The sequence below is a fragment of the Embleya sp. NBC_00888 genome (assembly GCF_045207655.1).
In the GTDB taxonomy this organism is placed as follows: domain Bacteria; phylum Actinomycetota; class Actinomycetes; order Streptomycetales; family Streptomycetaceae; genus Embleya.
Map to the genome: position 1 here is coordinate 7,702,038 of NZ_CP108784.1, position 57,671 is coordinate 7,759,708.

At 72.4% G+C, this 57,671-nt stretch carries 47 protein-coding genes (2 of these 47 cut by a window edge); 31 read left to right on the plus strand and 16 right to left on the minus strand.

All coding sequences use genetic code 11. The features are described 5' to 3' along the window. Window positions 1–1,141, plus strand: the 3' portion of a protein-coding gene (locus OG948_RS32680; RefSeq protein ID WP_406299916.1) for an amylo-alpha-1,6-glucosidase. It extends 485 nt beyond the left edge of the window; 1,141 of the gene's 1,626 nt are visible here — the last part of the coding sequence; its start codon lies off the left edge, out of view; its stop codon occupies window positions 1,139–1,141. A gap of 55 nt (window positions 1,142–1,196) precedes the next feature. On the opposite strand, the gene OG948_RS32685 is transcribed toward OG948_RS32680, so the two are convergent. Beyond that, a complete protein-coding gene (locus OG948_RS32685) occupies window positions 1,197–2,261 on the minus strand; it encodes an ATP-dependent DNA ligase (RefSeq protein ID WP_406299917.1) in 1,065 nt (354 codons plus the stop codon). 100 nt (window positions 2,262–2,361) lie between these two features. Between OG948_RS32685 and ligD the strand changes: the two genes are divergently transcribed. Together ligD and OG948_RS32695 are read left to right on the plus strand one after the other, a co-directional pair. Next, on the plus strand, window positions 2,362–3,369 hold the full coding sequence (ligD, locus tag OG948_RS32690; RefSeq protein ID WP_406299918.1) for a non-homologous end-joining DNA ligase: 1,008 nt from the start codon (window positions 2,362–2,364) through the stop codon (window positions 3,367–3,369). 98 nt (window positions 3,370–3,467) lie between these two features. Continuing rightward, window positions 3,468–4,076, plus strand: a complete 609-nt coding sequence (locus tag OG948_RS32695) for a DoxX family protein (protein WP_406299919.1) — start codon at window positions 3,468–3,470, stop codon at window positions 4,074–4,076. Between the two features lie 38 nt (window positions 4,077–4,114). Here OG948_RS32695 and OG948_RS32700 read toward each other — a convergent pair whose 3' ends face one another. From OG948_RS32700 to OG948_RS32710, 3 genes are all read right to left on the minus strand, one after another. Next, the gene (locus tag OG948_RS32700; protein WP_406299920.1) at window positions 4,115–5,167 is read right to left on the minus strand and encodes a PHP domain-containing protein; all 1,053 of its coding nucleotides are present in this window, start codon (window positions 5,165–5,167) and stop codon (window positions 4,115–4,117) included. A 230-nt stretch (window positions 5,168–5,397) separates the two neighbouring features. After that, window positions 5,398–6,927 carry a glycerol kinase GlpK gene (gene glpK, locus OG948_RS32705; protein WP_406299921.1) on the minus strand — a complete coding sequence of 510 codons (1,530 nt, stop codon included), beginning with the start codon at window positions 6,925–6,927 and terminating at the stop codon, window positions 5,398–5,400. Window positions 6,928–6,983: 56 nt separating this feature from the next. Further along, the gene (locus OG948_RS32710; protein ID WP_406299922.1) at window positions 6,984–7,694 is read right to left on the minus strand and encodes an MIP/aquaporin family protein; all 711 of its coding nucleotides are present in this window, start codon (window positions 7,692–7,694) and stop codon (window positions 6,984–6,986) included. A gap of 452 nt (window positions 7,695–8,146) precedes the next feature. On the opposite strand from OG948_RS32710, the gene OG948_RS32715 reads away from it, so the two are divergent. The 6 genes from OG948_RS32715 (at window position 8,147) to OG948_RS32740 (ending at window position 15,071) form a co-directional block, all read left to right on the plus strand. After that, window positions 8,147–8,914, plus strand: a complete 768-nt coding sequence (locus tag OG948_RS32715) for an IclR family transcriptional regulator (protein ID WP_406299923.1) — start codon at window positions 8,147–8,149, stop codon at window positions 8,912–8,914. Between the two features lie 171 nt (window positions 8,915–9,085). Then, complete coding sequence (locus tag OG948_RS32720; protein WP_406299924.1) at window positions 9,086–10,660, plus strand: FAD-dependent oxidoreductase; 1,575 nt, start codon at window positions 9,086–9,088, stop codon at window positions 10,658–10,660. A gap of 283 nt (window positions 10,661–10,943) precedes the next feature. Further along, entirely contained in the window at window positions 10,944–12,605 is a 1,662-nt protein-coding gene (locus tag OG948_RS32725) for a sigma-70 family RNA polymerase sigma factor (RefSeq protein WP_406299925.1), read from the plus strand. 263 nt (window positions 12,606–12,868) lie between these two features. Beyond that, the gene (locus OG948_RS32730) at window positions 12,869–13,648 is read left to right on the plus strand and encodes a CAP domain-containing protein (protein ID WP_406299926.1); all 780 of its coding nucleotides are present in this window, start codon (window positions 12,869–12,871) and stop codon (window positions 13,646–13,648) included. Between the two features lie 183 nt (window positions 13,649–13,831). Beyond that, on the plus strand, window positions 13,832–14,020 hold the full coding sequence (locus tag OG948_RS32735) for a DUF1059 domain-containing protein (protein ID WP_406299927.1): 189 nt from the start codon (window positions 13,832–13,834) through the stop codon (window positions 14,018–14,020). Window positions 14,021–14,375: 355 nt separating this feature from the next. Continuing rightward, window positions 14,376–15,071: a hypothetical protein gene (locus OG948_RS32740; protein WP_406299928.1), complete on the plus strand. Its 696-nt coding sequence runs from the start codon at window positions 14,376–14,378 to the stop codon at window positions 15,069–15,071. A 70-nt stretch (window positions 15,072–15,141) separates the two neighbouring features. On the opposite strand, the gene OG948_RS32745 is transcribed toward OG948_RS32740, so the two are convergent. The 3 genes from OG948_RS32745 to OG948_RS32755 form a co-directional block, all read right to left on the minus strand. Further along, window positions 15,142–16,110 (minus strand): hypothetical protein, encoded by a 969-nt coding sequence (locus OG948_RS32745; protein WP_406299929.1) that lies wholly within the window; start codon window positions 16,108–16,110, stop codon window positions 15,142–15,144. Then, the gene (locus OG948_RS32750; RefSeq protein ID WP_406299930.1) at window positions 16,107–17,399 is read right to left on the minus strand and encodes an MFS transporter; all 1,293 of its coding nucleotides are present in this window, start codon (window positions 17,397–17,399) and stop codon (window positions 16,107–16,109) included. The genes OG948_RS32745 and OG948_RS32750 overlap by 4 nt, the downstream gene beginning before the upstream one ends. Window positions 17,400–17,580: 181 nt before the next feature. Next, window positions 17,581–19,215 carry a discoidin domain-containing protein gene (locus OG948_RS32755; RefSeq protein ID WP_406299931.1) on the minus strand — a complete coding sequence of 545 codons (1,635 nt, stop codon included), beginning with the start codon at window positions 19,213–19,215 and terminating at the stop codon, window positions 17,581–17,583. Window positions 19,216–19,597: 382 nt separating this feature from the next. Here OG948_RS32755 and OG948_RS32760 point away from each other — a divergent pair, with 382 nt between their 5' ends. The 4 genes from OG948_RS32760 to OG948_RS32775 are packed head-to-tail and all read left to right on the plus strand — an operon-like array spanning window position 19,598 to window position 26,440. Beyond that, entirely contained in the window at window positions 19,598–20,788 is a 1,191-nt protein-coding gene (locus OG948_RS32760; RefSeq protein ID WP_406299932.1) for a hypothetical protein, read from the plus strand. Beyond that, window positions 20,785–22,986, plus strand: a complete 2,202-nt coding sequence (locus OG948_RS32765) for a caspase family protein (RefSeq protein WP_406299933.1) — start codon at window positions 20,785–20,787, stop codon at window positions 22,984–22,986. Before OG948_RS32760 ends, OG948_RS32765 begins: the two co-directional genes overlap by 4 nt. Further along, window positions 22,983–23,918 carry an AAA family ATPase gene (locus OG948_RS32770; RefSeq protein ID WP_406299934.1) on the plus strand — a complete coding sequence of 312 codons (936 nt, stop codon included), beginning with the start codon at window positions 22,983–22,985 and terminating at the stop codon, window positions 23,916–23,918. Before OG948_RS32765 ends, OG948_RS32770 begins: the two co-directional genes overlap by 4 nt. Then, window positions 23,915–26,440 carry a Scr1 family TA system antitoxin-like transcriptional regulator gene (locus OG948_RS32775; protein ID WP_406299935.1) on the plus strand — a complete coding sequence of 842 codons (2,526 nt, stop codon included), beginning with the start codon at window positions 23,915–23,917 and terminating at the stop codon, window positions 26,438–26,440. Before OG948_RS32770 ends, OG948_RS32775 begins: the two co-directional genes overlap by 4 nt. 11 nt (window positions 26,441–26,451) lie before the next feature. Here OG948_RS32775 and OG948_RS32780 read toward each other — a convergent pair whose 3' ends face one another. The 3 genes from OG948_RS32780 to OG948_RS32790 are packed head-to-tail and all read right to left on the minus strand — an operon-like array spanning window position 26,452 to window position 28,978. After that, the gene (locus tag OG948_RS32780; protein WP_406299936.1) at window positions 26,452–26,721 is read right to left on the minus strand and encodes a hypothetical protein; all 270 of its coding nucleotides are present in this window, start codon (window positions 26,719–26,721) and stop codon (window positions 26,452–26,454) included. After that, a complete protein-coding gene (locus OG948_RS32785) occupies window positions 26,718–27,419 on the minus strand; it encodes a sigma-70 family RNA polymerase sigma factor (protein ID WP_406299937.1) in 702 nt (233 codons plus the stop codon). The genes OG948_RS32780 and OG948_RS32785 overlap by 4 nt, the downstream gene beginning before the upstream one ends. Next, window positions 27,416–28,978, minus strand: a complete 1,563-nt coding sequence (locus OG948_RS32790) for a sodium:solute symporter (protein ID WP_406299938.1) — start codon at window positions 28,976–28,978, stop codon at window positions 27,416–27,418. Before OG948_RS32790 ends, OG948_RS32785 begins: the two co-directional genes overlap by 4 nt. Before the next feature lie 186 nt (window positions 28,979–29,164). Here OG948_RS32790 and OG948_RS32795 point away from each other — a divergent pair, with 186 nt between their 5' ends. The 3 genes from OG948_RS32795 (at window position 29,165) to OG948_RS32805 (ending at window position 31,947) form a co-directional block, all read left to right on the plus strand. After that, complete coding sequence (locus OG948_RS32795; protein ID WP_406299939.1) at window positions 29,165–29,410, plus strand: DUF3311 domain-containing protein; 246 nt, start codon at window positions 29,165–29,167, stop codon at window positions 29,408–29,410. A gap of 150 nt (window positions 29,411–29,560) precedes the next feature. After that, complete coding sequence (locus OG948_RS32800; protein WP_406300386.1) at window positions 29,561–31,711, plus strand: carbon starvation CstA family protein; 2,151 nt, start codon at window positions 29,561–29,563, stop codon at window positions 31,709–31,711. Next, window positions 31,708–31,947 carry a CstA-like transporter-associated (seleno)protein gene (locus tag OG948_RS32805; protein WP_406299940.1) on the plus strand — a complete coding sequence of 80 codons (240 nt, stop codon included), beginning with the start codon at window positions 31,708–31,710 and terminating at the stop codon, window positions 31,945–31,947. Before OG948_RS32800 ends, OG948_RS32805 begins: the two co-directional genes overlap by 4 nt. Window positions 31,948–32,119: 172 nt before the next feature. On the opposite strand, the gene OG948_RS32810 is transcribed toward OG948_RS32805, so the two are convergent. Then, window positions 32,120–33,265 carry a glycosyltransferase family 4 protein gene (locus OG948_RS32810; RefSeq protein ID WP_406299941.1) on the minus strand — a complete coding sequence of 382 codons (1,146 nt, stop codon included), beginning with the start codon at window positions 33,263–33,265 and terminating at the stop codon, window positions 32,120–32,122. A 721-nt stretch (window positions 33,266–33,986) separates the two neighbouring features. Here OG948_RS32810 and OG948_RS32815 point away from each other — a divergent pair. The 7 genes from OG948_RS32815 to OG948_RS32845 all read left to right on the plus strand — a co-directional run bounded on the left by OG948_RS32815 (window position 33,987) and on the right by OG948_RS32845 (window position 41,736). After that, on the plus strand, window positions 33,987–34,961 hold the full coding sequence (locus OG948_RS32815) for an aKG-HExxH-type peptide beta-hydroxylase (RefSeq protein WP_406299942.1): 975 nt from the start codon (window positions 33,987–33,989) through the stop codon (window positions 34,959–34,961). A 26-nt stretch (window positions 34,962–34,987) separates the two neighbouring features. Then, entirely contained in the window at window positions 34,988–36,337 is a 1,350-nt protein-coding gene (locus tag OG948_RS32820) for a YcaO-like family protein (RefSeq protein ID WP_406299943.1), read from the plus strand. A 108-nt stretch (window positions 36,338–36,445) separates the two neighbouring features. After that, the gene (locus OG948_RS32825; RefSeq protein WP_406299944.1) at window positions 36,446–37,300 is read left to right on the plus strand and encodes a class I SAM-dependent DNA methyltransferase; all 855 of its coding nucleotides are present in this window, start codon (window positions 36,446–36,448) and stop codon (window positions 37,298–37,300) included. Further along, a complete protein-coding gene (locus OG948_RS32830) occupies window positions 37,297–38,517 on the plus strand; it encodes a cytochrome P450 (RefSeq protein WP_406299946.1) in 1,221 nt (406 codons plus the stop codon). The genes OG948_RS32825 and OG948_RS32830 overlap by 4 nt, the downstream gene beginning before the upstream one ends. Before the next feature lie 6 nt (window positions 38,518–38,523). Next, window positions 38,524–38,733 (plus strand): ferredoxin, encoded by a 210-nt coding sequence (locus tag OG948_RS32835; protein ID WP_406299947.1) that lies wholly within the window; start codon window positions 38,524–38,526, stop codon window positions 38,731–38,733. Window positions 38,734–39,285: 552 nt separating this feature from the next. Then, the gene (locus OG948_RS32840; protein ID WP_406299948.1) at window positions 39,286–40,101 is read left to right on the plus strand and encodes a hypothetical protein; all 816 of its coding nucleotides are present in this window, start codon (window positions 39,286–39,288) and stop codon (window positions 40,099–40,101) included. Window positions 40,102–40,164: 63 nt separating this feature from the next. Next, window positions 40,165–41,736: a hypothetical protein gene (locus tag OG948_RS32845; RefSeq protein WP_406299949.1), complete on the plus strand. Its 1,572-nt coding sequence runs from the start codon at window positions 40,165–40,167 to the stop codon at window positions 41,734–41,736. A 73-nt stretch (window positions 41,737–41,809) separates the two neighbouring features. Here OG948_RS32845 and OG948_RS32850 read toward each other — a convergent pair whose 3' ends face one another. Then, on the minus strand, window positions 41,810–43,132 hold the full coding sequence (locus OG948_RS32850; protein WP_406299950.1) for a hypothetical protein: 1,323 nt from the start codon (window positions 43,130–43,132) through the stop codon (window positions 41,810–41,812). Between the two features lie 97 nt (window positions 43,133–43,229). Between OG948_RS32850 and OG948_RS32855 the strand changes: the two genes are divergently transcribed. Beyond that, entirely contained in the window at window positions 43,230–44,822 is a 1,593-nt protein-coding gene (locus OG948_RS32855; protein WP_406299951.1) for a serine/threonine-protein kinase, read from the plus strand. Window positions 44,823–44,922: 100 nt separating this feature from the next. Further along, the gene (locus tag OG948_RS32860) at window positions 44,923–45,486 is read left to right on the plus strand and encodes an XRE family transcriptional regulator (protein ID WP_406299953.1); all 564 of its coding nucleotides are present in this window, start codon (window positions 44,923–44,925) and stop codon (window positions 45,484–45,486) included. A 362-nt stretch (window positions 45,487–45,848) separates the two neighbouring features. Here the strand turns inward: OG948_RS32860 and OG948_RS32865 are convergent, their stop codons facing one another. Then, window positions 45,849–46,958, minus strand: a complete 1,110-nt coding sequence (locus OG948_RS32865) for an AraC family transcriptional regulator (RefSeq protein ID WP_406299954.1) — start codon at window positions 46,956–46,958, stop codon at window positions 45,849–45,851. Window positions 46,959–47,459: 501 nt separating this feature from the next. Here OG948_RS32865 and OG948_RS32870 point away from each other — a divergent pair. Next, the gene (locus OG948_RS32870) at window positions 47,460–48,272 is read left to right on the plus strand and encodes a hypothetical protein (protein ID WP_406299955.1); all 813 of its coding nucleotides are present in this window, start codon (window positions 47,460–47,462) and stop codon (window positions 48,270–48,272) included. Continuing rightward, window positions 48,259–49,452: a hypothetical protein gene (locus OG948_RS32875; RefSeq protein ID WP_406299956.1), complete on the plus strand. Its 1,194-nt coding sequence runs from the start codon at window positions 48,259–48,261 to the stop codon at window positions 49,450–49,452. The genes OG948_RS32870 and OG948_RS32875 overlap by 14 nt, the downstream gene beginning before the upstream one ends. Window positions 49,453–49,507: 55 nt before the next feature. Here the strand turns inward: OG948_RS32875 and OG948_RS32880 are convergent, their stop codons facing one another. Continuing rightward, complete coding sequence (locus OG948_RS32880) at window positions 49,508–50,446, minus strand: hypothetical protein (RefSeq protein ID WP_406299957.1); 939 nt, start codon at window positions 50,444–50,446, stop codon at window positions 49,508–49,510. 476 nt (window positions 50,447–50,922) lie between these two features. Here OG948_RS32880 and OG948_RS32885 point away from each other — a divergent pair, with 476 nt between their 5' ends. Further along, window positions 50,923–51,921 carry a hypothetical protein gene (locus OG948_RS32885; protein WP_406299958.1) on the plus strand — a complete coding sequence of 333 codons (999 nt, stop codon included), beginning with the start codon at window positions 50,923–50,925 and terminating at the stop codon, window positions 51,919–51,921. 102 nt (window positions 51,922–52,023) lie between these two features. Here the strand turns inward: OG948_RS32885 and OG948_RS32890 are convergent, their stop codons facing one another. Continuing rightward, window positions 52,024–53,169 carry a Glu/Leu/Phe/Val dehydrogenase gene (locus tag OG948_RS32890; RefSeq protein ID WP_406299959.1) on the minus strand — a complete coding sequence of 382 codons (1,146 nt, stop codon included), beginning with the start codon at window positions 53,167–53,169 and terminating at the stop codon, window positions 52,024–52,026. 126 nt (window positions 53,170–53,295) lie between these two features. Between OG948_RS32890 and OG948_RS32895 the strand changes: the two genes are divergently transcribed. Next, window positions 53,296–54,282: a LysR family transcriptional regulator gene (locus OG948_RS32895; RefSeq protein WP_406299960.1), complete on the plus strand. Its 987-nt coding sequence runs from the start codon at window positions 53,296–53,298 to the stop codon at window positions 54,280–54,282. 265 nt (window positions 54,283–54,547) lie between these two features. Here the strand turns inward: OG948_RS32895 and OG948_RS32900 are convergent, their stop codons facing one another. Next, a complete protein-coding gene (locus OG948_RS32900; protein ID WP_406299961.1) occupies window positions 54,548–55,666 on the minus strand; it encodes a hypothetical protein in 1,119 nt (372 codons plus the stop codon). Between the two features lie 555 nt (window positions 55,667–56,221). Here OG948_RS32900 and OG948_RS32905 point away from each other — a divergent pair. Further along, window positions 56,222–57,118, plus strand: a complete 897-nt coding sequence (locus OG948_RS32905; RefSeq protein WP_406299962.1) for a hypothetical protein — start codon at window positions 56,222–56,224, stop codon at window positions 57,116–57,118. A 103-nt stretch (window positions 57,119–57,221) separates the two neighbouring features. After that, window positions 57,222–57,671: the start of a hypothetical protein gene (locus OG948_RS32910; protein WP_406299963.1), read on the plus strand. 1,092 nt of this gene lie beyond the right edge of the window; 450 of the gene's 1,542 nt are visible here — the first part of the coding sequence; its start codon is at window positions 57,222–57,224; the stop codon falls past the right edge of the window.

The window sequence follows — 57,671 nt, forward strand, 5'->3', positions numbered from 1 at the left end:
GATGGCGTGGTGGACGCTCGGCGTGAACCTGCTGCCGATCCGCTTCGCGGGCGGCCGGGAGGGCCTGGTCCCGTCCAGGTTCGGCTACGTCGGCGTGTGGAACTGGGATTCCTACTTCCACGCCATCGCGCTGCGGCACGGCGATCCCGAACTGGCCCGGGACCAGATCCGGATCCTGCTCGCGCACCAGCGCGCCGACGGCCTGATCCCCGATGTCGTGCACGACGAGGGCGTGTTGGCGGAGACCACCGACCTGCCGCGCTCGGACCGGGCCCGGCTGGCCGAGCACGTCGGCCAGGCACTCGGCGAGGAAGCGGCACCGTCCGCCGCGGCCGGCGAGGTGGTCCCGGTGACCAAGCCGCCGCTGACCGCGTGGGCGGTCTGGAAGATCCACCGGGCCGCGCCCGACCTCGCCTTCCTGGCCGAGGTGTACGAGCCGATCGCCCGCTCCCAGGAATGGTGGCTGACCCACTCCGACCCCGACGGCGACGGCCTGGCCGAATACCTGCACCCGTACTCCAGCGGGCTGGACGACAGCCCCGTCTGGGACTACGGCCCGCGGGCCGAACCGCCGGACCTGAACGCCTACCTGGCACTCCAGTTCGACGTACTGGGCGACATCGCCCAGGAGTTGGGCCGGGTCGAGGAGGCCGAGACGTGGCACGAGCGGGCCGCCGCGCACACCGAACTCCTGGTGTCCCGGCGGTGGGACGGCGAGCGATTCACCACCGTGTCGGCGGGACGCGTGATCGAGGTCCGCACACCGCTGGAACTACTGCCGCTGCTCACCGGACGACTCCCGCGCGAGATCGCCGACCGGCTGGTGGCGGACCTGCGCTCGCCGAGCTTCTGGGGCGAACGCCCGGTACCGACCGTGGCGTTCGACGATCCGACGTTCGACCCGGAGGCGATGTGGCGCGGACCGGTCTGGCTCAACGTCAACTACCTGCTGATCGAGGGCCTGCGCCGGTCCGGATACCCGGACGTGGCCGACGAGTTGACCGAGCGCACCGTGCGGATGGTGGCCGAGGGCGGCGGGCTGTACGAGTACTGGAACCCGCTGACCGGGAGCCGGGCCGGGCGTGCGACGACCGGATTCGGCTGGTCCAGCGCGCTGTTCGTGGACCTGGCCCGAAGCTGAGCACACCGCCCGCCGTCGCCGCCGGACGCGGTGACGGCGGGCGGGCCCGGGTGCCTCAGCGGGTGCCGAGCACGTCGGCCAGGTCGTACCGGGCCGGTTCGGCGAGCTGTTCGTAGGTGCAGTCGGCGGGGTCCTTGTCGGTGCGCCACCGGCGGAACCGGGTCGTGTGCCGGAAGCGGTCGCCCTGGACGTGGTCGTAGGCCACCTCGCAGACCGATTCCGGTCGCAGCGGCACCCAGTCCGAGAGCCGGCCGCCCGACCAGCGGGTCACCGCGCCGGGCAGCCGGTCGGCCTCGTGCGCCTCGGCCTCGGCCCAGTGCGCCCACGGGTGCCCGGTCGGATCCGCCATGCGAAAGGGCGCCAACTCCTGGACCAGCTCGGCCCGCCGCGCGGCGGTGAAGGCCGCACTGACACCCACGTGCTGCAACCGACCCCGGTCGTCGTACAGGCCCAGCAGCAGCGAACCCACCACCGGGCCCGACTTGTGCTCGCGATAGCCCGCCACCACGCAGTCCGCGGTGCGCTCGTGCTTGACCTTGACCATCGCCCGCACGTCCGGCAGATACGGCCCGGCCGGGTCCTTGGCCACGATGCCGTCCAGGCCCGCGCCCTCGAACCGGTCGAACCAGTCCTGCGCCTCGGCCGGATCGGTGGTGGCCGGCGCGAGGTGGATCGGCGGCGGCACGTCCGCCAGCGCCCGCTCCAGCGCGGCCCGGCGCTCGGTCAGCGGCCGGGGCAGAAAGTCGTCGTCACCCAGCGCGAGCAGGTCGAACGCCACGAACGACGCGGGGGTGGTCTCGGCCAGATGGCGCACCCGTGAGGCCGCCGGGTGGATCCGGTCCTGGAGCCGATCGAAGTCGAGCCGCCCGTCCCGGGCGATGACCAGTTCGCCGTCCAGTACGCAGCGCGGCGGGAGCAGCCGCAGCACCGCGTCGACCACGTCCGGAAAGTAACGATCCAGCGGCTTGGTGTTGCGGCTGCCGATCAGCACCTCGTCACCGTCGCGGAAGACGATCGCCCGGAACCCGTCCCATTTGGCCTCGTAGTGCAGACCGGCGGGAATCCGCGCGGCCGCCTTGGCGAGCATCGGCTTGACCGGGGGCATCACGGGAAGGCGCATGCGCCTCAGTGTGCGCGGGCCCTCCGCGGGTCGCCTCCGCAGCGGCCGACCGGCGGTATGCCATCGGGACGAATCAGGGCAAATCTGCCTACCCTGAGGGATGAGCGCTGCCGAGGAGTTCGAGGTCGACGGCAGGTCCGTCCGGGTGAGCAATATCGACAAGGTCTACTACCCCGCACGCGGCTTCACCAAGGGGGACGTGGTCCGCTACGTGATCGCGGTCGGCGGCGGACTGCTGCGCGGTCTGCGGGATCGGCCCACCACGCTCCAACGCTTCCCGGACGGCGTGGACGGCGAGTCGTTCTTCCAGAAGCGGGTGCCCAAGTACCTGCCGGAGTGGATCCCCACCGCCCGGATCACCTTCCCCAGCGGCCGATACGCCGACGAGATGGCCCCGGACAGCGTGGCCGCGCTGGTCTGGGCGGCCAACCTGGGCACCCTGACCTTCCACCCCTGGCCGGTCCGGCGCAGCGCCACCGAACACCCCGACGAACTGCGGATCGACCTCGACCCGCAGCCGGGCACCGACTTCGCCGACGCGGTCCGCGCCGCGCACGCGATGCGCGAGGTGCTCGCCGCGTACGAGCTGACCGCGTGGCCGAAGACCTCCGGCGGGCGCGGCCTGCACCTGTACGTGCCGGTGCGCCCCGAGTGGGAGTTCACCGACGTGCGGCGCGCGGTGATCGCGCTGGGCCGCGAACTCGAGGCGCGGATGCCCGATCGGGTGACCACCGCGTGGTGGAAGGAGGAACGCGGCGAACGCATCTTCGTGGACTACAACCAGATGGCCCGCGACCGCACCATCGCCGCCGCCTACTCGCCGCGCCCCACCGCCCGCGCGACCGTCTCGGCGCCGCTGACCTGGGAGGAGGTCGACGACGCGCACCCCGACGACTTCGACCTGGGCAGCATGCCCGAGCGCTACGCCCGGGTGGGCGACGTGCACGCGGACATGCCCGAGCACGCCTTCGATCTGCGCCCGGCGCTCGAATTGGCCGACCGACAGGCCCGCGACCACGGCGTGGGTGACATGCCGTACCCGCCGGACCACCCCAAGATGCCCGGCGAGCCGCCTCGGGTACAGCCCAGCCGCGCCCGCGAGCACTGAAATCCGAGCCCGCGCCCGGGTGCGGTGAATCCGAGCCGCGGGCACCGGCGAAGCCGCTTTCGCGGGCACCGAATCCGAAACAGGAGAGAGAGTCCCTCATGTGTGTGTCCTTCCATCCGCCCCTGTCCGTGCACAGCCCCGTGTCGATTCGCAATCCCCTGTCGAGGCGCACGCGCCAGTCCGTGCGCAAGGACGTGGGTCTGCTCGCGTTGCGCGTCGGCACCGGTGGCGTGCTGTTCGCGCACGGCGCGCAGAAGTTGTTCGGTTGGTTCGGCGGGCACGGCCTGGCCGGCACCGGCTCGGCGATGGAGCACATGGGCTTTCGGCCCGGTCGGCACAGTGCGATCGCCGCCGGGCTGGGCGAGGCGGGCGGCGGCGTGTTGCTCGCGCTCGGTCTGGCCACGCCCGCCGCGGGTGCGGCGGCGGCCGGTGCGATGGCGGGCGCGGTCGCGGTACACGCGCCGGCCGGCTTCTTCGCCCAATCGGGCGGCTTCGAGTACCCGGCGTTCCTCGGCTTCGTCGCGGCCGGGCTCGGCGTCGCGGGTCCCGGGCGGTTCTCGGTGGACCATCTGACCTGTCATGTGCTCGACCGCCCGTGGGTGGTCGGCCTCGCCTTCACCGGCAGCGCCGCGGCGGCGGCCGCGGTGATCGGGCGGCGGCGGGCGGTGGCGGCCGCCGAGGCGGACGCCGCGGCCGACTCGGCCTGAGCGGCGGCGGGGCGACAGGCGTCGCGGGGAGGGTGGCGTCAGCGGGACGCGCCGGTCCAGGCGAGCAGACGCTCCACCGGCCACGTGGTGATCACCCGGTCGGCCGGCACGTCGCACGCCTTGGCCCGGGCACACCCGTAGCCCTGCCAGTCGAGTTGCCCCGGCGCGTGCGCGTCGGTGTCGATCGAGAGGAACACACCCGCGGCGAGCGCTCCGCGGAGCAGCCGGGACGGCGGATCGCTGCGCTCGGGGCGGCAGTTGATCTCCACGGCGGTGTCCGACTCGGCACACGCGGCGAACACCGCGTCGGCGTCGAAGGCGGACTCCGGGCGCTGTTTGCCCTGGATCAGCCGTCCGGTGCAGTGACCCAGCACGTTCACGCGCGGGTTGCGCACGGCGGCCAGCAGTCGGCGGGTCATCGCCGGCTCGTCCATCCGCAGCTTGGAGTGCACGGACGCGACCACGACGTCCAGGCGGTCGAGCAGTTCCGGCTCCTGATCGAGCGAACCGTCGTCGAGGATGTCGCACTCGATGCCGGTCAGCAGGCGGAACGGGGCCAGTTCGGCGGCGATCTCGGCCACCACGTCCAACTGCGCCCGGAGCCGTTCGGCGGTCAGACCGCGGGCCACGGTCAGCCGGGGCGAGTGGTCGGTGAGCACCACCCACTCGTGGCCCAGATCCCGCGCGGTGCGGGCCATCAGCTCGATCGGGCTGCCGCCGTCGGACCAGTCGGAGTGCATGTGGCAGTCGCCGCGCTGGGCGGCGAGCAGCGCCGCGCCGTCGGTGGGCACGGGCGACGGGCGGGCTTCGAGGTCGGCGAGGTAGCCCGGTACGCCGCCGGCGTGCGCCTGCTCGATCACGTCCGCCGTCTTGGGACCGATGCCCTTCAGGTCGCCGAGCGTGTGCCGCTCCACCCGCAGGCGCAGGTCGTCCGGGTCGAGCCCGGCGACCACGGCGGACGCGGTGCGGAAGGCCTTGACCCGATAGGTGGGCGCCTGATCGCGTTCGAGCAGGTAGGCGATGCGATCCAGCGCGGCCACCGGGTCGGCGGCGGGCGGGGGTGGGGCGGAGTCGGTGCGTCGTGGAGCCATGGGAGGACTGTGGCCGCGCGCGAGGGTGGTAAACCGGGCGGGCGATCCGGCGGCCGTTGGGGGTGACGGAAGCGAACCCGAGCCGCGCTCCGCGCCCCGTGTCCGCGAACCGTCGGCCTCGCCAGGGCCCGGGACGGACGCGGCCGGGTGGTGAGCGGCCGGTCGGCGACGCGCGTACGGGGGTGTCGAGGGAAATCCTCGGCACCCCCGCGCGTCGCCGGCGGCGTGGGTCAGGCGTCGGGTCCGGGCTGGGCGTCGCCCTCCTCGACCCAGTCCATCGTCCGCTCCACCGCCTTGCGCCAGTTGCGGTATCCCAGGTCGCGGGTGGCGTCGTCCATCCGCGAGGTCCACTCGGCCGCGCGGTGCCAGTTCGCCCGCAGCGAGTCGAGGTCCGGCCAGTAGCCGACCGCGAGGCCGGCGGCGTACGCGGCGCCCAGCGCGGTGGTCTCGGCCACGAACGGGCGGGCCACCGGGGCGTCCAGCACGTCGGCGATGGTCTGCATGAGCAGGTTGTTGGCGGTCATGCCGCCGTCCACCTTGAGCGTCGCGAGCTTGACCCCGGAGTCGCGCTCCATCGCGTCCACCACCTCGCGGGTCTGCCACGCGGTGGCCTCCAGCACGGCCCGCGCGATGTGTCCCTTGTTCACGTACGCGGTCAGACCCGCGATCACACCGCGCGCGTCCGAGCGCCAGTACGGCGCGAACAGGCCGGAGAAGGCCGGGACGAAGTAGGCCCCGCCGTTGTCCTCCACGGTGAGCGCCAGCGTCTCGATCTCGGCCGCGGTGGAGATCAGCCCCATCTGGTCGCGCATCCACTGCACCAGCGAACCGGTGACCGCGATCGAGCCCTCCAGCGCGTAGACCGGCGCCGCCTTGCCGAGCCGGTAGCCGACCGTGCTGAGCAGGCCGTGGTGCGACTGCACGATCCGCGATCCGGTGTTGATCAGCAGGAAGCTGCCGGTGCCGTAGGTGCTCTTGGCCTCGCCCTCCTCGAAGCAGGTCTGCCCGAACAGCGCGGCCTGCTGGTCGCCCAGCGCGGAGGCGACCGGGACGCCCTCCAGGATGCCCCGGGCGGTGCCGTACACCTCGGAGGAGGAGCGGATCTCGGCCAGCAGCGAACGCGGCACGTCCATCGCGCGCAGGATCCGGTCGTCCCAGTCCAGCGTCTCCAGGTTCATCAACATCGTGCGCGAGGCGTTGGTGACATCGGTGACGTGCACACCGCCGTCCGGGCCGCCGGTGAGGTTCCACACCACCCAGGACTCCATCGTGCCGAACAGGATGTCGCCCCGGTCGGCCCGCTCGCGCAGCCCCTCGACGTTGTCGAGCAGCCAGCGGATCTTGGGTCCGGCGAAGTAGCTGGCGAGCGGCAGCCCGGTCTCCACCCGGAAGCGGTCCTGGCCGACGTTGCCGCCCAACTCGCGACACAGCGCGTCGGTGCGGGTGTCCTGCCACACGATCGCGTTGTGCACCGGCACGCCGGTATGGCGATCCCACAACACGGTGGTCTCGCGCTGGTTGGTGATGCCCAGCGCGCGGATCTGCTCGCGGCGGATGCCGGCCTGGGCGAGCGCGCCGGCGACCACCGCCTGCACCACGCTCCAGATCTCGGCGGCGTCGTGCTCGACCCACCCCGGACGCGGGAAGATCTGCCGGTGCTCGCGCTGGTCGACGGCGACGATGCGCCCGTCCGCGCCGAAGATGATGCATCGGCTGGACGTGGTGCCCTGGTCGATCGCGGCGATGTAGGTGTCGGACATGGCTCCTCTTCCGAAGGATCCGAGGGAAAGGTCGGGGTCGGTACGGATGTGCGGACTCAGAACGCGAGCCGGTACAGGCCGCCGGCCGCCAGCCCGCCGAGGGTGGGGCCGACCACGGGGACCCACGCGTACGCCCAGTCCGAGCCGCCCTTCTCGGGAATGGGCAGCAGGGAGTGTGCCAGGCGCGGGCCCAGGTCGCGGACCGGGTTGATGGCGTAGCCGGTCGGACCGCCCAGGGACAGGCCGATGCCCACCACCAGGAGCGCGGTCATCAGGATGCCGGTGCCGGAGAGGGCGAGGCCGTCGGTCAGGCCCTGGGTCAGGATCACGATGACCAGCACGGTCGTGGCGATCGTCTCGGTGATCACGTTCTGGATCGGGTTGCGGATCTCCGGCGAGGTGGCGAATACCCCGAGTACCGGTTCGCCGTGCTCCTTGAACTGTCCCAGGTAGGTCGCCCAGGCCAGCACGGCGCCGATCACCGCCCCGACGAACTGCCCGGCGAGGTACACCGGCACCTTGTCCCATTCTCCCGTCTTGACGGCTATCCCGAGTGTCACGGCGGGATTGAGATGCGCTCCGGACAGGGACACGCTCGCATACGCCCCGGCCAGGACCGCGAAGCCCCAGCCGAAGGCGATCGCCAGCCAACCCGCGTTCTGCGCCTTGGACCGGTTCAGGGTGACCGCGGCGCAGACACCGACGCCCATGAGCAGCAGGATGGCCGTACCCAAGGTCTCACCGATGAAGATCTTGTCGCTTGTCACAACACGACCCCTTCTGACTGCGCTGATGCCTACCGCGCTGATGGATCGACGCCGGAACCGGGCGCCGGACGGCACACGGCGCGCCGGGTCGGCGCGCCGTGCGGGGATGCGGGAATCCGGACCACATGAGGCGGTGCCGGGGGAGGCCGGCGAATGCCGTGCCGTGTGGGGTGCGCGCGGCGGGGCGGGCCCGACCACGCTCGGCCCGGAATCGTCCGGGCCCGTCCATTCGATGACTCTGACTGGCATTCGACATTGACGACCGCTGTCCGGCAGTGTTCTCTGCGGGTTGCGCCGCCGTCAAGAGTCCGTGAACATCTCGTTTCCGAACCTCCCCGCGAGCGCCGGGCCCGGCGGGAGGGTGGTGGACGTGGCCGGCGTGTGTGCGACCGCTGTTCTACATTGCCAACCCGATCTTGATTGCCAACCTGATCTTCGATGGAGGAGTTGGTATGCCCGGTCCCATCCAGTCGCTCGAACGCGCAGCGGCGATCCTGCGGCTGCTCGCCGGCGGCGAACGGCGCTTCGGTCTGAGCGAAGTGGCCACCACTCTGGGTCTGGCGAAGGGCACCGCGCACGGCATTCTGCGCACGCTCCACCAGGAGGGGTTCGTCGAACAGGACCCCAAGAGCGGCAAGTACCAGCTCGGCGCCGAGCTGCTCCGGCTCAGCAGTTCCTACCTGGACGTGCACGAGTTGCGCGCCCGCGCCCTGGTCTGGGCGGACGACCTGGCCCGCGCGAGCGGCGAGAGCGTGCGCATCGGGGTGCTGCACAAGGGCGGCGTCCTGGTCATCCACCACGTCTTTCGGCCGGACGACAGCCGCCAGGTGCTGGAAATCGGCGCGATGTTGCCGCTGCACTCCACCGCGTGGGGCAAGGTCCTGCTCGCGCTGGACCCGGCCGCGCGCGCCGAGTTGGACGAGACCGACCCGGTCGCGTTCACCTCGCGCACCCTGGTCGACCCGGTCGCGGTGGACGCGGAGAGCGTGACGGTGCGCGAACGCGGGTGGGCGTGCGACGTCGAGGAGTCGGTCCTGGGCCTGGCGGGCATCGCCGCGCCGATCCGGGACCGGCGCGGCACGCCGCTGGGCGCGGTGGGGATCAGCGGCGCGGTCGAGCGGATCGTCGCCGACGGGGTGCCGCGACCCACGCTGGTGGCCTCGGTCCGGGACGCGGCTCGTGCCATCTCGCGTGACCTGGGTGCGACATTTCCGTACTGAGGCGCGACTCGACCTCCCGCTTCGGACCGGGGCGGTCGACCGGCGCGCTTGACCATCACCCGACCGACGATGAAAACTGTCGTTCGTCGTTCGACAATGCCGACCACGGAAATTCGGACCGGGACCTCGTCCCCCCGCACCACAGCCGGCCCAGTGGAAAGAAGACGTGTGATGAGCACCGCCACGGATCCGACCGTTCCCGTTCGTGCCCACAGCCGCGCCGAACTCTCGCGCGGCACCCACGACCTGCTCGTCATCGGCGGCGGCATCCTGGGCACGGCGGTCGCCTGGACCGCGGCCCAGACCGGCCTGCGGGTGGCCATGATCGACGCCGGCGACTTCGCCGGCGCCACCTCGTCCGCGTCCTCCAAGCTCGTCCACGGCGGCCTGCGCTATCTGCAGACCGGCAACCTCAAGCTGGTCGCGGAGAACCATCGCGAGCGCCGCACGCTGGCCCGCGACGTGGCCCCGCACCTGGTCCGACCGCTGTCCTTCCTGGTCCCGGTCTACAAGGACGGCCCGCACGGCGCGGCCAAGCTCGGCGCCGGCGTCTTTCTGTACTCGGCCCTGTCCGCGTTCGGTGACGGCATGGGCAAGGTGATCGGCCCCGAGAACGCGCTCGAACTCGTGCCGGCGCTGCGCTCGGAGGGCCTGCGCCGCGCGGCCGTGTACGGCGACCACCAGATGAACGACAGCCGGGTCGCGGTGACCACCGTCCGGGCCGCGGTCGAGGCCGGCGCGGTCGTGCTCAACCACGCCGAAGTGGTCGGCCTGCGCAAGGACGCCGGCGGCCGGGTCATCGGCGCCGAACTGCGCGACCGGCTGGACGGCGCCGAATTCGGGGTGAACGCGCGCGTCGTGCTGAACGCGACCGGCCCCTGGGTGGACCACCTGCGCCGGATGGAGGACCCGACGGCCGAGCCGAGCATCCGATTGTCCAAGGGAGTGCACCTGGTGCTGCGCCAACAGCAGCCGTGGCGCGCGGCGTTGACCATCCCGATCGACAAGTACCGGGTGTCCTTCGCGATTCCGTGGGAGGAGCACCTGCTGCTCGGCACCACCGACGAGGCCTACGAGGGCGACCCCGGCAAGGTCTCCCCGACCGAGGCCGACATCGCGCAGATCCTGGACGAGGCGGGCAGCGCGGTCGACCCGGCGCAGTTGCGCCGCGAGGACATCACCTACGCGTTCGCCGGTCTGCGGGTCCTGCCCGGCGGCGCCGGCGCCACCAGCGAGGCCAAGCGGGAGACCGTGGTCACCGAGGGGCGCGGGGGCATGTTGTCGGTGGCCGGCGGCAAGTGGACCACCTACCGGCACATCGGCCGCACCGTGCTGGACAAGCTGGCCAAGGCCGGCGTGGTGGCCCTGGAGCAGGACATGGCGACCCCGCTGCGCCGGGTGGCGCTGCCCGGCTCGGCCAACCCCGAGGCGGTGGCGCACCGGCTGCTCGGCGAGGCCACGGCCGAGGACGGCGTGGACCCGGTGGTGGCCCGCCACCTGGCGTCGCACTACGGCAACCTCGCGTACGACCTGGCCGCGCTGGTCCGCGCCGACCGCGGACTCGGCGAGCGCATCCACCCGGACGGCCCGGACATCTGGGCCCAGGTCGCCTACGCCCGCGACCACGAGTGGGCGATGACCGTGGACGACGTGCTGCGCCGGCGCACCACGGTGACCATCCGCGGTCTGGACAACGCCGAGGTGCGCTCGCGGGTCGAGGACCTGCTGGCGGCCAAGCCGCACTGACCCGCGGGGCGCGTGTTCGCCCCGGGGCCGACGGCGCGAGCGGGCGCTCCCGGGGTGGTCCGGGGCGGTCGGTCCGGGGTGCGGCCCGGTCGTCGGCGCGCGTGCGCGTACATGCCGTGCACGAACGGCCCGCCGTCGCTCCCCGGGGCGCGGTCCGGCCGTCGGCGTGTGGTCTGTACGTTCGGAACTCGTCCGGCGATTTCCGTTATCCGCGCCGACCCGGGGGCTCTCCCGAGTGGCGGATGGACGGGATCGGGCCCGTCACGCCGGTCGAGGAAAGTGGATGTACGTGGACTACGAGCACAACACCGCCCTGGTCGTCGCGGCCCAGGGCGGTGATCTGTGTGCCCGCGATCGACTGGTGGCCGGGTGGCTGCCGTTGGTGTACAACATCGTCGGCCGAGCGCTGGACGGGCACGCGGACGTCGACGACGTCGTGCAGGAGACCATGCTCTGCGCGGTGTCCGGCCTCGGCGGCCTGCGCGATCCCGAGCGCTTCCGCTCCTGGCTGGTGGCCATCGCGATCAACCAGGTGCGCCGTCGATACGCCCGCCGTACGACCACGACCGCGCTCGACGAGATCGCCGAGTACCCGGATCCCGCGGGCGACTTCGCCGACCTGACCATCCTGCGCCTGGGCCTGTCCGGACAGCGCCGGGACGTCGCCGAGGCGACCCGCTGGCTGGACCCGGACACCCGCGAACTGCTCGCCCTGTGGTGGTTGGAGGCGGCCGGCACGTTGACCCGCGCCGAACTCGCCGCCGCCCTCGACCTGCCCGCGACGCATGTGGCGGTCCGGGTCCAGCGGATGAAGGAGCAGTTGGAGGCGGCCCGCGTGGTGGTCCGCGCGCTCGCCGCCGACCCGCGCTGCGCGGAGGTGGCCGCGCTGATCACGCCCTGGGACGGTCGACCGACACCGCTGTGGCGCAAGCGCATCTCCCGCCACGCACGCGCGTGCGGTACGTGCGGCGCGCATCGCCACGGCCTGGCCCCGGTCGAGGGCCTGCTCGCCGGGTTGGCGCTGCTGCCGCCCACGGCGGTACTGCTGCGGCTGATCGCCCAGGCGCCATGGGCGGCGGCGACCGGTGCGGCGGGGCCGGGCGCGGTCGCCTTCACACAGCCGCTCGGCGACCCGGGGGCGACTGCCGACCCGGGTCTCCTTGCGGACCCGAGTCCTCTCGCGGACCCGGGCCCTTTCGCCGGCCCGAACCCGGCGGTCACCGCCGACCCGGCTGCCGGATCCGCCCAGGTCGGGCCGACCGCTCCCGGCCACGCCGCACCGCGTCCGGCTCGCCGACCCCGCCGGGTCGCGGCCGGCGTCGCCGCCGCGATCGGCTTCGTCGTACTGGCCGTGGTTCTGCTCGTCGACCGTCCCCACCACGCCGGACCGCGGCAAGGCGCGCCCGATCCGGCCCCCAGCCCGCCCGCCGTCGACGCGGCCCGGCTCCCGAGCACAACACCGTCGACCGACCCGCCACCGACCACCGGGCCGGCCGGTACGCCCCCGGCCTCGACGGAACCGCCGGCCACCCGGACGACCGCCGCCGTCGACACCCGGGCCCGGCTCGAACGCGCCGTCGTGGACCTGGTCAACGCCGCCCGGGCCGAACACGGTTGCACCCCGGTCCGCGTCGACGAGCGACTGCGCACCGTCGCCCGCAAACACTCCGACGACATGCTCGCCCGGCGCTTCTACGACCACGTCAACCCGGACGGGGTGCGGGCCGACGGCCGGATCACCGCCGCCGGCTACCGCTGGCGATCCTGGGGCGAGAATCTCGACCGGGGCCGCCAGGACGCCTCGCACGTGGTCGGGCAGTGGCTGGGCAGCCCGATCCACCGGGACAACATCCTCGATTGCGGCTTCACCGACATCGGTGTCGGGGTCACGGTGGGTCCGGGCGGCAACACGTGGTGGACCCAGGTCTTCGCCACTCCGGCGTGACCCGCATGCCCGCTCATGGCCTGCAGGGCCTGCCGGGCCTGCCAGGCCTGCCCGTCTGCCGGCCTGCTCGCCGGCCAGGGCGACGGGCGGGCCGACGGGCGGGGCGTGGTCGAGCCGACTGGCGACCGACGATTCCCGAGCGACGATTGGCGATCGAGGAAAGCCGCGCCGTTTTCCGTTATCCATCCGTGCTCCTCGGCTCTCCCAGGTGTCCCGGCGTCCGTGCCGGTCGACGAGCCGTACGTTTCGAGGAGTTGCGCATCGTGCAGTACCGGCAGTACCGACACCACCGGGTCATGTGCACCACGCTCGCCGCCGCGCTGGCCGCCCTCGTGGTGACCGGCTGCGGCTCGTCCGCCGAGCGGCACGACGGGGCGACCCGAGCCACGACCACGACGACCGATACCGCCTCCGCGCCGGCCACGACGACCGCGCCGACCACCGCCGCGCCGCCGGCCTCGGCCGGCACGACGAGCCCGAGCACCGGCACCGCGCCCGTGACACGCAAGCCGACCCCGTCCACCTCCGCGAGCCGCGCCGGCGGTACGGACGGCAAGGCTCAACCCGGGAAGAGCGCCCGGCCCACCGGCCCGGCCACGCCGGACGGGCCGCCCGGTGCCGACCCGACCGTGCGCGGCAACCGTCCCGCCTCGCAGTCGATCGCCGACGCCGAGGCGATGTCGCTGGAACTGCTCAACGCCGAACGCGCGAAGGTCGGGCTGCGACCGCTCCGGGCGAGCACCGACCTGAGCGACTTCGCCCGCAAGTGGGCCGAACACATGCGGCGCACCGGCTTCGCCCACTCCGGCGCCGAGGCCGACGCGCTGGTCACCGGCGCCCGCACGGGTGTGGCCGAGAACATCGTCTGGTGGGGCGATCCGGCCATGACGGCCCGGCAGGCCGCCGAGAAGTTCCAGGACATGTGGCGGCACAGCCCCGGCCACTATCGCAACCAGACCGACCCCGGCCACACCGAGGCGGGCATCGGCATATACCGCGACGAGAGCGGCTGGTGGGGCGTCCACGAATTCGCCAACGGCTGACGCCGACTCGGCGCGGCACGACGGGTACGCCGAGCGGGGCCGACCCACCCCGCTCGGCGGCCCGTGCCGACCACCGGACCGGCCCAATATCACCACAAAACGTTCTAAACTATGACCATGGCCTCGCGCCGTCCGACCCGAGGTCATGCCGCTCGGGGACGACATCCAGTCCGGGAGGACGCCATGCGCAAGGTCGTCGATTGCCGGGACTTTCCCAGTGAGTCCGGATGCAGCCTCACCATCGCCGGGACCGAGGACGAGGTCGTCCTGGCCGCCGCCCAGCACGCCCAGACCGTGCACGGGCATACCGACTCACCCGAACTGCGCGAGGAGATTCGCCAGGGGCTGAAGGACGAGGAACCCGGACGCTAGTGCCGGGCGCGGCACCAGTGCGGGGACTCCGAAGCGAGCCGCCATGTCTCGCGGTGCCCTCCCGCTGACGTTTCGCTGACGTTTTGATGATGCAGGTCGTCGAGGGCCGCACTGTTCGGAACGCGATGCCGCTTCCGCGCGCTTCGGCTTGTGGGGTGATCGGCGTGTCGGGCAGCATCGCGCTCGTCCGCAGTCAGACGGGTATGGGAGTGCCTCCGCGCGCCGAGTGCTTTCCGACTTCCCGCGCCGGGTACGGCAGCGACGAGAAAACGGGTGGGACGTGGGTCGGCGTGGGGACGACGAAGCGGCAGCCGACGGTGGGCGCCGGCAGCGACGCGACGGAACCGCCGGCGGTGTGGCGATCCCGTTGATCGTCGTGGTGATCGTGTGCTTTCTGATTACGTCGTGGGCCTGGCTGTTCGCGGGTGATGACAAGCGCGGCGCGCGGTCCTCGGCCCCGGACGCCACCTCGGCGGCGGATGGCACTCCCGTCGGCGGCGGGGTCGTCGCGGGGTCCGGCAGCCCCGCGCCGACGGGCGCCACGCCGCGGGCCGGCGGCACGGTGAGCGGCACCGCGTCGGGGTCGCCCGCGCCTTCCGCGTCGTCGTCCGCACCCGCGCCGGGACAGCCCGGCGCGTCATCCGGGGCGGCGCAACCCCCGGGCGTCCCCGCGCAGCCGCCCGGCGTGCCGCAGTCCGCGACCGCGCCCGGCGCGACACCCGTGGGCACGCCGCGGGCGAGCGAGGCGCAACCCGGCGAGATCGCCGTGATGGTCGACCGGTTCGCCACCACCGGATACATCGACGTGATCAACCCGACCGACCGCCCACTCAAGTCCTGGAAGCTGACGGTCACCGTGTCGGGTTCACGGTTCACGGTCTTCCGCGCGGACGGGAACGGCGGCCTCACCGCGCAGTACGGCAGCACGGTGGCGACCGCCACGTCGACGCGGCCCCTACAGCCGCACGAGGAACTCACGCTCTACTTCGAGCTCAAGGACCCGGTCACCAACGCCACGTGCGACTTCTCCGGCGTGAGCTGCCGGTTCTGACCCCGCCGTCGGCCGGCCACTACCCCCGGGCCGGGAGTAGTGGCCGGGCCTCGGCTCGGGCGTCCACCGGTCAGCGCAGGACGGTCGGTGAGGCCGCCTTCGCGGCGAGCAGGCGTGGGGCGCCCGTTCCGTCGGCGGGCACCGCGTAGACGTTCTTGTCCCGCCCATACATCACGGTGTGGTCGTCCAGCCAGGCCGCCTGGTCGTCGACGTTCGCGCGCTCGGCCAACGGGGTCTCGCGCATCGTGGCCAGGTCGAGCACGTGCAGTCGCCACGTGGTGCTGCCGGAGCGCTTCTTGAACGCGATTCGGGTGCCGTCCGGGGACAACGACGGGCATTCCAGGTTCTCCCGTACCGTGTGCGCCTCCCAGTTCGCGTAGTCGCCCTCGACCAGGTAGGTGCGTCCCTTGGTGGAGACCGTCGCGTAGAAGCGGTTGTCGTCGGCGGCGAAGGTGACGCCCCAGTAGTTGACGTCGGCGGATCGGTAGCGCTTGCCGTCGACGGTCAGCGGGATGGCCTCGATGTTGATCAGCGTGTAGTCGGTGCGGGTGTCCAGGATGCCGGTCCAGGTGGAGAATCCGGTCTTGTTGTAGGACTCGCCGGTGACGAAGACGGTCCAGGACACCATGCGTCCGCTCGCCGAGACCCGGGCGCGGCTGGGCGTGCCGGCGAGTTCGATCCGGCGTCGCACGTTCATCGAGCCGTCCACGATCAGCGCGTCGGTGCCGGGCAGCGGGCCGCCTCGGGTTTGCAGGCAGACCCCGGTGCCCGCGCCGACGGCGAAGCGTTCGCAGCGCAGCCCGCTGTCGATCCGGGAGGGACCGGTGTTGCCGGCCGGGTCGATCCCGGTCGCGGCCACGGTGCGCCGGCCGCCGCCGCGGTCGGTGTCCACGAAGACCAACTGCCCGCCCGCGGTCAGGTCCAGCGGCCGGCGTTCGACCGTCGCGTCCTCCTCGCGGCCGGCCGCGAAGGTCGAGTACCCGACCCCCACTCCGGCCAGCACCAACAGGCCGAGCAGCAACGCCAGGGCGCGCCTCATCCGGTCACCTCCGGGAGCGGGGACCGCGACGGCAACAACCGCCGGGCCAGGACGAGGCAGCCGGCCATCCCGACTCCCATGGCGAGCAGTGCGGGGCGCGAACCCCACAACGTCCAGGCCGCGCCGAAGAGCACCGAGGACACCATCCGGGCGCCGGCCTGACCGGTCTGGAGCAGGGCCAGACCGCTGGTGCGCAGGTGCACCGGGAGCAGCGGTCCGGCGGCGGCCATCAGCACGCCGTCGGTGGCGGCGTAGAACAGGCCCTGGAGGACGAGCACGCTCAGCAGCACGGTCCACAACAGCGGTGTGCCCGGGGTGCGGTCGCCGGTGGGCGCGGCGGCCACCGCGTAGGCCGCGAGCAGTGCGAGGTGCCCGCCGAGGAAGACGCGGAATCGGCCGACCCGGTCGGCGAGCCGACCGAGCGGCACGGCGAGCAGCAGGTAGGCCCCGGCGGTGCCCAGCGGCAACAACGGGAAGTATCGGAGCGGGATGTCGAAGCCCTGTTGCAGGACCAGATACACGAACGTGTCGCCGACGGTGAGCAGCCCCAGCAGGGTGGCGGCCACGCAGGTGCGCCGGAACGGACCCAAGCGCAGCAGCGCGAACGCGGCCCGCAGCGACGACTCGCGCCGGGGTCCGGCCGGTTCGCGGTGGTCGCGCACGTACAGCGCCATCAGCAGCACCGCGAACACGGCCACACAGAAGCTCACCACGAACACGGCGTCGTACGCGTCGTGGGTGGCCCACAACACGGCGAACGCGGCGAGCGGGCCGAGGAAGGCGCCGATCGTGTCCATCGCGCGGTGCACGCCGAACGCCCGACCCAGGTCGGGTGCCGGGGTGCTGAGGGTGATCAGCGCGTCGCGCGGCGCGGTACGCAGCCCCTTGCCGGTGCGGTCCGCCGCGAGTACCAGGCCGAGCCCGGTGACCGACGAACCGGCCAGTGGCAGGCCGAGTTTGCATACGGCGGAGAGTCCGTACCCGGTGCCCGCGACCAGCTTGCGCCGGCGGGTGCGGTCGGCCACCTGGCCGCCGAGCAGACGGACGAACGCGGTGACGCCGAAGTAGGTGCCGTCCAGGAGGCCGTATTGCAACGGGCTCAGACCCAGGGTGAGGACGAAGTAGGTGGGCAGTACGGCGGTGACCATCTCCGAGGAGACGTCGGTGACCAGGCTGACGGCGCCGAGCGCGAGCACGTTGGCCGGGACGTTGCGCGCGAACCTGCGCGGCGTCCGGGCCGAGGCGATCCCACCGGCCTGGTCCGCGCGCCGGGTGGCGGCGATGTACACGGGCGGTCCTCCCTCGATCCGTCCGGGGACGGTGGACTCGGAGCGGGTCGGAGCGGGTCGGAGCGAGACGGGGCGGTATGCAGCGGGACGGGGAGGGTCGGATCGGAACGGGCCCGGTGCGGGCCGGCCGGGAAGGAGGTCGCCGGGCGGCCCGCACGATCGGTGGACTCGATCGGTGGACTCAGTGGCAGCCGACCGGCCCGAAGGAGTCGAGTTGCTTGCCGTCGTAGCGCACGAGCTGTCCGGAGTAGGTGCCGGCGGAGAGGGTCAGCTTGAGCACGGCCGGCGAACCGGTCACCCGCTTCTCGCTGTTGGGCTGCGGACTTTCGAAGTCGTACGGGTCCGCGCCGCCGGTGCCCACGAGCAACTCGCGAATGCCGGCGGGATCCGCCTTGGCCTTGGGGTTCTGCGGTGCGTAGCGCTCGTAGAGGTGGTCGTGCCCGTTGAGGATCAGATCGGTGTGCGCGTCGTAGAGCACCTGCCACGCGGTCTGACTGACCTTGTCGGCCTGCGGCCCCGAGCTGTACAGGGGCTTGTGCCAGTAAGCGGCCACACACCCGTGCGAGTTGTTCGCCAGGTCCGCCTTCAGCCATTGGATCTGCGCCGAGTTCGCCGACATCGACTGCTCGGAGTCGAGCGCGATGAAGTGCCAGCCGCCCCGGTCCCAGCTGTACCAGGTGGTCCCGTTCGGAGTCGCCCGGTCGCCGAAGTAGGCCTTGTAGCCGGACTCGGGAGGACTGTCGTCGTACTCGTGATTGCCGGGCGAGGGACGGGTCTTGGCCTTGAACCGGCCCCACGTGGTGTCGTAGTACTTGCGGAAGTCGGCGAGGCTGCCCGTGTCGTACTGGTTGTCCCCGAGCGTGATCACCTCGTCCGGATTGATCGCCTCGACCCGCTTCGCGGTCTGCTCGGCCCCGCAATCCTGCGACGACGTGCAGCCCGGGTCGGAGATGTCGCCGGCGGCGACGACGGTGAACGAGGAGCCGCCGGCCTGTGGGGTGCCGACCACCGAGGCACTGGGCGCGGACAGGTTGCCCGCCGCGTCGCGGGCGCGGACGGTGTAGGTGTAGCCGACTCCGGTGGTCAGGCCGGTGTCCGCGTAGGAGGTGCCGGCGCTGGTGCCGACCGTGACGCCGTCGCGCAGCACGTCGTAGCCGGTCACCCCGACGTTGTCGGTGGAGGCGGTCCAGCCCAGCGAGACGCCGGTGGACGTGGTGCCGGTCACCCGCAACGCGGTCGGCGTGCTCGGCGCGGTGGTGTCCGGGCCGCCCGCGCCGAAGACCTCGAACTCCCAGAGGGAATAGCCGTATTCGGTGGCACGCGTGGTCGCGTACACGCGTACGTGGCGACCGTGCGTGGACAGCGCGCCGAGATCGTCGGTGCCACCGTCGCCGGTGGAGGTGTTGTAGACCTTGGTCCAGGACGCGCCGTCGGGCGAGACCTCGATCCGGTAGGCCTTCGCGTAGGCGTCCTCCCAGGTCAGTCGTACCCGGGAGATCGAGACGTCGGAGCCGAGGTCGACGCTGAGCCATTGGGCGCCGGCGCCCTCCTGGCTCGCCCACCGGGTGGTGGTCTTGCCGTCCACGGCCTTGGCCGCGCCGTAGGTCGAACTCTCGGTGGACGAGGCGGTGGCGGGTTTGCCGCGGGAGAGCAACACCTCGGCGGCGGAGGCGGTTTCCCCGAAGGTCAGCACGGTGGCCAACATCGCGACGACGGCGATCACCGCAGGCAGTCGGGGTATTCGGGACAGGGCGCGCCGGCCGAACCGGGCCGGGGATCTTCCGCGATGCGGGCGCGTGGGCAGGGACAGGTGCACGTCGTCCTCCAGCGTTGAGGAGCCGATCGTCGTGCCTGAGCCGGGCGGGATGGTGCGCTCGATCGGGCCGGAGAAGTGCGCTCGCGGGACCTGGCGACACCGCGAAAAAGCAGCCCGCGATGCCCCAACAGGAGCCTCCGGCCCGACTGTTGGCCCGACGATCCCAAGCAGCCGCGCACCCCGTCAAGACTTGTTAGGAAACTTTACTAACAAGACCCGCGCAGTCCGCGCTCCCTGCCCGAACCCGACGACAGGAGGCCACCCAACCCCCCTTGCGCCCCCGCGCCGGGCATCCCGATGGCCCCGAAGTGTCGAATCGCCGTCCCGCCGGGACCCCCGCCTTTACCATGGGACGGCAGATCCGAGCGCGGAGGGGGACCGTGTGGCGAGCGTCGTCTTCGTGCACGGCACCGGTGTGCGCGAGAAGCGATACGAGGACCTGCTGCGCGGCGTGCGCGCACGGCTGACCGACCTGCGCCCGGACCTCGATGTGTTGCCCTGCCTGTGGGGAGAGGCGCACGGTGCGCGGTTGCGGCATGGCGGGGCCTCGGTCCCCGAACGCTCGGTCCGCGCGGGCGAGGGGAACATCGACGCCGAGGACGCGGACGTGATCTGGGCGCGGTTGGACGCGGATCCGCTGGCCGAACTGCGAGCCCTGGTCGAGTACGGTGCCGGGCGCCCGGCGTACCGGCCCGCGCGCGGGTTCGCCGCCGAGCGGCTCGCCGCGCGGGTTCGCACGCTGGCGGAACGGCCCGATGTGGCCGCCGCCGCGGCAGTGGCCGGCGTCGCGGCCGACCTGGGCGCCGGCGCCGAGACGGTGGCGGAGGCGTTGCCCGCCCTGGTGATCGACAGCGCCGACGCCGTCACCGGGCCCGCAGCCGTGGCCCGGGCCGTGGTGGCGGCGACGTTGCATCACGGCGACGCCCGGGCCGATGGCTGCCTGCCGATGGACGGGCTCGAACGGGACGCGCTGGTCCGGGCGATCGTGGGCGCACTGGGCGGCTCGGCCGACCCGCGCGGTGTCCTGGCCACGGCCGGTCGACCACTCGCGGCCTCGGGGATGTGGTTCGCCTCCTGGCGTGTGCGGCGCGGGCGGGATCGCATCGTCGATGGTGCGGTGCCGCCGTTGGGCGACATCCTGCGCTATCAGGTGGCGGGCGACGGCGTACGCGGGTGTGTCGCCCGCGCCGTCGAGGCCGCCCGCGAGAACGGGCCGGTCACCCTGCTCGCGCACAGCCTCGGCGGCATCGCGTGTGTGGACTGGCTCGCCGCGGCCGACAACGCCGGACACGGAGTGGACCTGCTGGTCACCGCCGGCACCCAGGCGCCGTTCCTGTACGAGTTGGACGCCCTGCGGGCCCTGCGCGCGCACGAGGCGCTGCCCGCGCACTTCCCGCGGTGGCTCAATGCCTACGACGTGCGCGACCCGCTCGCGTATGTGGCCGCGCCGGTCTTCGGTACCCGCGCCGAGGATCGGGAATTCGTCACCGGACAACCCCTGTTGCGCGCACACAGCGCCTACTGGGCACACGCCCCGCTCTACCGGTGGCTGGCCGAGGAGATCCCTCGGTGAGCTCGCGCGATGTCGACCCGGCCCGGACCTACGCGATCGTCGTGGCCATGGAGCGATATCGGCATCTCGACCTGGATCTGGTCGGCCCGTACACGGACGGCTGCCGCTTCATCCACTGGCTGTTCGACCGCGGAGTGCCGCCCGAGAACGTCGAATTCGTGGCGTCGCCACCGGCTCACGACCGACCCGAGCCGCCGGTGCCCTGCCGCGCCCACCCCGGCGAGGAACTCGCCGACCTGTTTCAGGACATCATCGCCAAGTGTGACGCCGACCTGCTGTGGGTCTTCTGGGGCGGCCACGGCGTCACCGACGACCAGGGTGCCTCGATGCTCCTGCTGGAGGACTCCCAGCCACACCGGCTGCGCGGCCTGCCGGTGGCCAACCTGGTGCGCACCCTGTTGGGAACGTCGAACCAGGGCCGGCGCATCGCGCGGGTGGCCGTGGTCCTGGACGCGTGCCAGACCCAGTTGCGGCCCGGACAGGGAAATCTGGTGCCGCGCCCGATCACCGGAACCGTCGAATTGGACCCCGATCGCGGCCTGTTCCTGCTTCAGGCCTGTGCGCCGGGACAAGCGGCACACAATCCGCAGCGCTCGGGGCTGTTCTCGCGGCGCTTCCTTGATCGCATCGAACAGGTCGAACCCGGACTGGTGTTGCCCGACCTCAACGACATCTACGACGGGCTGTCGCGGCGCTTCGTCGCCGACGAGGACACCCGGACCTTCCGCTACGGGCAGCGCCCCGGTCGCAGCGAGCACAACTGGGACGGCCGCACGACCTGGGACGAGGATCCCGCCCGTGCCCCGCGCGCGGCCGAAGTGCGGCGCGCCCTGGCCGACATCGGAAACCTGATCGCGACGAGCCTGCCCGACGAGAACGACCGCGTCCGACTCGCCGACGACCTCGGCCGGACGCTGGACACGTACGTGCCGGAGCCCGATCCGGACGCCATCGCCATCGCCGCCGTACAGACCCGGCACGGCCTGTCCACCTTGGTGTCGATGCTGCCCTCGACGTTGCCCGCCGCGGTCGTACGGTCGCTGGAGCACCTGTGCCACACGGTTCGGCCCGGCGAATATCTCACCCGCGTGGAGCACTCGACGCTGATCGAGACGCTGCGATCCTGCGGGATCGCCGACCTGGAGGGCGTGCTGCGGCGGGATCCGGTGTGCGGGCCGGGATTTCCACCCGGTGCCTTCGACGCGGTCGACCTGGTCGCGGTCCTGGAGGGACGTGCGCCGCCGGAGCGAGACCGCCTGGCGCACCTGCCGGCGTTCGTGGAGGCCGTCGCCCACCACGCGCCGAATCTCGAGGCCGGCGCCCGACTGCGCGCCTGGAACGCAGACCTGGCCGCCCGGCACGGCACCCGGCCGGACCTGTTGACGGCCCGGCGCGGCGATCTGGAGGCCATGCGGAGCTGGACGCGCGAGGAACAGGTCTGGATCCGGCTGGAGATCGCCGCGCTCGACGCGAAGGCACAGCGGCCGGCGGACACCCGCTACCGATACACGGCCCGCGTACGCGAGGGCGGCGATGTCACCACGGTCTCCGTCGCCGACGACGTCTACCGACCGTGGACTTGCGTACGCTCGCGCGTTGCCGCGTTCCTGCAGACGGTGCTGGATCGACCGGGCGCGCGACCGGCCGTCGAGTGTTTCCTGGAACCCGGTCAACTCGACCTCCAGATCGAGCGGATCGCGGTCGATCGCCAAGACCGGGAACAGGTCCCCCTGGGTGCCGGCACCCCGGTCGTGGTGCGCTGTCGGGAACTGCGCGCGTTTGTGCCGGACGCGTGGCTCGCGCGCTGGCGCGAGAGCACGCGGGACGAGGTCGGCGCCCATCACTGGCTGTGCCACGAGGCCCGTGCCGACACCGGCCTCGGACTGCGCTCCGCGCTGACCAAGGCGCCCTCCCTGGGCTGTGTACACCTCGTCGGCGAGGCCGCACAGGTACGTCACCACGTGGCGCTGTGTCTGCTGGCGGGAGTACCGGTGGCGCTGTGGCACCGCCGGGGCGCCGGTTGCGATCTCGCCCATCTGCGCGAGCAGATCCGACCGCGCGACCTGCCCGAGGCGATCCGGCGATGGCGTGCGGACAACGACGGGCAGTCCGTCGTCCTGTTGTGGGACGACCCCACCAGCGCGGAGGCGATCCGGCTGTTGCGCGGGCCGTCCGAAGGAAGGGGAGCAGAAGCATGAACCAGCCCGCGCACGGTGATTGGCTGATCTTTCGCGGGGACGGAACCAGTCGTCGGGCGGTGCTGCCACAGGGTCCGCCCTGGCGGCGGTTCGGCCCCGAACACGCCTCACCACAGCGCTATGTGATCGGGGCCGACGAGGTCGACGTCGTCAATACGGCCCTGCATCTGCGCCGGCCGTTGCTGGTGACCGGGCGGCCGGGCAGCGGCAAGACCACATTGGCGCACGCGATCGCCGACGAACTGCAACTGGGACCGGTGCTGCGCTGGTCGATCAACAGCCGCAGCACCCTGGAGAGCGCGTTGTACCGCTACGACGCGGTCGCCCGGCTGCACGACACCGCGATCGCCGACAAGGAGCATCGCAGCGCGCCCGACGTGGGACGGTACGTGCGCCTGGGGCCGCTCGGCACCGCGCTCGCGCCGCGCGAGCGGGCGCGGGTGCTGCTGATCGACGAACTCGACAAGAGCGATCTGGATCTGCCCAACGACCTGCTGACGGTCTTCGAGGAAGGGACTTTCGAAATCCCCGAGTTGGCCAGACTGACCGACCGCGACACGGTCTCGATCGGGGTCACGGGGTCGGCCGAGCGGGTGGCGGTGACCGCCGGGCAGGTGAGTTGTACGCAGTTCCCGGTGATCGTGGTGACCAGCAATGGCGAGCGGGACTTCCCACCGGCGTTCCTGCGTCGTTGTGTGCGCCTGGACCTGCCGGATCCGGGCCCCGATCGGCTCGCCGAGATCGTGGCCGCGCGGTTGGGCCCGGACACGCCGGCCGAGGACCTGATCGAACGGTTCGTGGCATTGCGACACGAGGGCGAACTCGCGACGGATCAACTGCTGAACGCGGTCCACCTGCGGCTTTCCGGAGTACTGCTCGACGAAGAGCGGTTGGCCCTGCTGTTTCGATCGTTGGACCCCACCCAACCATGACGGACGACTCGCTGTGGGCGGCGCTGCGCGACGCGGGCGCGGACATCGACCAGTGCCTGGACGCGCTGTGGTTGGCGCGCGTGTTGCCGACCCGGACGACGCCACGCCGACGCGAGCGGGGCGGGACCGGTGCCGAACCGGCGTCGACGTCCGCGGATCCCGGGCCCGCGGTCCAACCCGCGCCGGAGCCCGGGCCCGGCCCCTTGGACGAGCCGTCGGGGCCGGCGACCGCGGGGCGACCCCGACGGCGGCGGGCGGCGGGGCTGTACGCGTCGGCGACGGCCGACGGCGCAGACGGCATCCGGGCCACGCCGGCCGACGTGCCGGCCCCTCGGGCCATCCCGCGAGCGACCGAACTGGCCCGCGCGCTCAAACCACTGCGCCGTACCGTGCCATCGGTGGCCAGGCGGCGGCTCGACGAGGCCGCGACCGTCGAGGCCGTTGCCGAGACCGGCCTGATCTCGGCCGTCCTGCGGCCGGAGCGGGAGCCGTGGTTGGACCTGACCCTCGTGGTCGACACAGGTTCGTCGATGGTGATCTGGAACCGCATGGTGGTCGAGCTGCGGGAACTGCTCCATCGACTCCGCGCGTTCCGTCGGATCAAGGTGGTCGGCCTGGACACCGACGAGACCAGGATGGCGCTGCGCACTCGCCCGTTCGCGGCAGGATCCCGGGTCGCACCGGACGTCGAGGGCAACGGCCTGACCCTGGTGCTGACCGATGGGATCGGGCCTGCCTGGCACAGCGGCGCGGCGCAGCGTTTGCTCGCCCGCCGCGCTCGAGCCGGCCCGATGGCGGTGCTGCACACCCTGCCCGCACGTCTGTGGGAGGGCACCGGTATCGCGTGCGCACGCCTGGACGTGTGGGCGCCGGGGCCGGCCGTACCCAACCGCCTGCTCGGCGTGCGGCACCCGTTCCTGCCGGCGGGCACGAGCCCGGGTGGCGCACCCGGTGACATCCCGGTGCCGGTCCTGGAGTTCCCCAACGTCTCGCCGCGCTCGTGGGCGGATCTGGTGGCCCATGCGACGACCGCCGAGTCGCTGCCGGTCACGATGTTCGGGGCCGGCCCCTCCCGGACGCCCGGGCTCCCGGCTCCGCTTGGGCGATCGGCCGCACCCGCCGAGCGGATCCGCGAGTTTCACGCGAGCGCGTCCTACGAGGCGTTCCGACTGGCCGCCCACTTCGCCGCGGTTGCTCCACTTCCGCTGCCGGTGATGCGCCTGGTCCAGCACGCCACCACCGCCGACGCCACCCCGACACACCTGGCCGAGGTCTTCGCGAGCGGGCTGCTGACCGTGCACCGGCCCGGTCGACACGGGCCCGAGCACACCGAGTACACGTTCGAGCAAGAGGTGGGCGACCTGCTCCTGGACACCCTTTCGGTGGTCGAGGGCCTGCGCACCGTGGAGGCGGTCACGCGCTACCTCGGGCGACGGGCCGACCGCACGCCGAGTGTCTCCGTGCTGCTGGCCGAAGACGGCGCCACACATCGGGTGGGCGCCGATGCGAGGCCGTTCGCCATGGCGGACGCTCCACTGGTGCGGCGGCTGCGGAACGCACGGGGGGCGGCCCGGTCGGCCGAGGTCGCAGGCGAAACCGAGACCGGGGCGCGGCCGTTCCTCACCCTGCCCGCAACCACCCGGGTCGAACCGGCGGTGGCCAGGCGGGCCGTGTACACCGGTCTGCGGCGGCTGCGGGAGGAGCGCGGCCTGACCCAACGCGACGTGGGCGCCACCATGGACTGGTCGCTCTCGAAGGTGATTCGGATCGAGACCGGACAGGTGAGCGTGTCGATCACCGACCTGCGCGCGTTGCTGAGGCTGTACGACGTTCGGGACCGGGGCCGCGTCGATGCCTTCGTGGCGAACGCGCGCGCGTCCCGCCGTCGCTCATGGTGGTTCGGCTACAGCGACCCGGTGGTGGGCGAACTGGGCACGACGCTCCCCTTCGAATCCGCAGCGACCGGCATTCGCGGCTTCGAACCCCATCTGATTCCCGACGTGTTGCAGACCGAGGAGTACACGCGTGAAGTCCTCCTCGCCACCCTGCCGGTGCCCGCAGCCCACTTCCGCGAGGCTCTCGACTTCCGGCTGGAACGACAACAACGTCTGCTGCGGGAGAACGGGCCCGAGATGCGGTTCGTGCTGGACGAGAGCGTGGTGCGCAGGATGGTCGGCGGGCCGGCGGTGATGCGGCGCCAGATGGAGCGACTGCGCGAATACGCCCGGCACCCCCGCATCACCGTGCGGATCATGCCATTTTCGGCCGGTCTGTGCCGAGGCGGCCATGTCGCCTTTCAACTCTTGAGCGTTCCTGGTCCGAACGAGGACGTGGTCTTGGCCATCGAGCGACCCGGCTCCGGTGTGATCGTCTGCCACGAAGGCCAGGATGATCCGCCGTCCTCGCAACCCATGGCCCACGAAGAGATTTTCCGGACCCTGGAAGACCGTGCCCACCTCTTCTCTGCGCAGGTCCCATCCGAGGCCGTGGGCCACGGGTGGGCGCCGGTCCCGGAGTCGTAGGGGTCGACGGGTCAGGGGGAGGTGGGGTGGTCGAAGGTCGGGGTGGGGGCGGCGGGGGTGTGGTTGAGGACCAGGACGCCGATGATGGTGGCCAGGGTGAAGACGACGAGGATCAGGGTGGCCAGGATCAGCCGGCGGCGGCGTTCGCGGCGTTGCCAGTCCTGGTGGGCGGTGTGGTAGGCGTCGGGGGCCGGGTGTACGCCGGCGGCGAGGGTTTCCAGGGCCTCGCGCAGGTGTCGTTCGGTGTCGGGAGAGGTGGGAGGGGTGGGAGGATTGTTCATCGCCGTACCTCCAGCGCGTGCGTGAGAGCGGCGATCCCACGAGCGGTGTGCGTTTTGACGGAGCCGACCGAGATGCCCATGGTCGACGCGATCTCCTTCTCCTTGAGCCCGAGCCAGTGGCGCAGTACGAGTGCCTCGCGCTGGCGCGCGGGCAACTCGCGCAGCGCGCGGATCAGCGCCTGCTGGTCGTCGCGCAGCAGGGCCGAGGTCTCGGCGGAGGCCACCGTGTCCACGGAATCCTCGACGTGTCGGCGGGCGACCTGGAGATGGCGTATTCGCATCCGGGTCTGGTTGCACACGACCGAACGCAGATAGGCGGCGGCGGCGTCGGGCGTGCGCAGTTTGCGGAATTTGCGGTAGATCTCGTAGTACGCCTCGGCCACGATGTTCTCCGGGTCGTCGGCGCCCAGGAGGGTGGCGAGTCGGAGCATCGAGGGGTAGTGCAGGTCGAACAGGCGCGCGATCTGCACCTCGCGATCCGATTCGTCCGCGGCCGGCGGCGGTTGCATCCCGTCTGGGAGCGGGGCCTCGGGAACAAGGGCGGCCTGGGGGACCACTGCCCCGGGAACCAGCGCCTCGGGGACCGACGCCTCGGGAACCTGCGACTCCACGATCGGCGCCTTCGGAACCGGCGCGCCGCGCGACGGCGCGGTCGCGGATGCCGGTGCGGGCTCGATGTCCCGGCGCAGGCGTTTCACGAGCCGCTCGCCTCCTTCCCCGGGCCACGCCGGCCGGCCAGGCGTGCCGGCAGCGCCGTGGTGTCCGCACCCCGCGCGGCGCCCATCCGGTCGAACACCTCGGTGAGGACCAGGGTGACCGCGAGATTGAGCAGCAGCGCGGCGAGCCCCGCGTACATCTGCACTCCCCGACCTCCCAGCTCGACCCGGATCAGCGAGACGAAGCCCTCCCGCACGACCGCGACGGTACCGGTCAGCATGCCCACCGCCCAGCCCGCCAGCAGTGCCCGGTGGTGCAGACGCCGGGTGAACAGCCCGATCACCACGGCCGGGAAGATCTGCAGGATCCACACCCCGCCGAGCAGTTGCAGATTGATCGCGGCCTGGTCGCGCAGCCCGAAGACGAACGCCACCGCGCCCACCTTCGCGGTCAGCGACACCCACTGCGCGACACGCATCTGCCGCTTGGGCGTGGCCGTCGGCTGGAAGTACGCGACGTAGACGTTGCGCACGAAGGAGGTCGCGGCGGCGATCGACATCACCGCCGCCGGCACCAACGCGCCGACGATGATCGCGCCGAACACCAGACCGGCCGGAAAGGCCGGCAGCAGCCGGTCGACCAGCATCGGTACCGCCGCCTCGGCCGTACCCGAGGGCGCGTCGACGTCCATCGCCACCGCCGCGATGCCCAGCACGCCGAACATCGCCAGCACCGAGGTCCAGGCGGGCAGCGCGACGCAGACCCGACGCAGCGTGTCGGGACCGGACGCGGCGAACCCGGCGGTCAGCACGTGCGGGTACATCAACAGCGCCAGCGCCGAGCCGAACGCCAGCGTGGCGAAGCCGGCCTGCTGGTGCGGCCCCAGGACGAGTGAGGCGTCCACCGGTCCGTGCGCGGCCAGCCGCCGATCCGCGGCCTCGAACATCGGCCCCGGCCCGTCGAACCGGCGCAGCACGAACGCCACCGCCACCGCGGCCGAGCCGAAGATCGCCACCCCCTTGAGCGCCGAGATCACCGTGGGCGCGCGCAGTCCGTGCCGATACGTGGCGATCGCCAATCCGGCGAACAGCGCGACCATGGTCAGGTCGCCGGTCGCGCCGCGCGGACGCAGCCCCGCGGCGGCGAGCACGGCGCGGATGCCCAACACCTGGAGCGCCAGGTACGGCATCGTGGCCAGGATCCCGGTCAGCGCGACCACCAGCGCCAGCGCCGGCGAGCCGTAGCGACCCCGGACGAAGTCGCCGACGGTCAGGTAGCCGTGTCGGCGGGCCACCGCCCACAGCCGGGGCAGCAGGACGAAGGCCATCGGGCACACGATCACCGTGTACGGCAGCGCGAAGAACGCGGACGCGCCCCGGCCGTACACCTGGCCCGGCACCGCGGTGAAGGTGTACGCGGTGAAGATCGTGCCGCCGAGCAGGAACCAGGTCCACACCGGGCCGAGACCGCGGTCGGCCAGCGACCAGTTCTCCAGCGACGGCAGGTCGTCGGTGCGGCGCAGGCGCGGTGCGGTCACCGCCAGTAGCGAGGCACCGCCGACGACGATCAGGAGGGCCGCGATCATGGCCCCGTCGGTCATCCGTCACCGTCCGGATCGACGTGTGAGCGCGCTCGCCCACGGGTTGCGCGAGCGTACCCGACCCGGCCCGGGCCACCTCGCGGAAATCCGTCGGACATCGGCTGTCAACCAAAAGGCACGCACGCGCAACTCTTCCACAGGGCCGGCGCACGGTCGGCCCCGTGGCCACCGACAGCAGGAGGCGTGATGACCGGGAATCGACCCCCGACCGCCGCCGGACGCGCCCGCGCGCGCCGCCGGATCGCGGCCGGGGTCTGCCTGGCCGCGCCGGTCGCGGCGCTGCTGTGGGTGCCCTCGTACGCCCGCCGAGGCCCGGAAATGGCCGGCGTCCCGTTCTTCTACTGGTACCAGCTCGCCTGGGTGCCGGGGTGCGCCGCCGCCATGCTCGTCGCCTACCTGCTGCTGCGCCGCCCCGACCGGCGCGGGGCCTGACCGACCCGGATCGGTCGCCGCTCCCGGCCGCTCCCGCCGTACCCGTCCGTCGCTCTTCCGTCCCCTGCCCGATGAGGAGTACGCGTGCCCCCCACCAACACCAGTACCGGCACCGGCACCGACAGCCCCCGTTCGTACAATCCGAGGTCGATCCTGATCTGGACCGTCGTCGCGCTGATCGGCGCGGCCGGCTGGGGCGTGGTCGCCCTGGCCCGCGGCGAGGAGATCTCGGCCGTCTGGCTGATCTTCGCGGCGGTCGCCTCGTATGCGATCGCCTACCGCTTCTACTCGCGCTTCATCGCCGTACGAGTCCTGGAGCCGGACGACACCCGGGCCACTCCGGCCGAACGCCTGGACGACGGCGTCGACTACCAACCGACGGACCGCCGGGTGTTGTTCGGGCACCACTTCGCCGCGATCGCCGGCGCCGGACCGCTGGTGGGCCCGGTGCTGGCCGCGCAGATGGGCTACCTGCCGGGCACGATCTGGATCGTGGTGGGGGTGATCTTCGCCGGGGCCGTGCAGGACATGGTGATCCTCTTCCTCTCCATGCGCCGGGACGGCAAGAGCCTGGGGCAGATGGCCCGCGAGGAGATCGGCCGGGTCGGCGGCGTCGCGGCGCTGATCGCGGTGTTCGTGATCATGATCATCCTGCTCGCGGTGCTCGCCCTGGTCGTGGTCAACGCGCTGGCGAACTCGCCGTGGGGGACCTTCTCGGTCACGCTGACCATCCCGATCGCCCTGTTCATGGGCGTCTACCTGCGCTTCCTGCGCCCGGGTCGGGTGCTGGAGACCAGTGTGATCGGCGTCGTGCTGCTGCTGGCCGCGATCATCGGCGGCGGGCAGATCGAGGACACCGCGCTGGGCGACGCGTTCACGTGGAGCCCGACCACGCTGGTGTTCTGTCTGGTCGGGTACGGCTTCGTCGCCTCGGTGTTGCCGGTGTGGCTGCTGCTGGCCCCGCGCGACTACCTGTCCACCTTCATGAAGGTCGGCACGATCGTGCTCCTGGCCATCGGGGTGCTGGTGGCCGCGCCGAACCTGAAGACCGACGCGGTCAGCTCGTTCGCGAGCTCGGGCTCCGGGCCGGTGTTCGCCGGATCGATGTTCCCGTTCCTGTTCATCACCATCGCGTGCGGGGCGTTGTCCGGTTTCCACGCCCTGGTCGCCTCCGGTACCACGCCGAAGCTGATCAGGAAGGAGTCGCAGGTCCGGATGATCGGCTACGGCGCCATGCTGATGGAGTCGTTCGTGGCGGTGATGGCGCTGATCGCGGCGTGTGTGATCGATCCGGGTCTGTACTACGCGATGAACGCCCCCGCCGGGGTGCTCGGTGCCACCGCCGAGAGCGCCTCGCACGCGGTGGCCGGTCTCGGCTTCACGATCAGTCCCGAGGACCTGCGCTCGGCGGCGACCGCGGTCGAGGAGAAGACCCTGATCGCCCGGTCCGGCGGAGCGCCCACGCTGGCCGTGGGCATGTCGGAGATATTCGCCGATGTCTTCGGCGGCGCGGGGATGAAGGCGTTCTGGTACCACTTCGCGATCATGTTCGAGGCGCTGTTCATCCTGACCACGGTGGATGCCGGCACCCGGGTGGGCCGCTTCATGCTCCAGGACATGCTGGGCAACGTCTGGAAGCCGATCGGCCGGGTCAACTGGAAGCCCGGCATCTGGATCACCAGCGCCGTGGTGGTGGGCCTGTGGGGCTACTTCCTGTACGCCGGGGCCACCGACCCGCTGGGCGGGATCAACCAGCTCTTCCCGCTGTTCGGCATCGCGAACCAACTGCTCGCCGCCGTCGCGCTGACCGTGGCCACCACCGTGCTGATCAAGTCGGGCAAGCTGCGCTGGGCCTGGGTCACCGGCATCCCGCTGGCCTGGGACGTGGCGGTGACCTACACCGCCGGGATACAGAAGATCTTCTCCGACGATCCCCGGGTCGGCTTCTTCGCGCAACGGGACCGCTACGCCGACGCGATCGACGCGGGGAAGGTGCTGGGCCCGGCGAAGAACATGGACGACATGCACACCGTGGTGCTCAACTCCACCGTGGACGGGGTGCTGATCTCGGTGTTCCTGGTACTGATCGCGCTGGTGATGGGCAACGCGGCGATCGTGTGCGTGCGGGCGATCCGGGCCGGGGGGACGCTGCCCACCACGGAGACCCCGTACGTCGAGTCGAAGCTGACGGACGAACCCGTCGACGCACCGCGCGTGCGGGAACTCGCCGGAGCGGGAGCGGGAGCGAATGGGGGCGCGGGCGCGGCTCCGGGCTCCGGCGACGGGGCGGCTCGGTTGTGACGCGAACCGACACCGATGTGAACCCGGACCCCGACGTGGGGGGCAGGCCGGGCCCGAAGCGGCTGTTCCAATGGATCCGGTGGTATCTGCGGGAGATCTCCGGCGACGCGGAGTACGACCGGCACTGTCGGCGGCACCTGCGCGAGCATCCGGATCGGCCGGTGCCGTCCCGACGGGCCTACGAGTCCTGGCGGGCCAGGCGGCGCGAGGAGAACCCGCAGACCCGCTGCTGCTGAGCCGCGCCGCCGGCGGGGGTCCGACGATCGAGACGCGATCCGCGACGACCGACAAGCGACGACCGACGCGCGCCGCGCCGGCCGGGTCCGCCGGACCCGGCCGCGCGGCCCGTGCGCGGCACGCAGGTACCGCGCACCACCACGTGGTGAGCGCGCGGGCGGTCGCGCATGCTCACGCCGGGTCCGCGCCGCCGCTCGGGTCCACGCCGGGCAGGCCCGCCAGGACGACGTCGACCCGGTGGCGCCACGTGTAGCGGTCGAGGACCTGGCGGCGGGCCTCGTCGCCGAGCGAACGGCGCAGGCCCGCGTCGTCGATCAGTTCCAAAACGGCGTCCGCCCACGCCTTCGGGTCGGCGGGCGGCCTGATCAGGCAGTTGACCCGGTCCGTCAGGACCTCGTGCAGGACGGGCAGGTCGGAGGCGATGAGGGCGCGCCCGTAGGACATGTACTCGAAGAGCTTCATCGGCGAGGTCCAGCGGCCGGTCTCGCCGAGTCTGCCGGTGAGGTACACCCTCTCCTCGTACGGGGCCAGCACGACGTCGAACAACGGGTAATAGCCGGGCAGTTCGGCGGGCGGTCGGTGGCCGTGGAAGTACACGTCGGCGAGTCGGCAGGGCCCCTCCCAGCGTTCCCGGTCCTCGGGCGTACCGCCGACCAGGTGGAAGTCCGCGCCCGGGATGCGCTCGGCGACGTCGAGGATCAGGTCGATGCCGCGACCGTCGTACAGGTGTCCGACATAGCCGATCCGAGGCACCCCCTCGCGACCGGGCAACCGCACGCTCTCGGCGTCGAGTCGGGGCGGGTCGGCGCAGTCGGGCACGATCAGGACGGTGGCCGGATCCAGATCCGGGTAGGTCGCGCGCAGGTCGCGGGCGAGCGCGTGGGTGATCACCACGAGACGGGCGAGGCGCGGATCGGTGAGCAGGCGGTGATCGGTCTCGGGTGGGGACAGGTCCTCGCGGATCTGGTGGACCTCGTACACGAACGGCGCGACGTCCGCCGCGGCGACGAGGCTGTACGGATCGCGGCCGTAGATCAGGTCCGGTGCGCCCGCCTCGATCAGCAACTCGCGCACCCGCTCGGCGCGTTGCCGGTAGCCGGCGGGGGAATAGCCGTCGGGGACCGGGACGGTGCGGATGGGGAAACGATGGCGGACGCCGTAGTAGGCGTACGGGTCGTCGGCCTCGTGGGTGCCGGGTGCCGCGTAGAGGGTGATGTCGTGTCCGGCGGAGGCGAACGCGTCGCACATGCGCATGACATGGACGCTGTTGGCCCACACGGATGGGATGCTGCCGCCGTGCAGGTAGGCGATGCGCATACCCCGCCTCAGCCCTGGATCGAGAACGCCGCGAGCGGGCATGGGCGGGCTTCGGCGGTCGGTTGCCGCGGTGCGATGCGTACGGGGTCCATCGGCGTCTCCTCGTCCTGGGCGGCGGGTGGCGCGAGCCTGGGCTCTGGTGCGCTCGGGGCCGGCGGCGCCGGGTCATCATCACCGGTGATCGTCTCGTTGCCAAGGGTGACGCGCGGGCGGGGGCGAGAACCGGTCGGCCAGCGCGCGGGCCGCGATGTGTCGTTGTTTCACTGTTTTCGGCCATTGTTCGGCCGACCCACCGAAATCCGCCGGTCCGGATGAATCGTTGACACGCCACGGGCGCTGTGGCCGCCCTCCGGCGGCGACGCCATAACGGCTGATCACCCGGCCGGGTCGCCCCCGAGTCGAGTGTTCCGCACCGAATGCAAGGCGGTTTCCGGCTGTGCCGACTTGACCCGCCACGGAGCGCCACCGCCGCGTACTCCTTGTATTCACCGTCGTCGCCCGCACACCATGGCGCTTCCGGTTGTCCCCGTCGACGGCGGGGGAGACGGCGAGCGGAAGGGAGTCCGATATGCAGGACGACATCGAACTTGTCCCGGAAGAAGAACTGCCCGAGTTGGCCTTGATGATCGACTTGCCCAGCTGAGGCAACGTCACCGGGTGCGGCGGGTCGGGCGATCCGACCCGCCGCACCCACACCACCGGGAGCCCGGAGGCACTCGCGATGCGCGTGGAACCAGACGCAGGCCAAGGCGCCGAGGAACGCGCGGTCCTGGCGCGGATGACGCAGACGATTCTGGCCCGAGCCGAACTGACGGCCACAGCACGGGAATCGACCCACCCGGCGGTCATCGAGACGGCACACATCGCGCAACGAGTCCTGCGCGCCGACGCCCCCGACCCACAACGGCTCGAAGCGCTCGGGCGCATGTTGGCACGGGCCAGGGCCGACATCGCCGCCCCACCGGGCGAACTGCCCTGGCCCGTCGACCTCGTCGCGCCCCGCGCACACCTCGAACGCAGCGTGGCCCGGGCACTCAAGGCCATCCCCAGGCGGGACGACGGCAACGCGCCGGCGCCGGTGTCGACCGTGGTCGCGTGGCGGGACACCGATACCGAGATCATCCACGAGAGCACCGCGCTGCTTGCCCGGGTGTGGCCCGAGGCGAGCGCGGAACTACGGGAAATCCTGGTGCAGATCGCGCTGTTGCACGGCGCGGCCATCGACGGCTTCACCGACTTCGGGGTGCACGGCGCGGTGTTCATCCGGCGCGACCGGTTGCAGCGAGGCGTGGACGGCCTGCCCGGCGCGATCCGACTGGCCGAGGCCCTCGTGCACGAGGGAACGCACACCCGCTGCAACGCGGCGGCGGTCGCCGCCGAGCCCTTCCTGTGCCCGGTCGAGGGCGACGGCCCCCTCGTGGCGACCCCGCTGCGGGCCGATCCGAGGCCGCTCACCGGCCTGTTCCAGCAGGCCGTCGTGTTGGCCCGAAGCCTGCTGCTCTACCGTCGCCTGCTCGACGCCGACGCGGCACCACCCACGCCCGAGGCCGCGGCCGCCGTGCGCTCCCGACACGACCGGCTGGCCCGCTCGGCGATCGACGCCGTGAACACCCTGCTCGAACATCGCGACGCGCTCACCGACCACGGGACGTCCGTCCTGGACCAGGCCGCCGACGTCGCCCGGGCCCGCGGGTGACGCCCGCTCCGGCGTGGGACCCACAGGTGTTCACGCCCTACGGCCACACGCCCGACGTCGTGATCGCGCGGATCGCGGCCCGCTCGCCGCAGTTCGACGCGGTCTGCGCGTCCGGCGATCGGCCCATCCTGGTCGGCAGCGCCGCGGGCCATCGCCGCGAGCAGGTGGTGCTGAGCGCGCGCGGGGAACTCCTGGAGCGGGTCGGCAACATCCTGGCCGGCCGGGCGGCCGAGGCGGACGCCGCCACGGTGGCGTCCTACGCCGAGCTACGGCGCAAGGGCGTTCCCGCGCTGGATCCCGCCGAGTCGGCCCCGGACGGCTCCGCACCGCCGGACACGGCCCGAACCACGCGACGGTTGTGGGTCCTCGGGCACCTGGCCGACTCCGGCGAGGAGATCCACGTCCCCGCCGGCGCCGCCTTCCTCCAGCACCGCCCGCCGGCCGGCTGCGCCCCGGGTCCGGGCGTCGGCTCCACCGGCGTCGCCGCACACCCCGACCCGGACGCCGCCGCCGACCACGCGGCCTGGGAGGTCCTCGAACGCGACCTGATCCGGCGCAGCTGGTACGGCCCCGCCGCTGCCCCCACACCGCTCCCGACCGGCGAACTCCCGGGCCCACTGGCCGAACTCCTGCGCGCACTCGACCTGACCGCGACCGGCTTGGACCTCCCCGCGCCGAGCGGAACGCGCTGCGTCGTGGTGTGCCTGCACGCCGCCGACGGCTCCGGCCAGACGTTCGGCGCCCGCTGCGGCCCGGACCGCGCCGTATCGACCCTGATCGAGAAGGCGGCCTACGAGGCGCTCATGGTGCGCTGGAGCATGGGCAGCGCGGTGGCCGTGGACACGTGGGATCGATGGCGGGGGAGCGGGCCTCCGCAGACTGCGGTGCAGCATGCCCTGTGGGCCTATCACCGGCAGGACAGCCTGCGGCTGTGGACGGACGGGACGGCAGCCCGGAGCTCGGGAGGAGCCGCCTCGATGTCGGGACGGCTCGGGTCGGGCTCGGAGTGGCCGGGCTCGGGCTCGGGCTGGGCGTCGGATTCGGGCTCGCGCTCGGATTCGGACTCGGACTCGGACTCGGATTCGGGCTCGCGCTCGCGCTCGGGCTTTGGTGCGGCGGGTGCGAGTACCCCGGCGGAGCAGCCGGCGCGTACTCCGGTCGGCACGGTCGGCGCGTTCGGCTCCCGCCCCGGTCTCGCCGCGTTGTCCGCCCACACCGGGCGGGACGTCGTGATCGTGGACACCACGGCGGGGCCGGCGCGCACCCGGGGTACGACCGTGATCCGGGTCGTGGCCCCGGGCGCCCGAGCACTGCCCAACGGCCCGAGCGCCGAACGTCACTTCCAGACCGTTCCCGGGCCGCATCCCTTCGGATGACCACAGCCCGGATCGCCCGGGGTGCTCCCGGACCACCCGGACCACCCGGACCACCCGGACCACCCGGACCACCCGGACCACCCGGACCACCGTGACGCGAGGAGCCACATGCCCAAGACGGACAGCCCGACCACCACGAGCCCCCGCCCGCCGGTCGCGTCGCCCGACGTCGACACCGCGCATCCTCGATCGCCGGCCGCCCAACCGGCGCCGACCACCGCGCACTACGCCGACATCCACGCGGCCGACTACGACCGCTGGTTCGGTAAACCCGGCATCACCGGCGCGACCGTGGACGCCCTCGCCGAACTCGCCGCCGTCGCCGGCCCCGGCCCCGTGCTCGAACTGGGCATCGGCACCGGCCGAGTCGCCCTCCCCCTGGCCGAACGCGGCCTGCGCGTGCACGGCATCGACGCCTCCGAGGCGATGATCCGGCACCTGCGCGGCAAACCCGGCGGCGCGGAAATCCCGGTCACTGTGGGTGACTTCGCCGACGTGCCGACCTCCGGCTCGTTCTCGCTGATCTACCTCGCGGGCGGCACCTTCTTCGAACTCCCGGACAGCCGGACCATGCAGCGTTGCCTCACCGCCGCCCGGGCGCGACTGCGCCCCGGCGGCCTGCTCGCCTTCGACGCCCACCTGCCCGAGGCACTCGCGGTCGCCGCCGCGTCCGGCATTCCCGAGGTCGTCGTCGAGACCGACGAACTCCTCATCCTGTGCCACCGCCGCATCGACCCGTCCACGCAGACGTACCACTCCCACTACCTCGTGCACGAGGCCGACCGCACCCGCCATCTCCGCGTCTCGTTCCACTACGCGTCGCCGGGCGAACTCGACCTGCTGGCCCAACGGTCGGGCCTGCGCCTGAAGCAACGTCTGGGCTCCTGGGCGGGCGCGCCCTTCACCCGGGACAGCACCTACCACGTCTGCGTCTACGCACCGGACACCTCGGAGGCGTCGTGACCGGGCCGACCCCCGATCCCGTATCCGAGACCCGAACCCCCGCCCCCACCCACGTCTTTCCGCTCCCGCACCGCGACGGACTGGACCCCATACCGGAGTTCGCCACCCTGCGCCGCGACGCCCCATGTGCCCGCATTCGGTTGCCCAGCGGCGACCCGGCCTGGCTGGTCACCCGCTACGCGGACGTACGCCTCGTCCTGGGCGACCCCCGGTTCAGCCGCACCCGCGCGACCCGGGGAACCGGCCCGCGGATGGCCGCCGTACCCACCCTGGCCGACTCGATCCTGGCCGCCGACCCGCCGGTGCACACCCGCCTGCGCAAGCTCGTCGCCGCCGCCTTCACCGCGCGCCGCGCCGAGGCCATGCGCCGCGACATCGCCCGCCTGGTCGCCGACCTCCTGGACACCGTCACCGCCCACGACCGCCCCGCGGACCTGGTCACCCTGTTCACCCGCCCCCTCCCGCTGGCCGTCATCTGCGATCTCCTGGGCACCCCGCGCGACGACGGCGACCGCCTCGACGCGTGGTGCGACGCGCTGCGCAGCCTCACCGCGATCCCGGACGCCGCCGTCACCCACGCGGTCGGCGAGATGACCGGCTACATGGGCACCCTGATCGCCGACAAACGCCGCCACCCGGCGAACGACATGCTCAGCGTGCTGATCGCCGCCCGCGACGACGAGGACCGCCTCACCGAGGAGGAACTGGTCTCCTTCTGTGTCGTGCTCCTGGCCGGCGGCTACGGCACCACCGCCGACCGGCTGTCCGGCATGATCCACCTCCTCCTGGACGCCCCCGACCGCTATCGGCACCTCGTCGACCACCCGGACCGGATCCCGACGGCCACCGAGGAACTGCTGCGCTACGCCCAGACCAACGTGCAGGCCAACCTCCGGGTGGCCACCGAGGCGATGACCCTCGCGGGCGTCGACATCGCCGAGGGCGACGCGGTGATGGCCGTCAACTCCGCCGCCAACCACGACGAATCCGTCTTCGACACCCCCGACCACCTCGACCTGGCCCGGAGCCCCAACCCGCATCTGAGCTTCGGGCACGGTGTACACCACTGCGTGGGCGCCCAACTGGCCCGAGTGCAACTCCAGGAAGCCCTGACCGCCCTGACCCGGCGCTTCCCGACGCTGCGCCCCGCCGCCCCGCCGACCTGGAAAACCGGCCTGAAGACCCGAGCCCCCGGCACTCTCCCCGTGACGTGGTGACCACCGATGTCCGAAGACCCACCCCGCCTGCTCATCGACCGCGCCCTGTGCATCTCCTCCGGTATCTGCGCGGCCACCGCACCCACCCACTTCACCCGAAGCGCGGACGGCCGAGCCGCGATCCGCCCGGATGCCCCACCCGTCGACGCGCACACCGAGGACGCCGCGTCCCTGTGCCCGGTCGAGGCCATCACGTTCACCCGAGACCGGGACTGAGCACGCCGGCCATCGGGCCGACGGACTCACCACGCGCATCGGCCTCGGTCGGCTCCGGCACGCCCTCGGTGCGGGCCGGCGGGCGTGCGGTGCGCGGTAGGTCGGTCGGGGTGTCCGGATCAGCCGATTCGCGTGGTCGGCGTCGCGCAATCCGGCCTATCGATGGAGTCGGGTGGTTTCTACACTTCCCATGGGTTCCGTTGCCCGATCCGCAGCGGTCACGGGCGATGGATCGCGCCCGGTCGCCGCCGACCCGCCCCGGCGGCGGTGGGGCCTTCCTGTGGAACCGACAAGAGCCCGGGACGAGGGCGATGGACACCGGTCGCGAAGCTCCGGGTGAGCTCGCCCGATCCGGGGCCCGGGGTATGGAGCGAGGAAAGCGGCGTGACCTACACCCGACCCGGGTTGACCCGGCCGGCCTGGTGGCCGGCGGAGCTCGATCCCGATGCGCCCGGGTCGCCCGTCCCTGCCCCCGCCCCCGTGTCCGCGCCGAGCCCGGTGACCCGGACTGACTCGGTGCCATCGACGACGCCGATCGCCGCGGTGAACCCGATGACCCCGGTACGGGACACCGTCGAACAACGATCGGTGGCCGGACCGCCGATGCCCGTCCGGGGAACGCCCCGACGGGTGGCCGGACCTCCTCCGATCCCGCTCGCGCCCGGCATGGCGCCCGGGGACGACGAGCAATTCCGCACGGGTTTCGAGGTTCCGGCGGCGCCCGTGTGGTCCGGTCCGCCGGCCGGTTACGGATGGGACTTCGAATCGGACGAACGGGACCATCGGGGACGGGGTTTCGAGGGGCAGGAGGGCCGCTCCCGGACCCGCCTGGTGCTCGCGGGGCTGCTCCTGGTCACCGGAATCACCGTCGCGGCGGTCCTGTTGACCGGCGGCGACGAGCCCGCCGCCTCGACCGCCGCGCCGCCGCCGCCGACCGAGCCGCCGCCCCCGGTCGCGCCGTCCTCCGCGGCGCCGGGCACCGCGAGTCAGGTCGCTCCCGAGCTGCTCGCCGAATATCAGCCGCGACAGGTGAGCCGACGCGTTGTGGACGGGCGGGTCGAGGTGTCCTGGCTGCCGCCGACGCACACCGACGGAGTCGCCGGATACATGGCCGTCGCGCAGAGTCCGGCCGGTGTGTTCCAGAAGACCGAACTCCCGCGCCCGGGCGAGATGGGTGTGGTCTTCGCCGGAGCACCGGTGAGCGCCGATTCGTGCGTGGTCGTGGTGACCTTGATCCGCGGAGCGCCCACGATGAGGATTGCTCCCGGCGGGCCGGTGTGCGGACCGCCGGCGACCGGGACACCCCCCTCCGGGGCGTCCGGCTCGCGCCCGTCGCCCGCCAAGCCGGCATCGACGCCGCGTGGGTAGTGCCGCGGCGGGACCACCCCGCCGCCTCGTCCGACCGCATTCCGCTCGACCGAAGGAGCCCTCGTGCCCGACAACTCCGCAGTGCCGGCGTGGCCCGTCGTCACGATCGAGCTGTTGATCGACGACACGGTCCGGGTGGACGGCGTGTCGATTCCGGTGCCGTCCGGTGTACATCCGCGTGCCGCCGCGCTGGAGGCGGCGGCGGTGACCGCGCGCGTCCTGGGCCGCCCGGTGCGCGCGGAGGCGGTGGAGCCGGACGGTACGGTCTTCCCACTGATCGTCGCGCAGGACGGCGGGGTGACCGCGGCGGACGATCCGATCACCCCGAACACGAAGCGACGCTCGCTGCTGGGTCGGCGCAAGAGCACGCCGCGTCCGGTCTTCGAACCGGGTCGCGATACCGGGGATCCGGCGGATACCCGGTCCGGCGACGGATCGAAGCGCGGTCGGCGGACGCTCCCGACCGGTGCCGCGACGCCGACCCCACCGGTCGCGCCGCAGCCCGAGGCACGCCCGGAGGCGCCGTTCGAGGCGTCGCCCGCGGGACCGGAGGGGATGTACGCACCACCGGCTCCGGAAGCCCCCCGGGAACCGGACCGGGACCGACCCCGTGCCTCCGGGCGGGCGTCCCAGGCCGAGGACGACTACGTGGAGGCGCCGTTCGCCCCCCGCAGCGAGCCCGGGCGAACACCGACGTACGAGCCGCCCGCCGCGTCCGCGCCCGAACCCTCCGTCGAGTCCGCGTACTCCGCGACGCCGATGACGCAGGCGCCGACGCCGGCTCCCGCTCCGGTTCCCGAGCCGACGAGTGTGACCGGGTCGGCCGCGCCGGCGGCTTCCGTCGCGCCGGTGGAGGCCGCCCCCGCTCCGCCGGTGGTCGAGGCGGTGGATCCGCCGCCGGCCGCCGTCCCGGCCGTCGAGCGCTCGACACCCGCGCCCGAACCGGCCGCCGCCGAACCGGCTCCCGCCCGGACCCTCTTCGCGCCGCGTGTGACGGTGGTCCCGCCCGTCGCACCGGTCGATCCGGTCGAGCCCACGCCCTCGTGGCACGCCCCGCAGCGCCAGGTCGCGCAGGTACCCATCGACGAGGAGCCCGCTGCCTTCCCCGCCGCCCCGGTGCCGGCCGACCCGCCCATACCGGCCCCGACTTCGGCTCGGGCCGAGGCTCCGACCCCGAAGCAGGCGTCGGCCCGCACCCCGGCGGCCGTTCGGGCCGAGCCCACCAAGGAACAGGCCCTCAAGGTGGCCGAGATCGCGCGGTTCATCCGGGCCGGCGACGAAGAGCGGGCGCTGGCCCTCGCCGCGTCCCTGGACGCGGCCACCAGCGCGGGCGGCGACGAGGGGGCGATGCCCGCGGCGCGTGAGGTGCACGCGTACGTCGCGGTGCTGACCGGTCGACCGGAACTGGCCCTGGAGTTGTACGCGGACGCCGCCCTGGCCCAAGGGACGCACCCGAAGGAGGCCGCCCGGATGACCTCGAACGCGCACTACTGCTGGCTGCGGATCGACGACATGGAGTCCGCGTACGATCTCGGCCGGGTCCTGTTGCGGGCCTACTCGGCGGTCCCGACCGATCCGGGGCAGGCGGCCGTTCGCGATCGCATGCGTTCCCTGCGGGCCGGCCTGTCCGGGTGACCCGACCGGCCCGCGTCGCGGCGGGTCGCCGCGGTCGGGGATCCGAGGCAGCGGTGCGCGGGCCGAACCCGGCTCAGCCGGGGCGGGTTTCGGAGGCGCGTCGGCGGATCAGCCAGGTCGCCGGTCCGGCGCCCAGGAGCAGCGCGAGCGGCAGGCCCAGCCACACGGCGGGGCCGCCGAACACCGCACTCGCGTCCGTGGACTTCTCGGCGCCGGTCGGTTGCCCGCCGGCCGGGGCCGGGGCCCCGCCCGCAGGGGCCGCGCCGTTCGTGGGCGTCCGGCCGGGAGGTGTGGCGGCTGCCCCCGAGTCCGGCGCGTATCCGGGACCGGGCTCCTTGGCGCCGCCGACGGACACGTCGACGGCGAGCGAGCGTTGCTCGCCCTCGCCCTGTACCGCGACCGCGAGGTAGTACCACCCGGGCAGCATGTCGGCGAGCTCCTGCTGCCGTTCGCTGCGGTTGAGGTAGCGCACGGGCCGGGTCGCGAACGGGTCCGAACGGCCGGCGAAGATGTGCTCCGTGTCGAACACGGCCGCCGACTCCTGGGCGAGTTCCTCGCGTACGGGGTTGTACAGGCGCACCTCGGTCGGGGCGTACCCCCGCCCGCCACCGACCCGGACCTGGAGGGCCAGGCTCTGGCCCCAGTCCAGGCGGACGCGGTAGAAGGCCCATTCGCCGAACGCGATGTCGTCGGTGAAGTGGCCGGAGCCGGGGAGCGGGGTGGCATCGGCGAACGAGCCGCCGCCGACCACCGGTACGGGCGCACCGCCCGGTTCGGTGTAGCGCGCGATCACGGATTCGGCCGGGCCCTTGTCGAGCACGGCCGGCTCCAGGAAGATCCGCAGTTCCAGCGGGACCGGCGGACCGGTGCCCCGGCGGGTCACCGAGAACACCTGCCGGCCGGGCCGAGCACAACTGTTGTTGCGGCCGGTGGAGGTCGCTCCCCAGTTCAACGACGCCGTGACGACCTTGGACAACGACTGGGAGAGTCCGGTGTCCGTCCGGCACGAGCCGCTGCGGTCGTCGATCTGCTTGAGATCGAGCGCTTCCAGGCCCTTCACCGTGCTGACGGTCGTCCCCGACACGTATACGGTGTGGCCCAAGGGCACGTCCACGGCGTAGTACTTGACCTCTTTGTCCGCCATCCGGTCCAGGTAGTCGCCGGGGGCCAGCGACACCGCGCGGGCGCCGTCGGGCGCGCCGGAGACGGGTGTTCCGGTGGGCGAGTAGGTACGGGGCGCATGGTGGTTCAGCGGGGTGGACGCGGGTTCCGGCGAGGACCGGTGAGGGGCGAGTGTGTGCGCCTCGGCGGCGTAGGCGTGCGGAGCCGCGCCGGGCACCGACACCATACCCAAGGTGAGCGCCGCCGCACCGGCCAGGAACGCTCGCAGTCTCATGCCCGGGAATGTAGATCAGGATTGCACTTGCAAACAATAGATTACCGGAGAGTAATGGGCCCGCTGGGTGCCCGAACCCCTGCGCTAGGGTGACGGCGTGTCCACACCGCTCGCCGGCCGCTTCACCCTCGTCGATCCCGTCGGAACCGGAATGTCCGGCACCGTATGGCGGGCGTTCGACCACCGGTTGGGCGGCTACTGCGCCGCCAAGCTGGTGCGCCCGGCCGACGCGGGGTTGCTGCTGCGGGTGGTGCGCGAGCAGGGGTTCCGACTGGAACACCCGCACGTCTCGTCGCCCTACACGTGGGTCGCCGACGGCGACGTGCTGATCGCGATGGAGTTGTACGCGGGCGGGTCGCTGGCCTCGTTGATCCGGGATCACGGCGCCCTGCCCGAGCCGTACGTCGCGGCGATTCTCGGCCAACTCCTGGACGCCTTGGAGCATGTGCACGACGTCGGCCTCGTGCACCGCGACGTCAAGCCCGCGAACGTCCTGCTCGAGGTGACCGGTCAGGGCCGGCCGCACTGCCTGCTCGGCGACTTCGGCCTGGCGCTGCCCCGCGAGGGTCCGCGGCTGACCGAGGCCGGTCACGTGGTGGGCACTTGGGGCTATCTGCCGCCGGAGGCCGCCACCGGCGCGCCGCCGGACGTGCGCCGCGACCTGTACGCGCTGGGCATCCTGGCGTGGCAACTGCTGTCGGGCAGCGAGGAGCCGCCGGACGGGCCGCCGAGCATCCCCGCCGACGCCGGTGCGTTGTGGGACCTGGTGGGCGCGCTGACCGAGGCCGAACCGCAAGCGCGACCGCGGGACGCCGCGTGGGCGTCGGCCCGGCTGCGCGAGATCGCGCCCGGATTGGGGCCGGTGACGCCGGCGTCGACCGCGGACGGCGAGCCGATCGAGGTCTTCGACGTGGTGGGCCCGCTGCCCGGCGAGGCGCCGGAAGGCCCGGTGCTGCGCGGGGTGTCGCGAACCACGGTGACCTGGCCGGACGGCCGGGTCCCGGCGATGCGCGGTGCCTCGTCGGGGCGTCGGGTGGTCACGGTGTCGTCGTCGGCGCCCGTGCCGCCGGGGCCGACCGCGCCGCCCGTACCGACGGTCGTCACGGCGCCGCCCGTCGTCGCCACACCACCCGCGCCGTCGGTTGCCGCACCACCCGCACGCCCGGTCGCGCCGCCCGCGCCGCCGTCGGCACCGGCCGCGTTGTCGGGGCTCGCGGTGCCGGCCGAGGCGCCGTCGGTCTCGCTGTGGCTGCGGGCAGCGGAACGGAACGCGGCCGACCCGGCTCCCCGGGCGCCCGCGCCGGTCGGGGCGCCGGCCGGAAATCGCCGTGGTCGGCGCCGAGTCGGATCCCCCGGGAAGTGGGCGTTCGTGGGCGGCGTGGTCGCCGTCGCGGCGGTGACGACCGCGTTGATCGCGAGCGGCGACGAGGACGATCCGGCCGACCCCGGGCCGACGCAACCGAGCGCGCCCGCGCTCACCCGCCCCTCGGACCGACCGTCCGGCACCGCGGGGTCGCAGCCGTCGGCCTCGCCCCCGGTGCCGGCGCCGCTCCCGAGGGACGTGGCGGCCGGCACCCCGTGCGACTGGTACGACGTGTCGGCGGAAGTGCGCACACCCGAGGGAAAACGCATGCGCTGCACCTATCGGGACGACGGGACGTATCGGTGGATGGCGCTCCCGACGCCCTGAGGCGGCCGGCGAACCGGCGGGCCGGACCTCGCGTGCCGGCTCGGGAGCGATCCGCCGCATTGCAATTGCAAACACGCCGTTCGCAGTGCATGATGCGACGGTGACCAAGTCGCAGGAGGATCAGGAGGCCGTCGCGCGCAACCGGGCGCGCCAGACGGAGTGGTACGGCGAGCCGTTGAACGACCGCTTCCGTCGGCTCCTGAAACGGCTGGGCACCTCGCAGATGGAACTGGCCGCCATGCTGGGCCTGTCCGCGCCCATGCTCTCGCAACTGATGTCCGGTCAGCGGGCCAAGATCGGCAACCCCGCCGTGCTGGCCCGACTCCAGGAGGTCGAGGCACTCGTCGCCTCCACCGACTTCGACCGCCTGGCGGTCGCCGATCGGGAGGCCGCGCTGGAGCGGGTGCGTTCGCATCAGCCCAGCACGCGCACGGCCCTGCGGCTGAACGGTCCCGAGGTGCTGACCGGTCCGCGAGCGGACCCGGCCGCGGCGGTGCACGCGGTGTTGCGTGCGGTGGCGTCGGCCGCCGAGATCGAGTCCGCGGCCGAACTGCTCGCCCAGCGCTACCCGGGCCTGGCGGAGGTCCTGCGGGTGTACGGCAACGGACGCACCTCGGACGCCCGCGAACACTTCCGCGCCACTGTGGGACTCTCGGCGCTCTAGGCCCTGTCCGGCGGATCCCGGTGGGTCCGCGCCGCCTGGCACCGTGCCTCGCCGCACCGGAGAAACAGCCCGAATGGAACCACTGTGCGGCTGCTTCTCCGGCACGCCGACGCACGGCATCCGCCCTTCGGGCTCCTCGCTGCGCTCACGACGCGGCCCGATCCACCAAGATCCGCCGGACAGGGCTGGCGGGTGTCTTCGTGCGCCCGACGGCGTGTCCGCCCACCGCGCCCGCCGCGCCCACCGCATGCGGCGGGCACAACGGGCGCGGTGGGCACAGCGGATGCGACGGACACGGTGCCCCGGCCGATGCGGCCGGGGCACCGATTCCATCGATCGTCGACCCGACGCGGTGCCCCCGATCAGCCCGCGGCGCGCGAGATCTCCGGGTCCGCCGCTCCGCTGCGCAAGGTCCGCGAGGGCAACTGCCCGTATGTCTCGCGGTACATGGAACCGAAACGCCCCAGGTGACCGAAGCCCCAACGCAGCGCGATGTCGGTCACCGTCTCCCGGGACCTCCCCTCGGCCACGTTGAGCAGATCCGCGTGCGCGCCGGCCAGGCGCACTCGGCGGAGATGCCCCACGGGAGTCACGCCCAGGTGGATGCGGAACTTCTCCTGAAGTGTGCGCACACTCATGCCGGCCGCGGCGGCCACGGCCTTGACCGAGATCGGTTCACCGGCGTGTTCGGCGCAATACGCCAGGGCCCGGCGCAGGCCGTTCGGTTCGGTCGAGCCCGCGTCGGGCCGCGAACCGGCGCCGTAGGCGGGCGCGCAGGAGAGCAACCCGTGCACCAGGACCTGTTCGAAATGGCGCGCGGCCAACTGCGAACCGGCCAGATGTCCGGCCGAATCGACCATCGCGCTGAAGTCGCGGGCCAGCGAGAGCCATTGCCGGACGCCGAGGTCGGCGCCGTCCAGGTATGGGCCCAACGCGCCGACCCTCGACGACTCGCCGGCACCGGCGCGCTCCATCGCCCGCTCCATCGCCGCGCCCGGGATCCGGACGATCACCACGGAGGTGTCGGGTTCCCAGCTCAGCCGGGCCGGGCGATCGGGACCCAGGACACACGGGGAGAGAGCGCTCTCCACGTCGTCGATGACGACCCGACCCCACCCCCGGTGGCGGATGGGGATCAGATAATCCGGGGTGTTGCCGTCGAGGTACATGTCGACGCGGGCGCCGTAGGCGAGTTCGTGGATCGAGATGTCGCCCTCGTGCAGCACCCGGAAGCTCGCCTTGATCCGCGCCGCGGGGATGTGCAGCCGGTGCGGCCCCAGCCGGGAGGCCACGGCCGCGTGCACCGCGGCGGGATCGGCCCCTTGGTAGAGCACGCGCCGATGGGCGGTGGTCTCGGTCGTGGGAACGCGAGCGGCCTCGGCGATGGGTTGCCTCCGCTCGACCAATACGGGACGAAAGGGGGTGGACGCGGACATGATCTCCTGGATCTTCGCCTCGATGGGACGGTTCACGCCGGGCGCCGTGGGGAGGTGACCGCGGCGCAGCGGGACAGGCGCGCCGATCGGTCGCGGACGACCCGGACATGGGCGATTTCGCGGTGGTCGGTGTCACACGCGCGAGCGGGCCACGAGAACGGGCGATATATGCCCGCCGGCCCCATTTGCCCGTACCGCATTTGTGCCTGCCCGCCCGCTTCGGAATTGGATGTCACGGACCGCGTTCGAATGAACGCGCTTTCGTTCGAGTATGGATCCGTGAAGAGTCCGGCATAAGGTCGAGTCCGTTACCCGGCGCTGGTAAATTCGTCAGTAACAACGTGGGCCGCTCCCGGGTGGCCCCGTCACGGGGAGCTCAATATGCCGAAAATCGGTGACCGAACGCCGCTGACTACCGAATTGTTGGCCACTCCGGCCATGATCAGGGCCTGTGCGGACCGCGATCTGGGGGCCATATTCCGGCTCGCGCAAGATGATCTCGGATTTACTCTGAGCAAATTGGCGCGGCTGTGCGAGATGACTCCGAGCAGGGTGGGGGATTACGTCAAGGGAAGGGCCCAGGTCCGCCAGCAGCACGTTATCGAGCGGGTTTCCCAGGGGCTGCGCATTCCCGGCGAAATGCTGGGCCTGGCCCCCCAGCCGTGGGAGGACGACCGGCCCCTGGACGCCCCGGCCCCGGTCGGGGAGCCGGCCCGCGCCGGCGCCGCCGACCACTGGGAACCGGTGCCGTGGGACACGCCGAGCGAGCAGTCGATGCCGTTCGGCGACGCGGTGGAACTCTCGCTGCAGGTGAACATCGAGGTGGACGCCCGGGGGGACGTGCGGTTGACCTATCGCCAGGTCGTACTGAACCTGACCGGCCGACCGCTCACCCGGATGGTGCGGGAGATGTGGTTCGAGCGCACCCGCGGCCGATTGACCATCACGCCCACCGACGCGTGCGATCGGCAGATCGCCATCCAGCGGCTGTACGAAACCACCGGCTTGAGCAAGTTCGCGTGCCAGATTTCACCGCCCGTCCCGCACGGGGAGACTACGGTCATCGAATACGTGTGTGAGGGAGGGATGTTCGTGGACGCGACGTACTGGCGTCAGGCCATCGCGCGGCCTACGCGACAATTCTCCCTGAGCGTGACCCAACACGGGGTCACCGAGTTCCGCGGGTGCGGTGCGATCGAGCAGTATCCGGACGGCTCGGAGAGTTCGGTCACCCAGCACACCCGATGGAGTCTCGACGAGGATCGACTGCACGTGACGTTGTCCAGGCAAGACCTGCACGCCAATCAGTACGTGACCTTGCGTTGGGATGTGGTCCATGACAGTGCGTAACGAGATCGAAGCGGCGATTCGCGCCTGGCACCACCTCGAGATCGAGCGAGGTGGTGCCCCGATCATCGACTTCGACTTCTTTCCCGAGGCCGCTCCGGTGCCCGCCGCGGGCGATCGATTGGCCGTACACGCGCGGCTGAGCGAACTCGCGGCGGCTCCGGAACTGGCGGCCGCACCCCGCCTGGCCACCCGGCTGAATGCCGATCTGGCTTATCTGGGCGCCCAGTTGGGGCAACGACTCGACCTCGACGAGTACATCCGAGCCACCCAGGGCTGCGCCGCGGTGGGCTGGTCGGCGGACTACGTCACCGAACGGGCGGCGCTGGCCCGGGAGTTGCTCGAAGGGTTGGGCATCGGCTGGCACGACGCCACCGATCGGGAACTGCGGATCGCCGAAGAGCCCCTGGACGCGGACCTGGTGCCGGCCGAGATCCGGGTGGCGGCGGCCGAGTACGAACCGGCGGTCCGCAAGGTGACCGAATCCGTGGCGTCCTACGAGCTGACCATCGAATGCGTCGAGGTCGACGCCTACTGGGCGTACTGGCTGGACGGCGTGGGACGGCACGTTCGACTACGGCTCAATCCGCGCAACGCGCGCTTCACCCGGGTCGGCGCACGGCAGTTCGCACTGCACGAGGTGCTGGGCCACGGTCTCCAGGCGGCGAGCTTCGCGCACCGGTGCGCCGGCGAGGACGTGCCGTGGGTGCGGGTGTTGTCGGTACACGGACCCACCCAGGTGGTGCTGGAGGGACTGGCCCAGGCGCTCCCGCTGTTCGTGACGCCCGACGACGCCGTGCTGATCGCCCGGGTGCGACTGGACCACTACCTGCAACTGGTGCGCAGCGAACTGCACTTGGCCATCAACCGCGGTGTGGGTGTGGCGGCGTGCGCGGCCCATGCCCGGGCCCGGGTGCCGTTCTGGACCGACGAGCAGATCGCCGATCTGATCTGCGACCGCGGCGCCAACCCGCTGCTGCGCTCGTACCTGTGGGCCTATCCGGCCGGCTTCGACTGGTTCGTCCGGCTCGCGGAGGAAGGGGGTCCGGTAGCCGCCGACGTGCTGCGCGCGGCATACCACACCCCCCTGGCCCCCGACGACCTGCACCGCCTGTGGGCGGCCGGCCCTCAGGTGGGCGGGAGCGGAAACCCGCTTCCGCCACGCGCGCTCGCGCACCACTGACCAACCCACGCGGCCCCGCCGGGCGGGGCCGCAGGATCGGACCCGGCCGGCCGGCTCAGGTTCGCGCCATCCGCCGGCGGGCCGCTCGCGCCCCCGCGGAATCCGCCGCCCCGCCGGCCGCGTAGGCGTCCACCACCAACGGGCCCACGGCCTGCGCGACGACCGGGTCGGTGACCCGCAACCAGCAGAAGTGCGCGTTCGCGGCCATCCGCGCCGGCCACTCCCCGGGGACGGCCAATCCGTCGCCGAAGGTGACCGCCTCGGCGTACAACCGCACGGCCAACTCGGGTCGCCCCGTGGCCAGTGCCACGTAGCCGTGCACCTCGCGCGCGGCCAACCGCCGGGCCGGATCCGCGGTGGAAATCGCGTCCAGATCGGCCGCGATCGCCAACGCGTGAGCCCCGTTCCCGGCGTGCATCGCACCGCGAATCAGGTCCAGGACCAGGCGCTCGTCCTCCTCGGGAGGCGGCAGGTCGTCGGGCGTGCGCACACTCGGGGCCGAGGGCGCCGAAACCGCGGGCGCGGATCCCGGCGGGGCCCAGGTCGGCACCGGCAGGACCGGCTCGGCGCCCACCACCGGGCTCGCCGCCGACCCCACGGGAGGCGCCGCCGCGAACTCGGGCGTCACCGGCGGCCGGACCGGGACGGACCCGGCGACCTCCTCGGACGAGGATCGTCGCAGGCCGAACCTGCCGCGCCGCCGCTCCGGTTGCGCCGGCTCGACCTGTCGCGCCGGCAGTACCGGCGGGCCCGCCTCGGCGATGGATCGGTCCGCGTACACGTTCAACGGAAACATGGTCCCGTCCGCCTCCACGGCGTGCACCCGAACCGGATGCCCGAGCAGCCGAGCCTGTTCGGCGACGACCGCCAGGGCAATTGCGCGTGGATCGCCCCCGGGCGGCACCGGCACGGTTTGACCGGCCACCCGCACGGCGCGATCCGCCGAAATCTCCACGACGATGACGGGCCCGTCGGGGACGATGCCAGTTGTCACGAGGGCTCCTCGATATCAGGAATCGGCGCACCGGCGACACGGTGGTGACGCGCAGTGGAAATGCGCTCACGGAATCGACCCGAGGAGGTCGCGATCGAATGTCACCCCGCCATCGGCACGATCCGGGCGCCTGCCGGAATGAATGTGGGGGGAAGCGGAACTGTTTTGCAGCATACATTCGACGGTGCAGTCGGCGCAGCAGCGGGGGTATCGACCGGCGCAACATTTCGAGGATAAAGTCGTCGTCGGGCGCCCCCGCCATTCGATGCGGCATCGGGTGTCGATGTTTCCGGGCAATTGCGGGGAGCCGGCAGGCGCTCGCCCGGGCGGGCCCGGGAAGCCCCGGATGGCCATTCCCTGCGGTTACCTTCGGGTTTACCGAGTTCGGGTAACCGATACGGCCTTTGCGCGCGCGCCCGATGGGGGCACGCTGGCGGCAGGTAAGGCACGATCTCGCATCGGCGGAGAGATAACGCATGAAACTCCCGAACAAGGTCGACGTCCTCGAAGAGCCCGGGGGCGCGGTCGAGTTCCTGTCCCCGGCTCGGACGGCGGCGGCCGTCCGGCGTCTGGCGGCGGTGTATCCGCACACCGCCCTGCCGACCTTCCACGACGAGCTGGTCGCCGTCCGCCGGCGCGCCACCGCGGTGGAGCCGGAGCACGGAGACCCCGACGGTGCGCGCGTCGACCCGCTGACCAAGGCGCTCGTGCGTGGCATCTCCGGCTGGGCCCGGCACGATCTGGGAGACACCCGCGAAGCGTTGGCGGCGACCCAGGCCGGACTGGTGAACGCGGTCGCGGACGCGCGCAACCCCAGCGCCGAAGTCTGGCTGCGCGGTGTGCAGTCGTTGATCGCCTACCGGGCCGGCTGGGTACACGAGGCGCTGCGCTACGCCCGACTGGGCGCTTCGGTGCAGGACTCCGGGGTGGGCACCGCCGCCGTGTGGCTGCACTCCCTGGTCGCGCTGACCCAGGCCTCGCTGGGCGACGCGCTCGCGGCGTCGGCCGCGCTGCGCGCCGCCGCCGACGCCCGCGAGCTGTCCCGGCGCGACGAACTCGACGAGATCGGCGGCCTGCTGAACTTCGACCCGGCTCGGCAAAGTGCCTACGAGGCACTGACCCGGGTGTTCATCCCCGGCGCGGAACGCCGGGCGATCGAAGCCGCGGAGATCGCGCTGAGCCGGTACGCGGCGGTCGCCCCCGAGGGCTACTCGTTCGCCGACGAGATGCAGGCCCGGGTCGCCATCGCGCTGGCCTACGCGAGTCTGGACGAGATCGAGGCGACCACCGAGGCGCTGCGCCCGGTGCTGCGACTCGAACCGGCCTGGCGCGTGCACGGATTGTTGTCCCTGGTCATGCAGGTGCACATGCGGCTGCGTCGTCCGCTGCGGGCGCGCGAGACCCGCGTGCGCGAACTCCAGGAGGAGATCGAGACCTTCTGCCAGATGCCGCTGTCCCTGGACACGCACGCCTGAGCCGGGTCGAACATCGCCATGCGCCGGGTCAGGTGCCGTGCGAAGGCCGGCCGCAGGTCGACGGTCGGACCCGATCCCGGCCCCCGCGCCGCGACTGGGCGGTCAACGCGCCACCCTTCCCTTCAGCCGCATCGCGGCCAGTACCCGCTCCTGGGCCAGCGAACGCGCGGCCTCGTGCGAGGTGATCCCTCGACGAGCGCCCTCCTCGTGGACCAGTACGGCGTTCTCGCGCAGCTTCGTGGACACGGTCGCCCGGATCACCTCCGGGTCCGGGCGAAACGCCGAGTAGCGTGCGTCCATGGCGAATCCGGCGGCCACCACACCGCCGGCGTTCGCGATGAAATCGGGCACCACCACGATGCCCCGGTCCGCGAGCACGCGTTGGGCGGCGGGCGAGGTGGGCAGGTTGGCGCCCTCCACGACCAGTCGGGCGGTGATCCCGTCGGCGACCCGCTCGTCGATCACGTCCTGGATCGCCGCCGGCACCAACACCTCGGTGGGTACCGTCAGTTCGAATCCGAGCGGATGCACGGTCCCACCCGAGTACTCCTTGACCGCGAGGTCGCCGCTGTCCGCGTGCGAGCGCAACAACCGTTCCACCTCCAGGCCGTGCGGGTCGTACAACGTCCCGTGCACGGAGGAGACCGCGACCACCGTCGCACCGAGCTCCGCGAAGCGGCGCACGGCGGCCGAGCCGACCGCGCCGAACCCCTGGACCACCACCCGGGCGCCCCGAAGGGGCAGATCGACGTGCGCCAACATCGCGTCGGCCACCTCGGCCACCCCGAACCCGGTCACCCCGAGCCGGTCGTAGGGGACCCCGCCCAATACGGCGTCGGTGCCCACGGCCGCACCGCGATCGCCCAGTTCGTCCTGGATGATCGCGGCGTCGTCCTCGGTCAATCCCATGTCCAGACCGAACACGTACTCGCTGGGCACCTCGTTCCACAGGGCTCGCGCGAACGCCCGCAGTATCGCCTCTTTGTCCGATCCGGCCGGATCGCCCACGATCCCGGCCTTGGCACCGCCGTAGAACAGGTCGACCGCCGCCCACTTCCACGTCATGACCCGGGCCAAGCGGGCCACCTCGGTGGTGGTTACCGTCGGGGACATCCGGGTGCCGCCCTTACCCATGCCACGGGCGGTGTTGTCGATGACCAGCACGCCCTTCATTCCGGTGCGGGTGTGTGACACGGAGACGACCTTCTCCGGCCCCCACTGATCCATCAGCGACAGGACATCCGACATGTCGAAGCACTCCTCGAGACCCAACGATCGATACGGTTACCGTGCTCCAACAGAGTCGTGGCCCGGATTCCGAGTGCCAAGATGCGCCAGCCCGCGACCTCGTTCGAGCGAGGCCAAGGAATACTGATGCTCAACCCCTTGCACCTGCAGACGCTCATCGAGGTCGTGCTCACCGGCTCATTCGCGCGCGCCGCGCGACGCACCGGATACACCGCGTCGGCGGTATCCCAGCAAATCGCCGCGCTGGAACGAGCGGTGGGAACGCCGCTGTTCGAGCGCGAGGCACACGGCATCCGGCCGACCGGGATGGCGTTCACGATCGCCGATCGAGCCCGCGACGCGATCGCCGTACTGGACAGCCTGGAGCGCGACATCCGCGATGTGGTGCAAGGCCGCAGCGGCAGGCTGGCGTTGGGCACGTTCCCCACCGCCGGTGAACGCCTGGTCCCGCACGCCGTGGCGGAGCTGACCCGACTGCACCCCACCGCCGAGATTTTGCTGGACGAGGCCGAGCCGGACGACCTGGTACCACAGGTGCAGAAGGGCGATCTGGACCTGGCCCTGGTCTTCGCCTACGACCTGGTGCCGCGCGTGTGGCCGGAAGAACTCACGGTCTTCCCGCTCGTCGAGGAGACACTGGCACTCCTGGTGCCGGAGGGCCACCCCGCGCTGCGCGAGGACGGCGTGGACATCGCCGACCTGGCCGACGAGCGGTGGGTGGCCAGCCGGCCCGGGACGGCGGGCTCCACGAGTCTGTCCCGGGTGTGCGCCGCGCACCGCTTCGCGCCCAAGGTGGCCTTCCGCAGCAACGACTACGACGTCGTGCAGGGCCTGGTCGCCGCGGGGGCGGGCGTGGCCATCGTCCCCGGCCTGGCCTACCAGGCCCGGGAGGGGGTGGTGGGCGTACCGCTGGCGCACACCCCCTCGTATCGTCGGGTGTCCGCGCTGTACCGCACCGCCAACCACAATCCGCTGATGAAGGCGGCGTTGGAGGCGTTCGTGTTGGCCGGGCAGCGGCTCCAGGGCCGGTTCGTCCGGGCCGACGAGTCGCTCGGGCCGTTGGGGGCCCCGGCCGCCGCCGAGCGCGTGGAGCGGAGGACGAAGCCGAGCTGATCGCGTTGCCGAAATCGGAGGCGAACGCCGGGAGTCGTGGCTTTCCGCCCCGTGGATATCGATCGATGGCTCGCCCGCAGCGAGCCATCGAGTCTCTCGTGACACGGGGCGGAAAACGGCCGGCCATTCCCGCACCGGCGACGAACCGCGGCCAGGGGAGCGGATGAACCCGCGGACACGGAAAAGGCCGGATTCGCCGTGCGTACATCGGCGGGTCGCCGAATCGACATCCCGAGGGGGCGAATTCGGCGGCGTGTGCGGTGGGTCAGGCGGTCGCGGACCGTTCCAGGTCGGCCATTCGTCGAGCAACCGCCTTGGCGGCGGGGGAATCGACGGCGGAAATGGTCGTGTACGCGTCCCGGACGAGCCGGCCCAACGCGAGCGCGGATTTCGGATCCTTCACCCGGAGCCAACAATAGTGCGCGTTCTCCGCCATGCGCGGCGGCCAATCCCCGTCCGCGCCCAGGCGCAGACCGATCGAGACGGCTCCGGCGTACAACTCCACGGCGGGCTCGACCCGACCCGACAACAGGGCCACGTAGGCATGGACTTCGCGGCCGGCCAGGGTCTGCGCGGGATCGCCGGTCGCGGCGCTGGTCGCGTCCAGGGCGGCGGCCAGCTCCAACGCGCGTGCCGTGTCCCGCTCGTCGATCGAACGTCGAATCAGGCCGAGAGTGTGCGCCTGTTCGCGCGAGGGCACAGGTGCGGCGGCCCCTCCGGGCGCCGTCGAGGAGACCCGCGACGGGCCCTTCGCGTCACCGGAAACCGCCTCGGCCGGTCGGCTCTCGGCCGGCGCGGCAGCGGGTGCGGCAGTCGAGGGAGGTCGCCACGCGGGGCTCGGACCAGGCGTTTCGTCGAAGCCGGGAGTCGGCGAGCCGAGTTCCGAGACAGCCGGCGCGGAGGCGGATTCGGCGCTGGGAGACCCGGGACGTGCGGGTTCCGGCGACCGGGTGGACGGCGTCGCGTCCACGGCCGGACGAGGGTCCGACGGCGTCGTGTCGCGGGATTCGCGAAACTCGGGGGCGGGGCTCGGCGCGACCTGGGGATCGGGTGCCGACACGGGCGGCGGCCCGCTCGGCTCGGCCTTTTTGCGGCGGCCGAACAGGCCGCGGCGGGTCTGTGGGGCGGACGAGGCCGGGCCCGCTTCGGTCGCCGAGCCGTCCGTGGACACCACCAGCGGGAACGTCGTACCGTCCGGTTCGATGGCATCGACCCGCACCGGGCGGCCGAGCAGCCGCGCCGTCTCGGCCGCGACGGCAAGGGCCGCCGCCCGGGGATCGCCATTCAATTCGACCGGTATCACATTGCCGTCGACGCGAACGGAGTCGTCCCACGCGATCTCGATGGTGACAACCGGCCAAGCGGGTATGGCGTTACCGGTCACGAGAGCTCCTCGATTTCGGGAATCGATGTACGACCGCACCGATTGTGACGTGCTGTGATAACCCCTTCACGGAGACTTCCATGCGGGCGTCGTCACCCGAAGTGGGCGGCCGGTGCTGCGGTCCGGCGCTATTCGCCCGGCCGCGTGAAACCGAGCTCCGATGTCGAAGTCGCGGATGGGAAGCATACATTCACCGGCGTGCTGCCGCGCGGATCAGCGACCCGGTGCGCCCGTGTATCGAAGGTGGCGCGCATCACGAGTACGATGCCGACGACCGTCCCGGGTGACTCATTCGATGGGTATACCGGGTCATTTCCTTTGACTGTGCCCGGATTTCGCCGGCCCGTACCGCGGACCGCCCGGAACCCTCCCGAGCCCGGGCGCGTCCTCGGTGAGACCTGGGACCGCGTGGCCGTCCGCCGATGGTCTTAGGGTGGGTTCCCACGATGCGCGCGGACTCGCTTGGCACAGTCGTGATCGCGCACGGTGGGAGGTCTCGGTCGAGACCGGACGACGCGTTCGAGACGCTCGTCGAGGATCCAGGGGGAGCCGTACATGATCGACCCTGCTTCGGTGCCGGCCGTACCGGTGATCGTGATCGAGATGACCGTTCACGGGGAGACGGCGGTGGACGGGGTGCTCGTGCCCTTGGCGCCCGACGAGGACGCGCGGGCCGAGGCGATTCGGTGGGTCTCCGTCAAGGCCCTGGCCCTGGGGCGGCCGGTGCGGGCCGTCGCGGTCGAGGCGGACGGTACCCGCTGGCCGTTGATCGTCGGCGTCGACGGCGCCGTGGTCGCGACGGACGCGCATCCCGAGCCCGCCCGGTCGTCGGCCCCGGCCGGCCGAACGGCGCCGGTCGGGGAGACGCACACCGCTCCGGTCGAGTTCGAGACGGTCGAGGCGCGGCCGGCGCCTCCCGCGGCTGTGGCGCCCCCCGCCGCTTCGGTGCCCGCCGCTCCGAGCCCCGCCACGCCCGAGCCGATCGTTGCCGAACCCGCCGCCCCCGTGGCCTCCGCTGCCGCCCCCGAGTCCTCGGCTCCCATCGCCCGACAGCGACACGAGCTCCTGGTGCGGATCCGGGCGGCGGCCGACGCCGGGAACCTGGACGAGGCCCGCGAACTGTCGGAGCGACTTGTGGCCGACGGCGGGACCCCGCCGAGGGGGGCACGCGAGGTGCGTGCGTATGTCGCCGCCCTCGCCGGGGAACCCGAGCTGGCGGCGCGCATCTACGCCGAATTGGCCCTCGAGTCGGGTGTGGACGTCGCCTCGGACCCGGCGGCACAACGCTACGCGGCCAACGCGTACACCAGTTGGCGACGGGTGACCCGGCTCCGGGCAAGCCTGGAAGTCGGCCCCCTCGTGGTCGAGGCTCAAATGCGGGTGCGCGGCGCCGACGATCCGACGACGGGCGTCGCGACGCGCTGGCTCGAGGAACTCCGTTCGTTGGGTTGAGCGGTTTGGCAGGTCCTGTCTCGTTCGGCCCCGACGGGCGACGGCCTCGTCACCGGTCCCGCGGCCGACGACTCATCGAGACTCATCGAGGGGAGACGATCCAGTGGAAGAGCGTCGGGAAGGTGCCGACGAAGGCGCCGCGACACAACGCGACCGAGTCGTTCCCGAGGTGGGCGCGGTCGACGGGGCGAGCAGACCGGAGGCCGCGCTGCTCCCGCCGGACGAGGAGTGGTGGCCGGTCGCGACGCCGCGCTCCGCCGTTGATCCGGGTGGGCAGGAGGCGTTGCTGCCGCCGGACGAGGAGTGGTGGCTCGACGAGCCGCCGCGTCCCGCCGCCGGCCGGAGCGGGCCGGAGTCCCTGCTCGCGCCGGACGGGGAGTGGTGGCCCGCGACGGTCGGCGTACCTTCGGTCTCCGCCGGCACCGCGGCCGAGCGGCACGACCCGGCCGATCCCGACACCGGGCAGGCTTGGACGCCGCCGCGGCAGTTGTCCGCCCCCGCGTGGTGGCCGGCCGAGGGCGACGAGCGGGAGAACGTGCCGGCGGCGGAAGTC

Coding starts and splice junctions, on each gene's coding strand:
- OG948_RS32725 (WP_406299925.1), top strand. CDS start 10,944: ATGTACGTGGACTACGAGCACAACACCGCCCTGGTCGTCGCGGCCCAG.
- OG948_RS32700 (WP_406299920.1), bottom strand. CDS start 5,167: ATGGCTCCACGACGCACCGACTCCGCCCCACCCCCGCCCGCCGCCGAC.
- glpK (WP_406299921.1), bottom strand. CDS start 6,927: ATGTCCGACACCTACATCGCCGCGATCGACCAGGGCACCACGTCCAGC.
- ligD (WP_406299918.1), top strand. CDS start 2,362: ATGAGCGCTGCCGAGGAGTTCGAGGTCGACGGCAGGTCCGTCCGGGTG.
- OG948_RS32825 (WP_406299944.1), top strand. CDS start 36,446: ATGCCCAAGACGGACAGCCCGACCACCACGAGCCCCCGCCCGCCGGTC.
- OG948_RS32840 (WP_406299948.1), top strand. CDS start 39,286: ATGACCCCGGTACGGGACACCGTCGAACAACGATCGGTGGCCGGACCG.
- OG948_RS32790 (WP_406299938.1), bottom strand. CDS start 28,978: ATGACCGACGGGGCCATGATCGCGGCCCTCCTGATCGTCGTCGGCGGT.
- OG948_RS32870 (WP_406299955.1), top strand. CDS start 47,460: ATGACTCCGAGCAGGGTGGGGGATTACGTCAAGGGAAGGGCCCAGGTC.
- OG948_RS32695 (WP_406299919.1), top strand. CDS start 3,468: ATGTGTGTGTCCTTCCATCCGCCCCTGTCCGTGCACAGCCCCGTGTCG.
- OG948_RS32890 (WP_406299959.1), bottom strand. CDS start 53,169: ATGTCGGATGTCCTGTCGCTGATGGATCAGTGGGGGCCGGAGAAGGTC.
- OG948_RS32720 (WP_406299924.1), top strand. CDS start 9,086: ATGAGCACCGCCACGGATCCGACCGTTCCCGTTCGTGCCCACAGCCGC.
- OG948_RS32885 (WP_406299958.1), top strand. CDS start 50,923: ATGAAACTCCCGAACAAGGTCGACGTCCTCGAAGAGCCCGGGGGCGCG.
- OG948_RS32895 (WP_406299960.1), top strand. CDS start 53,296: ATGCTCAACCCCTTGCACCTGCAGACGCTCATCGAGGTCGTGCTCACC.
- OG948_RS32685 (WP_406299917.1), bottom strand. CDS start 2,261: ATGCGCCTTCCCGTGATGCCCCCGGTCAAGCCGATGCTCGCCAAGGCG.
- OG948_RS32780 (WP_406299936.1), bottom strand. CDS start 26,721: ATGAACAATCCTCCCACCCCTCCCACCTCTCCCGACACCGAACGACAC.
- OG948_RS32815 (WP_406299942.1), top strand. CDS start 33,987: ATGCGCGTGGAACCAGACGCAGGCCAAGGCGCCGAGGAACGCGCGGTC.
- OG948_RS32795 (WP_406299939.1), top strand. CDS start 29,165: ATGACCGGGAATCGACCCCCGACCGCCGCCGGACGCGCCCGCGCGCGC.
- OG948_RS32715 (WP_406299923.1), top strand. CDS start 8,147: ATGCCCGGTCCCATCCAGTCGCTCGAACGCGCAGCGGCGATCCTGCGG.
- OG948_RS32810 (WP_406299941.1), bottom strand. CDS start 33,265: ATGCGCATCGCCTACCTGCACGGCGGCAGCATCCCATCCGTGTGGGCC.
- OG948_RS32835 (WP_406299947.1), top strand. CDS start 38,524: ATGTCCGAAGACCCACCCCGCCTGCTCATCGACCGCGCCCTGTGCATC.
- OG948_RS32745 (WP_406299929.1), bottom strand. CDS start 16,110: ATGAGGCGCGCCCTGGCGTTGCTGCTCGGCCTGTTGGTGCTGGCCGGA.
- OG948_RS32775 (WP_406299935.1), top strand. CDS start 23,915: ATGACGGACGACTCGCTGTGGGCGGCGCTGCGCGACGCGGGCGCGGAC.
- OG948_RS32770 (WP_406299934.1), top strand. CDS start 22,983: ATGAACCAGCCCGCGCACGGTGATTGGCTGATCTTTCGCGGGGACGGA.
- OG948_RS32875 (WP_406299956.1), top strand. CDS start 48,259: ATGACAGTGCGTAACGAGATCGAAGCGGCGATTCGCGCCTGGCACCAC.
- OG948_RS32905 (WP_406299962.1), top strand. CDS start 56,222: ATGATCGACCCTGCTTCGGTGCCGGCCGTACCGGTGATCGTGATCGAG.
- OG948_RS32850 (WP_406299950.1), bottom strand. CDS start 43,132: ATGAGACTGCGAGCGTTCCTGGCCGGTGCGGCGGCGCTCACCTTGGGT.
- OG948_RS32735 (WP_406299927.1), top strand. CDS start 13,832: ATGCGCAAGGTCGTCGATTGCCGGGACTTTCCCAGTGAGTCCGGATGC.